This is a genomic window from Bacteroides sp. D55t1_190419_B8 (assembly GCF_015558905.1).
Classification (GTDB): Bacteria; Bacteroidota; Bacteroidia; order Bacteroidales; family Bacteroidaceae; genus Bacteroides; species Bacteroides vicugnae.
This window is the reverse complement of record NZ_JADMOU010000031.1, coordinates 1-57671: the sequence shown is the minus strand read 5'-3', so window position 1 is coordinate 57671 and position 57671 is coordinate 1. Positions and strand designations below refer to the sequence as shown.

Annotated in this window: 56 protein-coding genes and 2 pseudogenes (1 of these 58 running past the window's edge); 7 read left to right on the top strand and 51 right to left on the bottom strand. The window is 39.4% G+C overall.

Going from position 1 to position 57671, the window contains the following annotated elements; genetic code table 11:
* The 15 genes from I2I13_RS20425 to I2I13_RS20355 form a co-directional block, all read right to left on the bottom strand.
* On the bottom strand, nt 1–1005 hold the 5' portion of the coding sequence (locus I2I13_RS20425) for a glycosyltransferase family 39 protein (protein ID WP_129733350.1). 564 nt of this gene lie to the left of the window's left edge; only the first 1005 of its 1569 coding nucleotides appear in the window; its start codon is at nt 1003–1005; its stop codon lies off the left edge, out of view.
* A gap of 23 nt (nt 1006–1028) precedes the next feature.
* Nucleotides 1029–2051 (bottom strand): NAD-dependent epimerase/dehydratase family protein, encoded by a 1023-nt coding sequence (locus tag I2I13_RS20420; protein WP_129733351.1) that lies wholly within the window; start codon nt 2049–2051, stop codon nt 1029–1031.
* On the bottom strand, nt 2048–2632 hold the full coding sequence (locus I2I13_RS20415; RefSeq protein ID WP_203558323.1) for a lipid-A-disaccharide synthase N-terminal domain-containing protein: 585 nt from the start codon (nt 2630–2632) through the stop codon (nt 2048–2050). Before I2I13_RS20415 ends, I2I13_RS20420 begins: the two co-directional genes overlap by 4 nt.
* A gap of 76 nt (nt 2633–2708) precedes the next feature.
* Nucleotides 2709–3440, bottom strand: coding sequence for a glycosyltransferase family 2 protein (locus I2I13_RS20410; RefSeq protein WP_129733353.1), 732 nt, complete (start codon nt 3438–3440; stop codon nt 2709–2711).
* 12 nt (nt 3441–3452) lie between these two features.
* Nucleotides 3453–4247, bottom strand: a complete 795-nt coding sequence (locus tag I2I13_RS20405) for a phosphatase PAP2 family protein (RefSeq protein WP_129733354.1) — start codon at nt 4245–4247, stop codon at nt 3453–3455.
* Nucleotides 4248–4363: 116 nt separating this feature from the next.
* Nucleotides 4364–4795, bottom strand: coding sequence for a DUF6769 family protein (locus I2I13_RS20400; RefSeq protein WP_129733355.1), 432 nt, complete (start codon nt 4793–4795; stop codon nt 4364–4366).
* A gap of 114 nt (nt 4796–4909) precedes the next feature.
* Entirely contained in the window at nt 4910–5260 is a 351-nt protein-coding gene (locus I2I13_RS20395) for a hypothetical protein (protein WP_129733356.1), read from the bottom strand.
* Between the two features lie 92 nt (nt 5261–5352).
* Nucleotides 5353–7782: a carboxypeptidase-like regulatory domain-containing protein gene (locus I2I13_RS20390; RefSeq protein ID WP_129733357.1), complete on the bottom strand. Its 2430-nt coding sequence runs from the start codon at nt 7780–7782 to the stop codon at nt 5353–5355.
* The gene (locus I2I13_RS20385) at nt 7783–8568 is read right to left on the bottom strand and encodes a FecR family protein (RefSeq protein WP_129733358.1); all 786 of its coding nucleotides are present in this window, start codon (nt 8566–8568) and stop codon (nt 7783–7785) included.
* Between the two features lie 11 nt (nt 8569–8579).
* Nucleotides 8580–9068 carry an RNA polymerase sigma factor gene (locus tag I2I13_RS20380; protein WP_129733359.1) on the bottom strand — a complete coding sequence of 163 codons (489 nt, stop codon included), beginning with the start codon at nt 9066–9068 and terminating at the stop codon, nt 8580–8582.
* 55 nt (nt 9069–9123) lie between these two features.
* Nucleotides 9124–9654, bottom strand: coding sequence for a dihydrofolate reductase family protein (locus tag I2I13_RS20375; protein WP_129733360.1), 531 nt, complete (start codon nt 9652–9654; stop codon nt 9124–9126).
* Between the two features lie 670 nt (nt 9655–10324).
* Complete coding sequence (locus I2I13_RS20370; protein ID WP_195650362.1) at nt 10325–11488, bottom strand: aldo/keto reductase; 1164 nt, start codon at nt 11486–11488, stop codon at nt 10325–10327.
* A gap of 12 nt (nt 11489–11500) precedes the next feature.
* The gene (locus I2I13_RS20365; RefSeq protein WP_195650361.1) at nt 11501–12064 is read right to left on the bottom strand and encodes a flavodoxin; all 564 of its coding nucleotides are present in this window, start codon (nt 12062–12064) and stop codon (nt 11501–11503) included.
* A 75-nt stretch (nt 12065–12139) separates the two neighbouring features.
* The gene (locus tag I2I13_RS20360) at nt 12140–12706 is read right to left on the bottom strand and encodes a sugar O-acetyltransferase (protein ID WP_195650360.1); all 567 of its coding nucleotides are present in this window, start codon (nt 12704–12706) and stop codon (nt 12140–12142) included.
* Between the two features lie 42 nt (nt 12707–12748).
* Nucleotides 12749–13573 carry a carboxymuconolactone decarboxylase family protein gene (locus I2I13_RS20355; RefSeq protein WP_195650359.1) on the bottom strand — a complete coding sequence of 275 codons (825 nt, stop codon included), beginning with the start codon at nt 13571–13573 and terminating at the stop codon, nt 12749–12751.
* Nucleotides 13574–13839: 266 nt separating this feature from the next.
* On the opposite strand from I2I13_RS20355, the gene I2I13_RS20350 reads away from it, so the two are divergent.
* Nucleotides 13840–14736, top strand: coding sequence for an AraC family transcriptional regulator (locus I2I13_RS20350; RefSeq protein WP_148364949.1), 897 nt, complete (start codon nt 13840–13842; stop codon nt 14734–14736).
* Nucleotides 14737–14774: 38 nt separating this feature from the next.
* On the opposite strand, the gene I2I13_RS20345 is transcribed toward I2I13_RS20350, so the two are convergent.
* Together I2I13_RS20345 and I2I13_RS20340 are read right to left on the bottom strand one after the other, a co-directional pair.
* Nucleotides 14775–16034 carry a phosphatase PAP2 family protein gene (locus tag I2I13_RS20345; protein ID WP_148364948.1) on the bottom strand — a complete coding sequence of 420 codons (1260 nt, stop codon included), beginning with the start codon at nt 16032–16034 and terminating at the stop codon, nt 14775–14777.
* Between the two features lie 605 nt (nt 16035–16639).
* Complete coding sequence (locus I2I13_RS20340; RefSeq protein WP_195359450.1) at nt 16640–17206, bottom strand: flavodoxin; 567 nt, start codon at nt 17204–17206, stop codon at nt 16640–16642.
* A 236-nt stretch (nt 17207–17442) separates the two neighbouring features.
* Between I2I13_RS20340 and I2I13_RS20335 the strand changes: the two genes are divergently transcribed.
* Complete coding sequence (locus tag I2I13_RS20335) at nt 17443–18342, top strand: AraC family transcriptional regulator (RefSeq protein WP_195650358.1); 900 nt, start codon at nt 17443–17445, stop codon at nt 18340–18342.
* A gap of 794 nt (nt 18343–19136) precedes the next feature.
* Here I2I13_RS20335 and I2I13_RS20330 read toward each other — a convergent pair.
* The 10 genes from I2I13_RS20330 to I2I13_RS20285 form a co-directional block, all read right to left on the bottom strand.
* Nucleotides 19137–19559 (bottom strand): pyridoxamine 5'-phosphate oxidase family protein, encoded by a 423-nt coding sequence (locus I2I13_RS20330; RefSeq protein ID WP_167511767.1) that lies wholly within the window; start codon nt 19557–19559, stop codon nt 19137–19139.
* Nucleotides 19560–19651: 92 nt separating this feature from the next.
* Nucleotides 19652–20530 carry an AraC family transcriptional regulator gene (locus I2I13_RS20325; RefSeq protein ID WP_195359437.1) on the bottom strand — a complete coding sequence of 293 codons (879 nt, stop codon included), beginning with the start codon at nt 20528–20530 and terminating at the stop codon, nt 19652–19654.
* 124 nt (nt 20531–20654) lie between these two features.
* Nucleotides 20655–21203 carry a Crp/Fnr family transcriptional regulator gene (locus I2I13_RS20320; protein WP_148364944.1) on the bottom strand — a complete coding sequence of 183 codons (549 nt, stop codon included), beginning with the start codon at nt 21201–21203 and terminating at the stop codon, nt 20655–20657.
* Nucleotides 21204–21243: 40 nt separating this feature from the next.
* Nucleotides 21244–22608 carry an MATE family efflux transporter gene (locus I2I13_RS20315; protein WP_195650357.1) on the bottom strand — a complete coding sequence of 455 codons (1365 nt, stop codon included), beginning with the start codon at nt 22606–22608 and terminating at the stop codon, nt 21244–21246.
* A gap of 236 nt (nt 22609–22844) precedes the next feature.
* Nucleotides 22845–24410 (bottom strand): STM4011 family radical SAM protein, encoded by a 1566-nt coding sequence (locus I2I13_RS20310; protein WP_195650356.1) that lies wholly within the window; start codon nt 24408–24410, stop codon nt 22845–22847.
* 11 nt (nt 24411–24421) lie between these two features.
* Nucleotides 24422–25699 (bottom strand): STM4012 family radical SAM protein, encoded by a 1278-nt coding sequence (locus I2I13_RS20305; protein WP_195650355.1) that lies wholly within the window; start codon nt 25697–25699, stop codon nt 24422–24424.
* On the bottom strand, nt 25696–26550 hold the full coding sequence (locus tag I2I13_RS20300; protein WP_004297058.1) for an STM4013/SEN3800 family hydrolase: 855 nt from the start codon (nt 26548–26550) through the stop codon (nt 25696–25698). The genes I2I13_RS20305 and I2I13_RS20300 overlap by 4 nt, the downstream gene beginning before the upstream one ends.
* Complete coding sequence (locus I2I13_RS20295; RefSeq protein ID WP_195650354.1) at nt 26537–27547, bottom strand: STM4014 family protein; 1011 nt, start codon at nt 27545–27547, stop codon at nt 26537–26539. The genes I2I13_RS20300 and I2I13_RS20295 overlap by 14 nt, the downstream gene beginning before the upstream one ends.
* 3 nt (nt 27548–27550) lie before the next feature.
* Complete coding sequence (locus I2I13_RS20290; protein ID WP_148364939.1) at nt 27551–28624, bottom strand: STM4015 family protein; 1074 nt, start codon at nt 28622–28624, stop codon at nt 27551–27553.
* Nucleotides 28625–28825: 201 nt separating this feature from the next.
* Nucleotides 28826–29962, bottom strand: a complete 1137-nt coding sequence (locus tag I2I13_RS20285; RefSeq protein ID WP_195650353.1) for an OmpA family protein — start codon at nt 29960–29962, stop codon at nt 28826–28828.
* Between the two features lie 192 nt (nt 29963–30154).
* On the opposite strand from I2I13_RS20285, the pseudogene I2I13_RS24735 reads away from it, so the two are divergent.
* A pseudogene (locus I2I13_RS24735) lies at nt 30155–30242 on the top strand (anaerobic ribonucleoside-triphosphate reductase activating protein); the annotation flags it as partial.
* A gap of 12 nt (nt 30243–30254) precedes the next feature.
* Here the strand turns inward: I2I13_RS24735 and I2I13_RS20280 are convergent.
* Genes I2I13_RS20280 through I2I13_RS20265 form a run of 4 tightly spaced genes read right to left on the bottom strand, consistent with a single transcriptional unit; the run spans nt 30255 to nt 33888 of the window.
* Nucleotides 30255–31415: a MalY/PatB family protein gene (locus I2I13_RS20280; protein WP_195650352.1), complete on the bottom strand. Its 1161-nt coding sequence runs from the start codon at nt 31413–31415 to the stop codon at nt 30255–30257.
* Between the two features lie 3 nt (nt 31416–31418).
* On the bottom strand, nt 31419–32282 hold the full coding sequence (locus I2I13_RS20275; RefSeq protein ID WP_195650364.1) for a DUF3737 family protein: 864 nt from the start codon (nt 32280–32282) through the stop codon (nt 31419–31421).
* Between the two features lie 11 nt (nt 32283–32293).
* Nucleotides 32294–32839, bottom strand: coding sequence for a cyclophilin-like fold protein (locus I2I13_RS20270; RefSeq protein WP_195650351.1), 546 nt, complete (start codon nt 32837–32839; stop codon nt 32294–32296).
* A gap of 17 nt (nt 32840–32856) precedes the next feature.
* Nucleotides 32857–33888 carry an alpha/beta hydrolase gene (locus I2I13_RS20265; protein ID WP_195650350.1) on the bottom strand — a complete coding sequence of 344 codons (1032 nt, stop codon included), beginning with the start codon at nt 33886–33888 and terminating at the stop codon, nt 32857–32859.
* A gap of 487 nt (nt 33889–34375) precedes the next feature.
* Here I2I13_RS20265 and I2I13_RS24560 point away from each other — a divergent pair.
* Nucleotides 34376–34597: pseudogene (locus I2I13_RS24560) on the top strand (hypothetical protein); the annotation flags it as partial.
* Between the two features lie 187 nt (nt 34598–34784).
* Here I2I13_RS24560 and I2I13_RS20260 read toward each other — a convergent pair.
* The 3 genes from I2I13_RS20260 to I2I13_RS20250 all read right to left on the bottom strand — a co-directional run bounded on the left by I2I13_RS20260 (nt 34785) and on the right by I2I13_RS20250 (nt 36116).
* Nucleotides 34785–35129 carry a HigA family addiction module antitoxin gene (locus I2I13_RS20260; protein WP_195650349.1) on the bottom strand — a complete coding sequence of 115 codons (345 nt, stop codon included), beginning with the start codon at nt 35127–35129 and terminating at the stop codon, nt 34785–34787.
* Between the two features lie 161 nt (nt 35130–35290).
* Complete coding sequence (locus tag I2I13_RS20255; protein WP_195650348.1) at nt 35291–35824, bottom strand: cyclophilin-like fold protein; 534 nt, start codon at nt 35822–35824, stop codon at nt 35291–35293.
* Between the two features lie 43 nt (nt 35825–35867).
* Nucleotides 35868–36116: an aldo/keto reductase gene (locus I2I13_RS20250; RefSeq protein WP_195650347.1), complete on the bottom strand. Its 249-nt coding sequence runs from the start codon at nt 36114–36116 to the stop codon at nt 35868–35870.
* Nucleotides 36117–36476: 360 nt separating this feature from the next.
* Between I2I13_RS20250 and I2I13_RS20245 the strand changes: the two genes are divergently transcribed.
* Nucleotides 36477–37382 carry an AraC family transcriptional regulator gene (locus tag I2I13_RS20245; RefSeq protein WP_195650346.1) on the top strand — a complete coding sequence of 302 codons (906 nt, stop codon included), beginning with the start codon at nt 36477–36479 and terminating at the stop codon, nt 37380–37382.
* A 142-nt stretch (nt 37383–37524) separates the two neighbouring features.
* A complete protein-coding gene (locus I2I13_RS20240) occupies nt 37525–39282 on the top strand; it encodes a 1-deoxy-D-xylulose-5-phosphate synthase (RefSeq protein WP_195650345.1) in 1758 nt (585 codons plus the stop codon).
* Between the two features lie 67 nt (nt 39283–39349).
* Here I2I13_RS20240 and I2I13_RS20235 read toward each other — a convergent pair whose 3' ends face one another.
* Nucleotides 39350–40255 carry an AraC family transcriptional regulator gene (locus I2I13_RS20235; RefSeq protein WP_195650344.1) on the bottom strand — a complete coding sequence of 302 codons (906 nt, stop codon included), beginning with the start codon at nt 40253–40255 and terminating at the stop codon, nt 39350–39352.
* A gap of 154 nt (nt 40256–40409) precedes the next feature.
* Between I2I13_RS20235 and I2I13_RS20230 the strand changes: the two genes are divergently transcribed.
* Nucleotides 40410–41081 (top strand): YitT family protein, encoded by a 672-nt coding sequence (locus I2I13_RS20230; RefSeq protein ID WP_074557991.1) that lies wholly within the window; start codon nt 40410–40412, stop codon nt 41079–41081.
* A 110-nt stretch (nt 41082–41191) separates the two neighbouring features.
* Here the strand turns inward: I2I13_RS20230 and I2I13_RS20225 are convergent, their stop codons facing one another.
* The 16 genes from I2I13_RS20225 to I2I13_RS20150 form a co-directional block, all read right to left on the bottom strand.
* Nucleotides 41192–44443 carry a S41 family peptidase gene (locus I2I13_RS20225; protein WP_195650343.1) on the bottom strand — a complete coding sequence of 1084 codons (3252 nt, stop codon included), beginning with the start codon at nt 44441–44443 and terminating at the stop codon, nt 41192–41194.
* Between the two features lie 17 nt (nt 44444–44460).
* Complete coding sequence (locus I2I13_RS20220) at nt 44461–45282, bottom strand: MBL fold metallo-hydrolase (protein ID WP_195650342.1); 822 nt, start codon at nt 45280–45282, stop codon at nt 44461–44463.
* A gap of 148 nt (nt 45283–45430) precedes the next feature.
* On the bottom strand, nt 45431–45970 hold the full coding sequence (locus I2I13_RS20215) for a flavodoxin family protein (RefSeq protein ID WP_143259652.1): 540 nt from the start codon (nt 45968–45970) through the stop codon (nt 45431–45433).
* Between the two features lie 144 nt (nt 45971–46114).
* Nucleotides 46115–46324 carry a hypothetical protein gene (locus I2I13_RS20210; RefSeq protein ID WP_195650341.1) on the bottom strand — a complete coding sequence of 70 codons (210 nt, stop codon included), beginning with the start codon at nt 46322–46324 and terminating at the stop codon, nt 46115–46117.
* A gap of 9 nt (nt 46325–46333) precedes the next feature.
* Nucleotides 46334–47167 carry a hypothetical protein gene (locus I2I13_RS20205; RefSeq protein ID WP_229128683.1) on the bottom strand — a complete coding sequence of 278 codons (834 nt, stop codon included), beginning with the start codon at nt 47165–47167 and terminating at the stop codon, nt 46334–46336.
* A 439-nt stretch (nt 47168–47606) separates the two neighbouring features.
* Entirely contained in the window at nt 47607–48356 is a 750-nt protein-coding gene (locus I2I13_RS20200; protein WP_195650339.1) for a hypothetical protein, read from the bottom strand.
* 87 nt (nt 48357–48443) lie between these two features.
* Nucleotides 48444–49364 carry a hypothetical protein gene (locus I2I13_RS20195; RefSeq protein WP_195650338.1) on the bottom strand — a complete coding sequence of 307 codons (921 nt, stop codon included), beginning with the start codon at nt 49362–49364 and terminating at the stop codon, nt 48444–48446.
* A 150-nt stretch (nt 49365–49514) separates the two neighbouring features.
* Nucleotides 49515–50312 (bottom strand): hypothetical protein, encoded by a 798-nt coding sequence (locus I2I13_RS20190; RefSeq protein WP_195650337.1) that lies wholly within the window; start codon nt 50310–50312, stop codon nt 49515–49517.
* An 88-nt stretch (nt 50313–50400) separates the two neighbouring features.
* Nucleotides 50401–51564: a hypothetical protein gene (locus I2I13_RS20185; protein WP_195650336.1), complete on the bottom strand. Its 1164-nt coding sequence runs from the start codon at nt 51562–51564 to the stop codon at nt 50401–50403.
* A 115-nt stretch (nt 51565–51679) separates the two neighbouring features.
* Nucleotides 51680–52636, bottom strand: coding sequence for a hypothetical protein (locus I2I13_RS20180; RefSeq protein ID WP_229128682.1), 957 nt, complete (start codon nt 52634–52636; stop codon nt 51680–51682).
* A gap of 77 nt (nt 52637–52713) precedes the next feature.
* Nucleotides 52714–53136 (bottom strand): hypothetical protein, encoded by a 423-nt coding sequence (locus I2I13_RS20175; protein WP_143259645.1) that lies wholly within the window; start codon nt 53134–53136, stop codon nt 52714–52716.
* A 29-nt stretch (nt 53137–53165) separates the two neighbouring features.
* Nucleotides 53166–54209: a hypothetical protein gene (locus I2I13_RS20170; RefSeq protein ID WP_195650335.1), complete on the bottom strand. Its 1044-nt coding sequence runs from the start codon at nt 54207–54209 to the stop codon at nt 53166–53168.
* A gap of 34 nt (nt 54210–54243) precedes the next feature.
* The gene (locus tag I2I13_RS20165) at nt 54244–54396 is read right to left on the bottom strand and encodes a hypothetical protein (RefSeq protein WP_195650365.1); all 153 of its coding nucleotides are present in this window, start codon (nt 54394–54396) and stop codon (nt 54244–54246) included.
* 100 nt (nt 54397–54496) lie between these two features.
* Complete coding sequence (locus I2I13_RS20160; protein ID WP_195650334.1) at nt 54497–55309, bottom strand: hypothetical protein; 813 nt, start codon at nt 55307–55309, stop codon at nt 54497–54499.
* A gap of 44 nt (nt 55310–55353) precedes the next feature.
* Nucleotides 55354–55842 (bottom strand): hypothetical protein, encoded by a 489-nt coding sequence (locus I2I13_RS20155; protein WP_229128681.1) that lies wholly within the window; start codon nt 55840–55842, stop codon nt 55354–55356.
* A 37-nt stretch (nt 55843–55879) separates the two neighbouring features.
* A complete protein-coding gene (locus tag I2I13_RS20150; protein ID WP_229128680.1) occupies nt 55880–57472 on the bottom strand; it encodes a hypothetical protein in 1593 nt (530 codons plus the stop codon).
* Between the last annotated feature and the right edge of the window lie 199 nt (nt 57473–57671).

Genomic DNA, 57671 nt, shown 5'->3' with positions numbered 1-57671 from the left:
CATCAATATAATAACTGACAGATAAGCCACAAAAGGAAATACAGGCAACATATAAATTTCAATCTTTGCACTTACAATAGATAAGACAAGAAATGACGTTAAAACAACAGTCAAAAACAATTTATCTATATCTGTTTTTATCAGCTTATTTTTAATCCCTAACAGGATAAGGGCAAAGAATAAAATTGACCAAGGAGCGAAGGAATACCAAAATACCTGAAAATAATAATAGAACGGCTCCTTATGATGGAATGAGCTAACAGCACGGTTGAATGTCTGATTAAAGAGTAAATCGTTCAAATAACTATTTCCCGCTTCAACCCACACTAAGCTGAACCAAACAGAACAAAGCAATAAGAGTATTCCCCAAGTTCTAAACCCTAAATATTTTCCACTATCCTTAATTTTCCCTTTTATAGTTAGAAATGTCAGTATAGAGACTACCGGAATAATTATTCCGATTGGCCCTTTACTGAATATTGCGAGGAAAATACAAAGAGGAAGCAAATACTTATCATATTTTCTCTCTCTGCCTGAATACATTCTATAAAAAACATATAATGCCAATGTTATAAACATAGACATTAACATATCCATTCTTAGAATAATGGCTCCACCCATAAATAGAGCGCTTGTGAACAATAATAGTTTTGCACTGGATTGATATTCGTTTGGAAGTTCAGCTCGTGTCCACCTGTCCATCGTAAACTGAATGACAAAAGCGGGTAGTAATGAGAATAGCGACAAGAACCATATTTGATGACTTCCGAATATCTTTTTTCCGAGCATTATAATCCAGAAATATAAAGGCGGTTTATCGGCATATATTTCACCATGATTATAAAATGAGAAAAAATTCCCTGTTTTTAAGGCATCATCAACTATATTCAAATATCTAAGTTCGTTTGCAGGCGTATAATCCCGGAGTAGGATTAATGGGAACATTAATGCAAAAACAAGAATATAGTAGATGTGGTCAATCGTAAATAATCGTTTTAATGTCATAGTTAATAATTAAGGATTAACACCTATTGATTTTCCATTGAGTTAAACCACTCAATAAATGATTTTATTCCTTCCGGTAATACTGTTTTGGGCTTATAATGAATGTATCTGGTCAATTTGCTTATATCAGCATAGGTTTCCTTTACATCACCGGATTGAAAAGGGTACATTTCCAAATGAGCGTCTTTTTGCATTTCATATTCAATCGCTTCTATAAACTGGAGTAAATTAACTGGCTTTGAATTGCCGATATTAAAAATCTGATAGAAAGCGGAATCTGAATTTTTATCCGGAGTTTTATCCAAGAGTAAGACGATGCTTTTTATAACATCATCTATATAGGTGAAATCTCTAAGCATATCCCCATTATTAAAAACCTTGATTGTTCTGCCCTCCCGAATAGATCTTGCGAAAATCATCGGAGCCATATCAGGTCTTCCCCATGCTCCATATACAGTAAAAAGTCTTATTCCTGTGGAGGGCAAATTGAACAAATGACTATAAGAATGAGCCATCAGTTCATTACTTTTTTTTGTTGCAGCATAAAAACTGGCAGGATTATCAACTGTGGCAGATTCCTTAAAAGGAATTTTATTGTTCAATCCATAAACCGAAGAACTGGAAGCATATATAAGATGCTTGATATTATTATGCCTGCAACACTCTAAGATATTTACAAAGCCAAGAATGTTAGAGTTGATATAAGCATGGGGATTTTCTAAAGAATACCGAACCCCCGCTTGTGCTGCCAGATTGATAACATAATCAAATTGATACTTCTTAAAAAGAACACCTAATTGTATAAAGTCCGTAAGATCAATCTTTCCAAAATCATAATTGCAATAAAATGAACTATGGACTACTTCATTTTCTGTTATATCCTCTTTTCCTATTCCACATTCAGACAACCTGCCATATTTTAGGTTTACATCGTAATAGTCATTTATATTATCTATTCCCACAACGAAATTCTCTTTATTTTCAACCAATGCTTTTACCAAGTGAAATCCGATAAATCCTGCACTGCCTGTAACTAATATTTTCATTTAATCTCTTTTTTAGATTCATCCTCATTACAGTTTTTTATAATCAACCACACATTTCTGGAATATGTGATAAAACCAAAACTTTGACCAATAAGCAATACCGGATCTTCTCTGAATATTGCGTATGCAATAGTTATCAGAGAACCTATTATACTCAACAGCCAAAAGTTTAAGGGAAGGACAGATTCACCTCTCAATCTTGAATGCCACCATTGATAAACAAAGCGGAAAGTGAAAATTATCTGACCTGCGGAACCAAATAGAAGTAACCATAACGATATATTTGAAAATAACCTGTCAATGCTTACTTCATTGTTATATAGCACATAGCAAAGTGCGGCAGCAGGTATTAAGAGAATTACTGTTCTTATAGCTAAATGGATTTTTTTCCAGTTGTTTTTACTATTCAAATTCCATATATAGATATAATAGGAGAATAGTTGTCCGAGAATTATTACAAAATCTCCCCTTAGCCACCCATATATAGAAAATAATATAGAAGCTAATAAACTTAACTGCCAATAGATAGTCGGAGATACAACTTTTTTAGCCTTTTCCGATAAAATCCACTGAATAAGCATTCTGGCAGAAAATAACCCCTGTGCTAAAAAACCTAAAACAAAATACCAAATGTCGTTATTCACTTTTTGCTATGGCTTAATTAATACCTTCTTTTTCAATAGTATAGTTTATGTACCGTTTCTTCATCCATCGGAAAGCAAAGCAATCCATAAAAGGACTAACCAACCTGTTCCATAAATGAAATTTTGATTGACCTGCGGTACGTTCAAAATGCCTAACAGGAACCTGCTTTACCCTGCCATGTTGTAACTGAAGGAGAGCAGGTAGGAAACGGTGCATCCCCGTAAACATCGGAATGCGTTTAGCGTATTCGGTATGAATAATTTTTAGTGGACACCCCGTATCTTCTATGCCGTCATTAGTCATCATGCGGCGAAAACTATTGGCTATTTTCGACGATAGTTTTTTTCCTAAACTATCTTTGCGTCCTGTACGGATACCCATTACCATTTCATATTCATTTCTATATGGCAATAAAAGTTCAAAATCTTTAGGCGCTGTTTGTAAATCAGCATCTATATATCCGACAAATGACGACTGGGCTATATCTATCCCTGCTTTTATAGCTGCGCTTAATCCGCAATTTCGAGCAAAACTTATATAAAAAAGATGACGGTTTCGCTGACACACTTCCTGTATCAATGTTTTGCTTTGGTCTTTCGATCCATCATCAACGAATAGTATGCAGGTTTTTACTGATGAAGAACATACATATTCAGATAGTTCCTTTTCAAGTTTGTTTATATTTTCTTCTTCATTATAAACAGGAACTATTATGGTTAAATCATAATCTTTTGTAGAGTTCATATCATTTATATTTTAAAATTGCATTGAAAGCGATAAACCACCCTGCTGACCTGTGTAATAGGGGTAAAAAGCAAGATTTCGTTTGTTCTTTTTCTCCTGACCACCTTTAAATATTTTCTTTTCAACAGTAGGATAGAGCCAATAGGCAAGTTTTGTACTTAATATGCCAAGCCCGGCACCGAATGCGACGTCGCCTACCCAGTGCTTATTATTGTATATGCGGAATGCTCCGGTTCCCGCAGCGATAGTATATCCCGCTATTCCATACCAGATTGAAACATCTTTATATTCTTGCCAAAGAAATTCAGCACCCATAAAAGCGATTGCCGTATGCCCTGACGGAAAAGAATTTTTTGCGGATTTATCTGGTCTTTCAACTCGTGCCGTATATTTTAAACCATTCACTGAAGCCGCCGTGAACAGGCTTGCCATTCCTAAAATAATCGTCCTGTCTTTGAAATTGTGTTTGCCTTTTATCCCGACTAAGTTTAAAGCATATACACTCGCCGCAGGTACATATTGCGTTATATCATCAATCTGAAACTTTTCAGGTTTGTGTGTTATTACTTCATGCCCTATGGCATAGTTTAATAGGCGATTTTTGGGCGCTAATGTTGCTTCTATTGTTCCGTACAACATCAGGGATGCAGGTATTATTAATTGTTTATATGAGAATTTATAGTCATTTACCTGAATACTATCGCTTTCAGAAAGCGTGTTATTATTTGTTTGGGTATAAGCATTTGGGAGTGAAACCGAAAGTAATAACACAATGGTACACAATGCTTTTGTCAATTTTAAAAACATCTTATTTATATTATTTTTTTGGGATTGTTCGGAAAATTAGATATAGCGGTGGCTTAGTATCTACCGGAAGATAGATTACAAGCACAAAGGATAAAGACTATAATTTAGTCTTTCTGTTATGAAAAGGTGAAAGGAGGTGCCCGCAAACCATGAAATTGATTTGCTGCTGCGGATTTATAGCTTAGTATATACTCACCGTAATCAGATTCGATAAATGAACTATCTAAACTATAATTAAATAAATTTCCAACAAGGAAAAAGATAGGAAATAAAACAGTATCATTTTGATTATCTGATACTTTTAGTTTTGTTTCATCAACAGATGTAGGAATGATGAATTTTGATTTAGCAATACAGGTTTCATCGTGATTTTGCTCACTATCCGTATCGCTGTGATGTGTATGTTCATCGTTTATTGCATTATCCAACTCACACAACTCGATAACAATGCAGGCTTTCCCACCATGATGATGATGTGGAATAACTGCAAAAACCAAAAATAGTATGGTTGAGAGTACAATAGCGGATATGGAACATTTATTTTTCAAACTTAATATCTTAACTGTGGTTAGATAATTTTATTATAGGCAATGTGTTTTAAAAAAGGGATTCAATAAAGAAATTGTTTCCCCTTTATTGAATCCCATCGTACATAAAGGTTATTAATGGTGTTTACCATCATGCGAACCGTGTGAATGACCATCTTTGTCATGTGTTCCATGATCGGTTCCATTGTGATGGGTGCCGTCATGGTTTTTCCCTGAATGGTCGGAATATGCGCAGGCTTCGTGAGTGCCATCGTTATAAATATCACAATTTTCATGATTTCCCGCTGAACATTGCTCTGCTACACTTGCTTGGTAAGCTGCAACATCATCAAATCCTAAAGCCGCAGCTCTGGCTTCAATATCTTGTTTTGCTGATGTCCCAAAATCTTCATGGTCGTCATTACTGCAAGCAACGAATGTTACTGCAAATAAAACTACTGCCAACGAATAAAATAACTTTTTCATTTGATCTACTAATTTACGAATTTGTACTTTGTTTTTTTCTGAAGCGCTTTCGTAATAGTAACCGCATAAAGCAGGGTTTACCCTACCATAAATCAAAAAATAATTTCAAGAAATACCGTTGGAGTAAATGGAGTTGCTTTTGTGAAGATATTTGTTGCAGTATTTTGACCGGAAATCTGATAGTTGTATTTTATATTCTTAGTACCAAACACATTCAATAGCGATACGCCTGCTTGCAGCCTTACTTTCTTTATTTGTGCCCTGTATGTAGCACCTATATCAAAGCGGCTGTATGGCTCATCGGAATAATCCGTATGTTCGTGTTCGGAGCCATGCTGTCCTTCCTCATTGCCTTGTCCATGTCCGTGCCCTCCAGTGGAAATATAAGAAAAGCCTGTACCATAAACATAACTCAACGAAAAATAGAAAGGATCGAATGCCCCGATACCTCCGACTTTTATTTCATGCGAAAGTTCGTTTTGCGGTTTACTAAGGCGGTTGATGGAATACGAGCCATATAAAGTATGATTTCTGATTAGCTTTTTGGCAAACAAGTCTGCTCCTAAAATCGTATTATCTATTTTATAGACTGTATTATCCAAAAAATACTGACTGTTTTTTGTAGTCTTATAATATCCTTCCATACTGACCAAGAAGCCGTTTTTACTGTATGCAATACCTGCGGTAGTGTGCATTGCCTTTGTAAAGGTACTGTCTGCCATAGTCCATACGGTTTGAAATCCCGATTCATCATATTGGTATGCGGTACGGGTAAGAAACTGATTGTATAGTCCCCACGAAGCAGTTGCAGTTAGTTCTTCCGATATTTTATATGTGCCGGATAAACGGGGCTGTACATAGACTTTTTTATTCAATGGCATATCCACCCGTACACCTGCACTTAAAGTCAAATTATCCAATAATATATTATCTGTAATATAGACTGTCGGCTTATCCAGTTCTCCGCATAGCTCGTTCAGACTTACCCTGTATTGTTGCCACTCCCCGCCAACTTGTACTTTGTTACGGCTTCCGATATTAAAGTCATGGTTAAGTCTTACCGAAAACTCCTGTACCTCATTATCCAGATGACTAACATCGTCTGTTGTCGGCTTTTTATCTCCCAGTATTGTGAGATTATCCAACAAAGAGGTAAGCCGTGAGAATGTAGCCACAACTTTTGTAGTTGAGCCGTTTTCCCATACCCGTTTATAAGAAGCCGCCCCACCATATTGCCTGTTCTTTTCAGAAGCATTGACATCATACTCGTTTGGTTGATTTACCGAGTATTTAAAGCGGTCATTAGCTCCATACAGGCTGATGTAATAGGAATCATCCTTAAATGCTTTTCCTGATAGCTTTAAATTGGCATCATTGAAATGGTAATCAGGCTTTATATATATGCTTGAATAAATCGTTTGTGGATTATTTTCACTATTGGATAAATCCACATTCTCATTGTTATACAGGTTATAGAAAGTCTGCCTGTAAGCAGCAGAGATATTCAATTTCTTTGTCAAGGGTACCGAAGCAAAAAGGTTCATTGTATAATTGCTGACAGTTGCTTTTACAGACGGAGCATTAAAATTACCGTCTATACCTGTTATCTCCGTAATGGCACCGATACGTCCGCCCTGATTGGAGCCGTACCCGCCTTTCAAGATGCGTATGTCTTTTACCATATAGGGATTGACCGAACCTATATGGTCGTTATAGTTCTTTATACCGAATAGCGTATATCCGTCGTATGTTATCTTGCTTTCACCCATATTACTGCCCCACACAATCAGGTCTTCCGATGGCTCGCCCGATGCTCTTACTCCGGGCATCATCCGCATAAGGTTAAATACGGAATTATCATTGCTTCCGGGAATATATTTTGAAATTTGATGATTGATGCGGATTTCGCCGGGACTATTGCCGGATTGGATAAGCATTGTGGCGGGAGCAGGACTGACGATTACTTCATCCATAGTAAAAACAGCAGATTGTAGCCGGATTTCGTTTAGTCCGGGAGAAAGAATAGTATCTTGTGCCTGATAGCCCAAATACTGCACTTGTACACGCTGATTTCCTTTTTTCTCGGTTTTGAAAGAAAAATAACCTGCTTCATCAGTTGAAACGGTCTTTTCGGGAGTAGTGATATAAGCGTAAGGTAAACCTTCTTCGCTATCTGCATCCCTTATTGTCCCTGAAAACGTATAGTACCGCTTAACTTCAACAACAGGCGGTTGCTCTATCTTTTCAGTATAGGAAGCGATAACATAAACTCCGTTTATATTTTCGTGGCGAAACGGTTTATCTTTCAGCAAAAAATCAAGTGCGCTTTGAGGATTATTAAATTTTCGATTGACCGTTACCTTATATTGGGAAAGGGCATTATCATCAAAAGAAATTTCTACGGGTAATCCCCGCAGAACATCGTTAAGGGGCTTGTCATTAACGACCAAATGCAGCTCTTGTGAAAAAGCTGCAATTGTGCCTGTAAGGGTTATTATAAGTATAACTATAAATTTCTTCAATTACTTTATCTTAAATTCTATTCCGAACGGTTTACCTACTATTTTAAGCACATCATTCGGATCTTTAGCTTTCGTAAAATTACCTGAATATGAATAATTCAGATTTGAATTAGGCAATACTTCAATATCATACTGTCTTTCAATCTCCTGAATTACATCTTGCAAAGGTACGCTAACAAAAACAAATTTACCATGTTTCCAATTAATAGATTCTTTCGCATCTTCGACATCATTAGTGGTAAGTTTGCCATTACTTAATAATGCCTGCATATTCGGGGTAAGTATTACTGATTCCGATTTATCCGAAACATTCACCTTTCCGGTAAGACAGGTTACCTTAAAATTTTCGGCACGGGAAAACACATTAAAACTTGTTCCCAGTACACTTACAGTGTATTGCCCGGAACGTACATCAAATGTGCTTCCTTTTTCAACTTCAAAATATGCTTCGCCTTTCAGTTCTACATCACGGGAAATAAACCACCAGAGAGGTTTATAGCCGATTTTACTTTCGGCATTCAAATCTACTTTAGAGCCGTCGGGTAAAACCACCGCCAGATGTGTACCTCTTTCAGCAACTTCATTTTTTGTATAGAAAAATGCTATGGAGGGTAGAATTATAGCTATTGCAGCAATAGATGCAGCCGCATAAAACCACAATGATCTTTTTCGGGGAGCCATTTCAATAACTTTGGGAGTTTCTTCCAATCCTTCAAAGACACTATCCCAAATATCTTCTTTGCTTTTACTCCATTTAGGGGTTATTTTAATATCATCCGTTTTCATATCTTCTTTAATTATAATAGTTCTGTCCTAAGAAATTGCAAAGCAGCGCTCATCCGTTTTTCGACAGCTTTTACGCTTATATCCAAACATTGGGCTATTTCACTATACTTTAGTTCATCATTCCGGCTCATCAGGAAAACAACCCTTTGTAATTCCGGCATCTTTTCTAATGCTTTAGCATAAGTAGATGCCAATTCTTCAAAGTTTAATTCATCTTCGGGCGACAAGGGACTATCAATCTGAATACTCATACTCACCTCATAATCTAAACGGGTAGAACTTTTTCGATAATTGCTTATAACCATATCGTTTGCTATCTTATAAAGCAATGGTTTTAAATTAAGGTTATCCAGTTGTTCCCGTTTCTCCCAAATCTTCATAAAGACATCCTGTGCCATATCCGATGCTGCATCCCTATCGCCACAGCGATAGAAGATAAAACTTCGAATCGTATCAAAATACTTATCGAATAATTGTTTGAACTCTGCTTTGCTTATCATCCAGTTGGACATTTTACTATTATACCGCATGAAGATATAAATACCCTACATGAAATTATAAAGATTTTTGGTAATCAACTTTCAACACACCCGAATCATATACTTTTGTCTTTATTATTTCCCACTTAGATTCCTTGTTTTGTTCAGGAAATAAAGATATGCCTTTGCCCAAAATTATGGGGAAGTAGCAAATTTGCATTTCGTCAATCAAATCTGCGGCGAGCAACATTGAAATTAATTCTCCGCCTCCAACTAACCAAATATCTTTACCTTCCTGATTGCGAAGTTCAGAAATCGTTTCAATAATATTCTCCGTGATAAAACGTACATTCTCCTTTGTATCCCATTCATGGTGGGATACAACATAAGCCATCTGTTCCGAATATGGCCAAATTACATCCATGTTCATAATTTCACGGTAAGTACGACCGCCCATAATAACCGTATCAACCGAAGCTGATAGATTTTTGCAACCGTAATCTGTCTTTTCACGATTTGGGCATCCGGTAAGCCATTCCAATCCGCCGCCTGGCTCTGCAATCCGTTGGTCAAGTGATGCAGCGATGTAAAGGATAATTTTTTTCATGCTACTGAATTTAATTGTTTATACCATTGCTCGCTGTATCTCAAAAAAGAAGCGTGGAACTCACACTGCTCCGATACGAGGTACTGGTATACCTTTGAAAGAAACAGGCAAGCCCACGCCATACTCTCGTATAGCATGAACATTGCGCTATCTGTCCCTTTCAGTTGAAAATTACCAGTTTTCGTATCGAGACGTTCAGCGAACGTTATGTTATATATAAACGGAATTAATCCGCTAAAATTCTATTTATCTGGTGCAAAGATACCAAATTAGTTTAAGGTATTAAAGTCTTTCCAGTTGAGATTGTTGGTGCAAGGTGCAAGTATCTATATATAGATAAACTTGCACCTTGCACTACGTCTAAAAGATTATTTTTCAAAACCTTTGGTGATTTCAAAAATTGTAGTAACTTTGAACCCAAGTTTTATGCAGACAAATTGGCGTCAATAGCAGCCAGAACTGCCAAGAAAATAAGGCAGAAAAGGATATTGCTCCAATTCGTACCACATAAACAAAAAAAGATTTTTAATCACTGAATATATGCGTTTTGCGGTCGCGGGTTCGAGTCCCGTCCGCACCGCAAAGGAGAATGAGTAAAATCATTCTCCTTTTTTGTTGATAATAAATGCTTATCCTGTTCCAAGTTCTATATAACAAAGAAAAGAGATTCTCAACGACCTACCTGCCGTTGCTGTTCTGCATTATATCGGTCTCCTATAACAGGAATAGCTGCAACGGCATCCTCCAATTCTTTCCACTCCTCGGGCGAAAGAGCAAAAGACAATGTGTATAGGTTTTCCTCGAGATGTGACAGTTTCGTCGTTCCGGGAATGGGTACGATCCAAGGTGCTTTCTGCAACAGCCAGCCGAGTGCTACTTGCGCCGAGGTCATGCCTCGCGTGCGGCCGAAAGCTTGTAGAACATTCACGATACGGGTATTCATCCGCATCGCTTCCGGCTGAAAACGTGGCAAGGTCTGGCGGTTATCATTGTTCGGATCAAAAACCGTGTATTCATTGATACAACCACCTAGAAAACCGCGATTTAACGGACTATATGGAACAAACCCGATACCCAATTCCCGACAGGTGTCGAGCACTCCGTTTTCTTCCACCAAACGATGCATCAAATGATACTCACTTTGAATCGCTGTGAGCGGACATACAGCATGAGCCTTGCGAATAGTATCGGCACTCACTTCACACATTCCCCAACGCTGCACCTTCCCTTCTTTCATCAGGTCGGCAATAGTCGATGCTACCTCTTCCACCGGAGTATCCGGATCAGCGCGGTGCTGGTAAAACATGGGAAGTGAATCGAGTCGGAGGCGACGGAGTGACTCTTCACAATAACGACGGATGGTTTCCGGGCGGCTGTTCTGACGCCCCGTGGCTTTTCCGTTAATTACCTCATGTCCGAATTTAGTCGTTACGTTAATCCGGCCTTTAAATTCGGATAATGCTTCCCCGGCCAGTTCTTCATTCGTTAGCGGTCCATAGATTATAGCGGTGTCGAAAAGCGTAATGCCACGATTTACCGCTTCATGCAACAAGCGGATGCACTGTTTCTTGTCCGGATGTTGACTGCGGTTGTAAGTCATCCCCATCACACCGAAACCGAGTGCCGATACTTCGAAAGCCGCCTTGCCTGTACCCAATACCCGATGCTCTCTAATACGTGCAGACTCATTGTCAGTACGAGATGTTTCGGGTTGCTTCGTTTCAGATGCAAAAACCTTATCCAATCCAGTTGGCACAGCTAATGCTGCTCCCGCCAGTGCCGTCGCCTTGAGAAATCCGCGACGGCTAATATTCATTTTATTGTTCTCTTCCATAAATTTACGTTTTTACATTACTCCTTTCGCCCACTCTCCGGCTTGCTTAACGCTTCCGTTCAACAACTGCCCTTCTCCCCATGTAATTTTTGGATAAAGTTTCTTGAGTTGTTTTACACTATTAGTTATCGAGCTTCCTCCGGAAGTCGCGAATGGAATAACGGTTTTACCGGAGAAATCATATTTCTCAAGGAATGTATTGACCGGACGCGGACATAAATTCCACCATATCGGATAACCAAGGAATACCACGTCGTAATCTTTCAGATCAAGCACTTCTCCACCCAATTCCGGACGTGAATTTTCAGTCGTCATTTCAATTGAGCTACGGCTACTCTTGTTGTTCCAGTCGAGATCTGCTGAGGTATAGGCCGTAACGGGAGTTATCCGGTAAAGTTTGCCGCCAATCGTTTTTGCAATGGCATCGGCAACTTTTTCTGTAGTTCCAGTACAAGAGAAATAGGCAACCAAGATTTTCTTATCGGACTGTACATTAGTATCCGCTGTCTGATTCTGCGCTTTTGATGAGCAGCTAAAGCAAAGGAGACTCATAAATATGAATATAATCTGTTTCATTTTATTTTGATTTTAAATATTTCTTATCACTAATTAGTTTAGACATTATCACGATGGAGTAACACCACAGGCTTCTCATTCTTCTATTACTTTGATAAAATGTGCAGGAACACCACCCACAACCGTATTCGCTTCCACATCTTTTGTCACTACAGCTCCGGCACCAACAACAGCATTATCACCGATAGTCACTCCCTGAAGAATCGTCGCGTTAGAACCTATCCATACATTCTTACCGAGTACGATAGGTGCAGGATAAGTCGTTTTACGGTCTTGCGGAGCCAACCCGTGATTAAGTGTAGCAAAAACCACATTATGCCCAATTTGACAACCGTCACCAATAGTCACACCACCATGATCCTGAAAATGACAGCAGGCATTCATAAACACACCCTCACCAACGGTAATATTCTTACCAAAATCCGTATAAAACGGTGGAAAGACCCGGAGCGACGATGGCACCTGATAACCGAACAACCCGGAGAGTAATCGGCGCACTTCTTCCGGTGTGTGATATGCCGTATTCAGTTGGAAGGTGATACGTCTTGCCTCATTACTCATATCATCCATCAAACGATGTATTTCTTCTGTATTAAGCGCCTTGCGCGTCTTTACATATTCCTTAAATTCCTCGGTAGTCATAGTATTTCCTTTCAAAAGATAAAACAGGATTAGCAGAAATCATCATTTCGTCTGTTCGAGTTTGTTATACTCGTCATCTGTAACCGGTTCAAGCCACTCATTGGAGGTGTTTTCACCGGAAATTTCAAAAGCCAGATGAGCAAACCAACTGTCGGCAGCAGCCCCGTGCCAGTGTTTCACATTAGCAGGAATATGGATAACCGTACCAGGCAGAATCTCTACCGCCGGTTTACCTTCTTCCTGATACCATCCTCGACCGGCTACACCGATAAGCATCTGTCCGCCACCTTTCGTTGCACGGTGAATATGCCAGTTATTGCGGCAACGCGGTTCAAAAGTAACGTTAGAGATATTCACCTGCTCGCGCGAAACCGGAGCAAGATAACTGTTACCAATAAAATACTGTGCATAGGCTGTATTGGGTTCGCCAATAGGGAAAATCATCTCACGCTGGAAAGCTGTTTTGGCATCCTCACCAACAATATCTTCAGACCATACTCCTTTTGCCAAATTGAACGCTGCCCACGCCTTCGGCCAACCTGCATAGAAACCTATATGAGTGATAATCTCTGCGATCTCCGTGCGGGTGATGCCGTTCTTCTTCGCCGACTGAAGATGATAAACGAGCGAATTGTCCGTGATTCCCATACTGATAAGGGAGGTAATGGTTACTAAACTGCGGTCACGCAGACCGAGTTTGTCAGTGCGGCTCCAAACTTCTCCAAAGAGAACATCGTCATTGAGTTCCGCAAACTTGGGGGCAAACGTTCCTAACTGGTCACGTCCTGCCGTCTGTACTATCTTTTCTTGTGCCATAACATTGAGTGTTAAAATACTAAATACTGAAAATAAAAGGAGTTTGTTCATAATCATTTCGTTTATTGAATGAAGTTATTAATATGGTTTGCTGAGTCAATCGACATTTGCATACCCTTTTCAAAAAGTTTCTGCGATCCATCATCTTCTATCTTTTCATTGTTAAACTTTTGATTGCAAATCTACTGCAATAAAATGAGTGGGCTTGTATATGATTTACTGATATTTGTACCCAAATCCTCGATTCTGTAATAAAGCCATCTATAATTCAAATAAAATGAATTATATTTGCGATAAAGAATATAAAAGAAAGGATTATGGAAGAGGTTATTAAACTTGATGAGGTAGATAAATACAACAAACTTTTCGGACTCGAAACACGACACCCATTGGTAAGTGTTGTCGATCTGTCGAAAGCAACGCAGTGGCCGGAACATTTCAAGATCAACTACGGCGTATATGCTCTTTTTCTGAAAGATACTTATTGCGGAAATATCATGTATGGCCGTCAGAACTATGACTATCAGGACGGCACGATTGTCAGTTTTGCTCCGGGTCAGGTAACGGAAACCAAGATGGTTAAAAATGTCCAGCCAAATGCTCACGGCATCCTGTTTCACCCCGACCTGATTCGTGGCACGGCACTCGGTCAGGAGATCAAGAACTATTCTTTCTTTTCCTACGAAACCCGTGAAGCATTACACCTTTCAGAGGAAGAACGGGAGACCGTGATGGATTGTCTGCATAAGATTGAAATAGAACTGAAACACAACATAGACAAGCACAGCCGCCGATTAATTTGTGCCAATATCGGACTACTGCTCGATTATTGCATGCGTTTCTACGAACGGCAGTTCACAACACGCGAAGAAGTGAACAAAGACATCATTGTCCGTTTCGAACGGTTGCTGGATGAGTATTTCGACAACGAGACTCCGCTACGAGAGGGATTACCTACTGTTAAATACTTTGCCGACAAAGTATTTCTATCAGCAAACTATTTCGGAGATATGATTAGCAAACAGACGGGACAGACCGCCTCGGAATATATCCAGAATAAACTGATCGAACGCGCCAAAGAAGCTTTGCTAGCAACAGATAAGACTACAAGTGAAATTGCTTACGGACTAGGATTCCAATATCCGCAACATCTAAGCCGGATGTTCAAACGGATTACGGGTTGTACCCCCAATGAATTCCGCTCACAGAATTAGTCTTTATATAAAAAGGCAAGAATAAAATATGCTACGATTTAAAACGTAATCATAAATGATGACCCTAAAGTAAGCATATTCATATACTCACCACTGTTCCTACTATGCGACGGAAGCAAATCATAGTCGAGAAAAAAACGGATTCCATAATATTCCTTTGCTTTGAACGTCAAGGAAACCCCACTTCCCATGCAGAAACCATTTCTTGCAGAAACCGACCGGTCAGTTAATTCCAATTGTGGATAATGCACGTATCCACCCAGAAGTTTACTGCCTATCAGCCATCGTGAAGACAACGGATATGAAAAATAGCTTCCTCCGCAAAGCGATATCGCATCAAATGTGTTATTTTCTGCCTGTTCTTCATTGACAATAATCAAAGTATTGGAAACAGTGAATCGCCCTCCCACGCCTACATACGGATTAAAGAAACAGGCCCCCTCCACACCGGCCGAACTGCCTGATGAAGTACGAAACTCCATTTGTTCGTCGATATCATAACTGCTCAACGGGATATTCAATCCGAGATACAAACTGACAAATGAAGGCCTATCCATTCTGTCGAACCTATCTTCACCTGCAAACCTATTGATTCCTTTTTCCCTGAATATCAGATCTGCAAAATAATACCCCACTTCCGTCGACAATATTCCGATTCCTGCCCCCGTCAGCACATCACTTAACCAATGCTTGTTGTTTGCCATCCGCATAAGACCGGTTGCAGTAGCCACACTATATGCCCCGACACCTACCCATGGACTTTTATGTCCGTATTCCTTGGTAAACATGGTAGCAGTCATAAATGCCGTAGCCGTATGTCCGGATGGAAAAGAATGTTTGTTTGAGCCATCCGGACGTTCGACGTTTGTCGTTTGCTTCAAAGTATTTACCACACCACCCATCAGCAGTGCGGAAAAAGCGTCGGAAACGAGCATTCTACCCCATGAGCTGCGACTTTGCACTCCGGCTGCTTTCATACCAAGCATCACTGCAGCAGGGGCATATTGCATATAATCATCCAAATGACGATTGAAACGGGGCAGATAGTCGTTACGTAAACCTCGAAAATGATCGTCCTCATTTTTTACAATCAAGCCACCAACCATTAACGGAATGCCGATATACGTCATCTGATAGAAACGGGAAGATGAGAATTTATCAAGCCTTCTACTAAAATTGGTTGTTGTAGAGATACGCAAACTATCTCTTCTTTCCGCCATAACATTATCTGCCAAATTTTGAGCAGATAAGAAAGAAAAGCTACAAATACCAACAATACATATTACAATCATTTTCATTACTCTGTCCATTTATGCCCTGTTCCATGCACATTCTTAATACAACCCTTACATCCCGCAGCAGCAAATTTCGCTTTCAGGTTCTTTATATGTGTAAAGCTCCACCGGCGTGTCGTTCACCATAGCCGACTTATTCAATAATACTTCTCACTGCTGAGATATGCTACGATGCTGTCCGAAAGACTCCGTTCATCTTCTATAATCTTCATAGCTTCTGAATTTCATAACCATATCACTCTTTGTTGCTACAAAATTAATTATTTATCAACGGCTCGTTCTCTCTTTTTATAAATTAACAATATTATACTTGGCAATACCAACAGAAGTAATAGTAGAACATACATTCCATTTGAAAACAGTGAAGCCTACATGTCAGACATGACACATCCGATAAAAGCCAAACTTACAGAATATCTCAAACTCGAAGCCCCCTACAAAATAAGATTTGGAATCATTTTATTGCCCCCCTCTCGGATGCAGAAAAGAAAGCAATATCTGAAATTGACGACGAGATGCTTTCTTATGATTAAAGATAGCAGACACCCGAAGCCGACTATTTCCTAATTCTCGATACTTCATAATACTTATCCTATTTGTATCTATTGTTATTTTATTATTCCAATTTCTTTCAACCAACCTTTTGCTCCACTTGTACTACCTGTAGAGCCAAAACCTTTCAAATGTTCTGAATCCGGAGTAAGTTCTACTATTTTAGCCAAAGTTTCATCTCGGTAAGTGGCTGCATAAGTACAGAATGGTACAATGATTTTTCCCTTCAAATTGTATTCTTTACTTTCCAGAAATGACCATATCGCCATTGGAGCTGTATGCCACCACACCGGACAGCCTACAAAAACAATATCATAATCATCCATATTCTTAACAACATCTTTTAATGGAGGACGAATACCTTTCTCCAATTCCTCTTTCGCCACCTCCGTACAAGGAGTATAATCCGTTGGATAAGGTGTAACGGTTTCAATAGAAAACAAATCGCCACCTGTAAGTGAAGCAATCTCCTCCGCCAAACGTTTTGTAGTACCTCCCCAGCTGAAGTAAGCAACAAGGATTTTCTTTCCACTCACCTGGGTGACCGGTTCATCACTTTGGGCACATGAGTAAGAACTCAATGCCGCTAAACACATCATCATAATCAATACTAATTTTCTCATCTTCAATTTCATTTTAGTTATTACCTTTCGATGATGCAAAGTTACCGGAATATAGAAAGTAACACAATAGACAAATTACTGATATTATAACCATTTTTACTAAGCACACGATATTGCAAATCAGCACACTAACACAAATTACAGAATATCAAACACAAATTACCTTTTATGACATATCCCGTATGGCATTCTCATTGAAAACCTTTATTTTTGTTGTGAAACAAAAGAATATGAATATGGAGAATATAATAAAACTGGAAACTATCCAGGAATATAACAGACTTCTAGGTGCAGAAACCCTGCATCCTCTGGTTAGTGTAACCGATTTCTCTACGCTCCAATCCCTCAAGCACTGTCGAAAGAATTTCGGTTTTTATTGTGTGTTCTATAAAGAACTTGATTGCGGTGTGCTTCAATATGGCCGTAACAAATACGATTACGAAGATGGTACGTTAGTTTTCATTTCTCCGGGACAAATAGCCGGTGTGAATGATGGCGGTGAGACTATAAATCCCAAAGGTCTTGTGCTTATGTTTCACCCCGATTTGTTATATGGTACTCCCCTTGCCCGCAGAATGAAAGACTATACTTTTTTCTCTTATGAATCTAATGAAGCTCTTCACATGTCTGACCGGGAACGCCGGATCATCTTGAACTGTTTTCATGAAATACGGGAAGAATTGGAAAATGCAATCGACAAGCATACCAAACAAATTGTGACTTCCAATATAGAGACCCTGCTCAATCATTGCGTGCGTTTTTACGAACGCCAGTTCGTCACTCGTGAAGTAGTCAACCATGATTTACTAACCGAATTCGAACAGATACTTCAGCAATATTTCAATTCGGACAAACCCTCCGAGATCGGTTTGCCCTCCGTACAATACTGTGCAGAACAAATACACCTTTCTCCCAATTATTTTGGAGATCTGGTAAAAAAGGAAACCGGAAAGTCCGCACAGGAATATATCCAACTGGCCATAATGGAAAAAGTAAAAGAACTATTGATTGAAAGTAATAAAACAATCAGCGAAATAGCATACGAACTCGGTTTTAAATATCCCCATCATTTAAGCAGGGTATTTAAGAAAAACATTGGAACTACCCCCAATGAGTACCGCGCACAAGCCGGATAAAAATCAGTTATTAGAAGCAAAATTCTTCTTCTGTTTTTAAAACCGATAAGATACTTTTCGCATCAGACTCTTGACAAATGACTTTTTATGTTGTATCTTTGAGAAAAGAAAAAGTATAAAAAGCATGAAATTAGATAGAAATAATCATACATAAATCATAAACAACCCGGTATTTTACAATACCGACTCCTATATGATATGGGGCAATAGTCGAATGATTATTGCCCCATTTTGTTTATAATTCAGCTTAAAATCTCTCGTCTAATTCTAAAACTGCTATCAAATAGTTTATAATAAACTCGAATACCGTTTTACTAAAACTATCAAAAAGTTTATTATAAACAGGATTCGGGTTTATTAAAAACGACGTTTTCTTTTGTCAAAAATAGAGTAAGCAATAATTTTAGCATTCACCACGAAAAAATTTCGGAACAGCTCTACAGGTAATATAAATACACAATAATTCATTTACTTCTTTATTTACACAATCGTTTTCCTCCTCCACATCCCATCTTTCTATTTTTCCAATTCGCTAATTAAATCCAAAACGTTGAATACGACTCACGGCATCTACCATATTTTACATACATTTGCGTCTGACACAGATGTCAAACATTGGGTTTAATTTAAGATGTTTGGTATATGAATGCATATAAAGTGGGGTTAGACATAAGCTCTACTGCCGCTAAGATAAAAATATAAGAGTGTTTACTCGGATCCTTTATCAAATAAAGGAAGCAAAATATCATCAACCAGTGGCAGAACTTATTATGTTATGAGGAATAGTATAGACATTATTCGACCACAAAATCTTCCGATTTAAAATTACTATAGAAACGTCCTGAAACAGCAGTAAACTTCAATACACAGTAATCGGGATCCGTCACTCCCTCCGGATAGTACATGGTATCTCCCTCCTGCCAGATCATCTCTTTACTGGCACTGTCCGTCAAGACCTCCATCGCGCCGCGTAGCATAACACCTCTAAAAAATCTCGTATCACAGAAGTAGATACATGCATGGTTATTCTCCCGGTATTGCGCCACACGCATGGACGAAGTGTTTGTTGTCAGATAAATCGTTTTTATGCCCTCTCTTTTTCTAGGTTGCAGCATTGCTTTGATGGTAGGAAATCCTTCACCGTCTACCGAACCGATAAAAGCTGTTTTCAGCTTATCAATCATGTTGCCTACTGTTTTTTCCGCGTCTCTCATCATTTTACTTTTTATTATTGGTTTATTATCTGATGCGAAAGTAGAGAAATACCAGAAAAGTAATGCAATAAAAAGAAAGGTAGAAATAGCACTTTTTACGGTTTGTGTGCTTTACGATACAATAATGGAGTTTCTCCCGTATGCTGCCGGAAACTACGGATAAAATAAGAAACTGTTGAAAAACAGAGTTCAAATGCAATATCAGCTATAGGAAAGTCCGTATAAACAAGCAGCCTTTTAGCCTCTTCCATCACCTTGTTCCGGATATATTGTTTTGCACTGAACCCCATGGTCGAGGTTATCATCTCATTCAGATAATTAGGAGTAATACAGAGCTTATCCGCATAATATTGAACCGAATGTTGCTCTTTTGCATGTGTAGCAACCAAATTCATGAATCTGCTTACATGATTATTGGAAACTTCCCTGTTCCTGCCCTCTTCCATCGAAGTCTTTTTAAGATAAGCACGATCCAACAACATCAGGACTTCATAAAGCAATGCTCTCAAAACGTGTACATCGTCCTGTTGATACGAATCAATCTCCATCTTTATATCATGCAAGGTTTCAAGTATGCGTGTATAAAGTTCATCAGACAAATGTAGTCGCGATGAAAAACTTTCTATCTGAAAAAACGAAAGATGCCGTACAAACAAAGAATCTTTAAAGAGGGAAGACAAAAACTCTTCTTCGAAAATCAGAGCATACCCATTGATGATATGATGAGTATCCCAGTTCCGGATTTCCCCCGGTTTAGAGAAAAGAACGTCACATGGAATTGCTTCATAGGTTTGGTTATCGACTGAAAAAGCTCCCTTACCTTCTGTTATGAAAGTAATATCATAATAATTTAGAGTGTGGACAGTACTTTTAGCCAGGAACTTCTTCACATACTTCAGTTCTACTACATCGACCAAAAGTTCACTCCCATACTTATGCTTATAAAAAGTATATCGAGGTATTGAGTTTTTCATTCAGAATACAAAAATAGTATTCCTTACCAAATAATCCAAAGACTTTCCAAAATCGATTCGATTGAATAAGCCATGAGCCATCTGATAAGGAATACATAGAAAAAATATGTCTAGGTTATATTTCCTATTTAGAACCTCCGGCCAGATACCCCAAACTGGTTACATCTGCCCCCAAGTAATGATTAATGTGCTTCAATGGCACCCTGTACAGAATATCCGGGATTTCCGCCAATAAAGAGAGATACCTTTCCCTTACTGTCAGTTTGCGGACACTCATATTCTCTTCCTCTTTAAAATAAAACTGATACTCCATCAGTTGACGGACCAGATTCGCAAATGAAATTGAAGATGCACACAACTCTTCAATCTCTTCTTCGCTGATGTAATAAGCAGCACATTTCGTCAGTGTCTTGATAGAATACAGACTTGAATTATAGCATAACACAGCATCACCCGCAGAGAAAAACCGGCTGGTTCTCTCCTCTCCTTCATGAGTGGTATATGTATGCAGAATACCGGAAACAATAATGTACAAGCTCTGCTCTGGCATTGTGGCAGAAGCAATCGTTTCTCCTTTATCCAGATACACCATTTCCATTCGAGCCAACAGCTCTTTCACTTCTCTTTCATCCACCTGATACTCAAAACAGAGTTTCTTCAAATAAGCTTCCATACAAAATAGATTTTAGTTAATATATGTCACTTAAAAACACCTAATTCGACATAGCAGGCATCATTGTGCCTCTCAAATATAATTTCCTTTGGGTATATCGTAAATACCAGATACAAATCAATAATGAAACGACCGTTGAAATGGGTGGAGCAAATCCCATGATAAACAGCGACGAGCTATCTATCTGGCTGAACCAGTATGACAACGGTATACGGAACAGGAAAGTGGCTATCAGACTGTGAATCATCGGGAATAACGAGTTTCCTTGTCCGCTGAAATAAGAATTAATGCAGAACACGAAACTAACCACGATACAGTCGATGCTATACCCTCGCAAATAATCTGCCGCCATTGCCACCACAGCAGCATCTTTCGTAAAGAAAGCAGTAAGAGTCTCCGGCAGGAATTGCGAATACACGCAAACCGACACACCGAAAACAAGAGCAATCCCAATCCCCGAAGCCAGACATTTATTCATTCTCTTGATAAGCCCCGCTCCATAGTTCTGTGCAGTCATGGTTGCCACAGCCGATGATATAGCCATTGGAGGCAGCATAGCAAACACGATGATTTTCTCAACAACACCCAGGGAAGCAGATGCAATGACTCCCATCTGATTGACAATGACCGTGATAATCAGAAAAGAAACATTGATTAAAGCATCCTGCAAAGCAATAGGCGCTCCTAACACCATGATCTTTTTAGACAGATTCCGGTTCAATCGAATATCTTTCCGTGAAAAGTCAAAAGAAAATCCGTGCCGGTACAAGAACCAGAGTGCTATTCCAAAGCTGACACCTTGTGCAGATATAGTAGCAATAGCCGCTCCTGTAGCTCCCCAATGGAAATAACCGACCAATATAAAATCGAGCACTATATTTATCACACATGCCAGTCCGACAAAATAAAGCGATGTTTTAGAATCACCCAATCCACGCAAAATACCACATACAACATTATATCCCACTATAAACAGAATACCCAGAGAGCATACCAAAATATAGTTTTTCGTATCTGCCATAGCTTCGACGGGAGTATGCATCAGTTCTGCTATCTGACCATGGAAAAGTACCATGACCAAAGTTAGCACTACGCCGGTTATTGAAAACAACCATACGGAAGACCCGATTGTAAAAGCTACTTTCCGATTGTCTTTGGCTCCGGTAGCAATAGCAATCAGTACGGTTGTTCCGGTAGTAATACCCAGAATAATACCTGTTATTGTCTGCATCACCTGACTACCAATAGCTACGGCTGCCACACTTGCCGAATCATCATATTGTCCGACAACGAAAAGGTCAGCCCCGCCATAAAGCGCCTGAAGCACGTTGGCAATTAAAAAAGGTACTGCAAACAGCAACAATACCTTCGGTACGCTTCCTTGTGTCAAATCTAACTCTTTCATAGTTTCTTCGATACTTTTCCTCTTTATCTTATTTTGTTACAACATAAAAAAGTGCCGGACAAGCGAATGATTTGCACCATTCATCTTATCCAGCACTATAATTATTATTATAGCACCCTCCGATGAGGATTTTTATGCCTGTCCCTATTTCAGGGCTGCAAATATGGGCTTTGTTTTCATAATTACCAAATTTTAACCAGCTTTTATTTTCTCACGGAGATGTAACTAGCTATATATCAACTATTATCAGACGAGGTTTGATCTATAGAATCTCCGTTAGAAAAACGAAAGAAAGCTGCCAACCGATCCGGATTCAGCGTATAACGTGCGCGTTCTTTTAATAAGGGTTCCGCATTCATTACGGCACAAGAATGAGAAACCACGGACATCATCGGCCAGTCCTTTAACGAATTTCCTACAACTAAAGTATGTTCAAAAGATAAAGTCAAAGCCTTACATAACTGAAGCACCCCCTCTTTTTTACTTGCTTCAGGATGAATGACTGTTATCAGCGGAGCTTTATGAAAGACCTGGCAGGGATTCTCTTTCAACCGGGTAAGAATAGCTTCTCTCTGTTCTTTATCACGTACCAATATACTATACTTATAAACCACTCCTTCATAACTATGAATAGTGACTTTTGCCGGTTCTCCATATACCTCCGGATATACTTTCACCGGCAAACACCTGATCTGGCCGGAATAAGATAATAAACCTCCATCTGCAAACACTCCTCCGCTGAATAAATCGAAAAGAGCCTTTCCCAGCTTTTTCTTCGCCTGCTCCATCGACAGAGAAGTGGCAAGATATAAGGAAACGGACTGTGCCATATATCGCAAAGCGTTAGCATAACTTTCAGGAACTTTTCCCTGTGAATCAGTCAGTGTTCCATCCACATCGAAGAAAACAGTCGTAATAAGTGGCTTGTCAGGTATTCGCCAGAACGCCCCTTCTCCCATGATTCGATGTAAAGGGTGATTGTTCAGGTTACTGAACGCAAGATAGCAATCACAAACTTTCCTCTCGCAAGATAGCGGCAGAACAGCTCCATCACCTTGATAAAAATTACCAATCTTCACCCGGCTTCGGGGACAAGCATACATATCCCCTTTCCAATCGATAAAACAATTGTTTCTTCCTCCTGCACAAACTTCCCATTGTGCCGGAGCATTCTTCAAGTCATACTCAAAAAGATTATCCAGTTGACTGAAAAACTGAATATCTTCCTGACTTAATGGTGCCCTTAACCCCTGCATAGCATTAATGAATAAATAAATATCCGGCAAAAGAGTATTCCGTAAATCATTGAGTACGGCCTTTGCAGAGGGATTTCCTACCGCTCCGGCACATACCTGTATTCCCGCATGATGGAGTATATGAATCTGATGCGCAAATTTCTCTACCGAAGTCATCTCAGGATGAAAACTGGCCCAGAGCCTTATCTTACTTATCACAGTGGGAGTCACACGAATCTCATCAAGCCAGTGTTTGACCGGAAAAGAAAGGTTAGTCTGACAGGAAATTCCAGCCACCTGTGGCAATGCTGCCAAATGCATCATTCCTTTCCGATAATAACGATGGATCAATGCTTCACCGTAAGGAATAATAAATAACTGCAACGGCTCCCCTTTCCATTGTTCAATAGCTGCTATAAAACGATTCCATGCCTGTTCATCCCGGGTCGTATCTGCCAGATACGACTTCTTGCCGAAAGGGCAATAAGAACAGGTATAGTTGCAGCTATTCAATTTGCCGCGATAATATATACGCCTGAAGGAAAGTAAAGAGCCTTCGTTTTCCATTTCTATTTCGTTCAATAAGAATAAGTTTCCATCAGTTCTCTTATTTCAGGAGTAATGAACAACTGACCAATATAATCGGAGTATGCCATTCCTTCGGAAGTCAGACAAATACGACCGTTATCCGTATTTTCTATCCATTGCCGTTCAGATAACTGTCGGAACAACGGCACATTATCCGGTGATTCTCCAAAGCGACGCTTATATTCGGCCTTATCAAGCCCCATGTAATACATCAGATTTTTAATAATGAAACGTTGTCGCTGTTCTTCCTGCGAAAGAATAAATCCATTACGAGCCACTGTAAAATCAGTAGTGCCCATATAATCATCTATCTCTCCGGCAATACAACGCTGGCAAACAGTATACCGGGTGGCATAATGCAAATTACCCAGGTAACTGCGTCCGCCGGAGCCACACGACAGCATCACCTCATCCCCACATGAGATTTCCGCATCAGTAGACGGATGATGAATAAAACGTCGCATCGAAGTTTGTAGAAAACCTCTGTCTTTCAACAAATCACAAGCGGCACAATACATCTGAAAACAGACATCATCGGATTCCCGCTCCGTGATAGCCGTTCCCGGTCGTACATATAGCGGATAGATAAAGAGTTCGTTAGGCTGAAACAGAAGAGCTTGTTCCAATGAATAAAGAAAACTGGCTACAGTTTGTCCTTTGATTCCGTAGATCAAGTCGATATTAAAAAACGGGAATTGCCTCTTCCGGATAGCCTCCAGCGCCTGATTAATCGTGTCTTGCCGGGGGCGTCTTTTTAAAGCTGTTAATTCTTCGTCAAGGAAACTCTGTACGCCAATACTCACACGAGCCACTCCTGCTTGCTTCAACAAGTCCAAACGGGCAGGATCGGCATATTCCGGCGATGTTTCTACGGAAGTAAAGGTATGTGAAGGATGCACTCCGAATAAGGCAGCTGTATCCAATAGGTATTCCAGTTGAGGAACAGTGAGGAGCAACGGTGTGCCTCCTCCAATGGCGAAACTATCAAATGCCAGCCCGGTGGTGAGTGGAGACAACTGTTGCGCCTGCTTGTGAAGAGTTTCCAAGTAAGTTGCGATATAATCCGCACGATTTGTTTGCAGAGAAAACAGGTTGCAATATCCACATTTATGACTACAAAAAGGAATATGGAAATAAAGCGATGCTTTCTGTCCTTCCACCTGTTTCAGGTAAGGAACCAGCGAAACCGGGGACGGAAAAGAACGATAAGCAGTTTTATGTGGATAACTATACATATAGTCTACATATCGTGGTAGCGGTTGATTCATTTTTTCGTTAAAATAAAGTGTTTGTAAGGGACTGTATAAACCGTTTCGTGGGATATGCAATGATATTCATATCCATCCTCTCCATAGCAAGTGCCATGATCGGAAAGAGCAATCACCAGCGTATTTCCCCGCTTCTGAAAGGCCTGGAACAAACGGGGCAGCTGACTGTCGACATATTGCAGCGCGGCAGCGTGTGATTCCTTATCATCCTTCATTTTGCCTTCCACATAATGACAGTTCGGATAATGAATAGCAGAAAAATTGATATACATAAAAATCCGTTTGTCCTCCGGGTAGTTTTCGAGTTTCTTCAACGCAAAATCAATTTGTTTTTCAGTACTATCGGGTGCCGTGCATCCAAAAGTCGGCAGCCAATAACTTTTAGTAAAGTAACCGGGAAACACACGCCCCAGTTCATTACGCTTGCTGAAGAAGTTCACCCCTCCTATACAAATCGTTTCATAACCTACATTGGCAAGGCTTTGCACAAAAGTCGCTTCCGTAAACGGATAACTTCCCGCAGGCGGAATACGTCCCGTACCAGCTTGCACAGGGAAAAACAACCACTTACGGCTGCGTAGCGAATGAGGTTCCGCCGGAGAAGGCAGAAATCCTGCAAAGATGGCAAAATGAGACGGGTAAGTAAAATTTCCCGGCGCATGTCTTTTTTCCCATTCTCCTCCGTGACTATTCAGTACCGGTGTTCTTCCCGCCGCTTCTTCCTCCTTGCTGACATCATAACGCAAGGTATCAAAGCAAAGCATCAATATATCATGAGTACCCACCACCTGATTCATATCCAGATCCGGATTTTGGGTCTGTTCGCCAGCCGGCAGTTCATCTATTTGCATGGTTATATCTCTTTTTTATGTTTTTTATCTGTTGAATATAAATAGAATTATGAGCAAACATATCCTGATACACATGATCTCCCTGTCCGTTGACTTCTATTATATAAGGTATATCTGTTCCTCTCTCCATCAGGACATCCACTCCGGCATACTGCAAATCCAAGGATTGGACCGCTTCCTGACACTGATAATAGATTTGTTGTCGTACTATGTCCGGCAAAGCCAACTCGTTCCACCAATGTGCCTTATTGTTCAGATGCAGATTGGTTATGCTTCCTTTACTGCATCTCACAACGATATAATCGATTTCAGATTCCCGGCACACTACCCGGAGATCATAATTCTCTCCCTGCAACTGCTCTTTAGGAATCCATTCTTCTAAAATAGCTTCTGTTTGCATCACCGCTTCCGCCAACGGGATCATCTCTTTTTCCGTACTCAAACGGTGGATACGTTTGGTGTTATGAATGACTCCATCCACTTGTTGCAAGGTAGTATAGACTACCCATTTATTCCGGTTGGGTTGATAGCGAACAGCCATAATGCCTCCCGCCCCCGAACCGTAACGGGGTTTCAAAAAGCATCCTCTACCGCAATCGGCAAGAAGCCCTCTCAACTCATCAAAAGAATGGGGAGAAGATAACATCGGAGTCACTCTCAAACCTCTGTCCACCAGCACTTGTTTAGTCTCCTTTTTGTCAAGAGCACGCAACAAAGCATGGGGAGTGTTCAAAAAGTGCACGTCATCAGATAGCCTCATCTCGCCTAAACGTTGCAGTGTTTCCTTATATGCCTGATTCAACAGCGCATATTTCAGGAAATCCGTTTCATTGCTTACACAAGGTTCCAGCTTGATAACTGCCTGCCGTAATTGCGGCAAGCTGTTAAAAAGTTCCCTGTAAGTCATAAAACGAACTTCCGCCTGCAAGTATTTGCCTGCTTCAATAAAGTATTCTATACGTTTGGACAGAGAGTTGCTGACAACGATTATCTGCATCTCCTATTCTGTAATCATCGGGTAATACCACAATTCACCATCATATTCATCCGCTTCTTCAGTTTCAGCAATATCTATTTTCATAGGAAGATTCTGCAGCTGTTTCTTCATATCCTTGCTCAAATAATTGTAGCGCATATTGATAAACTTCAAATGAGCGATCTTATCCATATTATCCAGCAATAATTGGGCACCTTCATCTTTGAGAGTACCGGCCGAAACATCCATTGTTTCAAGTTGGGGAAGAATATCCGACTCCAGGAACATTTCTACAATCTTGTCCTGTTCTTCAGAGTTGACGATCCCCAGATAAGTCAGCTTCGGGAAACGTTCTTTGGAGAACAACGGACGAAATATCTCAATATCAGCTTCAAATCCATAATCTTCCACACCAACATATAGAATCAGTTTTTCCAGATTGGGGAAATCAGAACCAAGAATATCTTCTACCACTTCAGTAGGCAGGCCACCACTGATAATTTCCAGTGACCGCAACTCCGGCCGTGAAGTCTTTCCCAAACGCAGATTATTGGTTCCTTTGATTTTCAGATCCTTCAATTTAGGCATGGCATCGAGTAGCGGACTAATATCAGCTTGTTCAATCCATGAAATCTCCTGTTCTTCCTGCTCAATATCTCCCCAGAACAAGCCTTCTATTTGTGCGAACTTCTCCTTATTTTCAATCATTCCCTGTAATAAGGCAGAACAGTCGCCACCCTCATAATCCCAACAACCGATTGTTATTTGTTTATATTCAGAGAGATGTTTATCTTTCAATATCTTATCCAGAAGATTCACATTGTTTTCATACTCATCGTAACTCAAAGTATATTTCTTGGCTTCCACTTTCATTTCACGTGCAGTTTCTTCAGCAGTTTCTACATACCCTTTTTTGGTCTTTTCCGCAATCAGTTTGCCGGCAGCTTTTTCAGCCTCTTCAGTCGTTGCGTAGTTTTTCACTTGTGTTTGTCCGTCGGTCCCCAACTTACCATAATTTACAGTAACATCTGTTCCGACTACATCTATACTCCAGAATTTCTGCGATTTAAAATCTTGAAAAACGAATACTCTCTTCATAATACAGTTTTTAATGGTTGATATTTGCACACTCAACACAGAACGCGCATGAACAATACCTGCAAAAATAACCATTTTATGTAATGTACAAAGAAATCTGTTTACTAAACTTTCAGAGTATTCAAAAATACAACCCAAGATATACAACAAAGGCTGCCTTTGGGGGCAGCCTTCATTATTCTATTTCTGTAATACATCAGTTTAATCTTCAATAGTACATATACTTACACGGTTCCAATCCGGTTCAGTAAACATATCGCCTACACCCTGACCTTCGGCAGTGATACGAGATGCACTGATTTTATACTTGTTGACCAAGATCGTTTTTACAGCTTCTGCACGTGCTGCAGCAATTCTGGCATTCACTTCAACACTACCTTCCGGAGAAGCGTATCCCTTAATAACCACTTTTGAATCAGCATATTTCTTCATGTAGGCAGCTACACGTTCCACATTAGGAAGTTGTGAAGCGTCAACTGACGATTTACCTTGTCTGAAAGTAATGATAGATTCGGGTACACGGGCGGTTTTTACTACAGTCTCCACCGGAACCACTTTTGTGCGGCATGCTTCAAGTTCTTCCTGCAATCCGTTGATACGTCGGTTTGCATTGCTGATCTCGCCATCTTTGTTGTTTACATCTGCACGAAGTGCATTGATTGAAGAGTTCAGTCCATCAATTTCGGCTTGATTATATACTCTCACTTTGGCAAAATGATGTGTTCCGTTACTTGTCTTAAAGTGGTATGTCAATCCGGCTGTCAACTCAAAACCTGCGTTATTAGCATTGAAACGGCTCTTTGTTTCAGGGTAAGTACCTTGCATATCATACACAATGGCAGGTTTGATTCCCAATGTCCATGCTTTACTTTCACCCAAGTTGAAATTGAAATTCAATCCCAAACGCGTAGACCAGGAGTTCTGATCGCCATCGCCATTCACATAATAATGTAACCAACCTATTCCGGCAACAGCTTCCACTTCAAACAAACGAGGTTCGCCCGTGTAACTTGCAAATAGATTCATCAGATTGACTTTACCCAATACGCTGACATCCGAAGCATCGAAAGCCGTTTTACTGGATGTGGTATTGATATATCCCATTCCTTGGAATCCCAAACCGAAGATAGGAGTTAATTGTTTTGAGACTCCCACTCCAAAAGCGGGACGCATACCTTTAAAGAAAGCACTGTGAGTAAGGGGAGTGACTCCACCGGCATTTACTCCGACAGACCAATTATCTGTAAGTTTGGTACCTTCTACAACTGATTGGGCATTTGCTGCTGTAAAGCCACCCAATATAAAAGCTAATAAAATAATAGATTTTCTCATATTCATAAGTTTTTAAATGTAATGTTTTATCTGCTAAATCATTAGAAATGTATTGTATGTTCATGTCTAACTTTCTAGTTCATTTTTTAATTCGTTATTCACTTTAGACAACATATCATACCAAAAATTAGTTCGCAAGCTATGAGCCCTATTAACATCTATTATGCTTTCGGAAAATCTAAAATATGAAGAAGGTTTTCTATCCTACTTGGTAAATATGGAAAAGCGATTACCTGTGTCTGTTTCATGGGGTGATGCTTCACCTGCAGAAATGGAACAATTAGCTTTTCATTCGTATTTATGATTTCAGTACCCGCTTCAATCTGTTTAATCCTTCTATCAACCGCTGTCGCGGACATGCAATATTGATACGGATAAATCCTTCACCAGTCTCTCCATACAGACTGCCTTCGTTCACCCAAAGCTTTTCTTTCTTCAACAAGTCTTTTACTATTTCTGCTGACGTTTGATTCAAGACCGAGCAATCTACCCAAACCAGATACGTACCTTCCAACATCATTACGGGAAATTCCGGAAGATATTCATCAAAATAACCTTTTAAATAGATGTAATTCGCAAACAAATAGATTTTAAGTTCTTCCAGCCATTCTTCACCCTCATTGTAAGCAGCCATCAACGCCTCCACTCCGAAAGGATTCACATCACATACTTCATTTATATTAATCGCTTTATCTATCCTCACCCGTACATTTGCATCTGCAGAAATAATATTGGCTATCTGAAGCCCTGCCAGATTGAAAGCCTTGCTAGGCGAAACAAAGGTTACCGAATTCACAAGAAACTCTTCTGATATAGAAGCGAAAGGAGTATATTCATGCCCCAGAAAAACCAATTCACAATGAATTTCATCAGCGATCACAAACACATTATTCCGAATACAAATCTCACCTATCTGCCTTAATTCCTGCTTACTCCATACTCTTCCGACAGGATTATGCGGATTACATAACAACATGAGTTTTATCTTCGGATCGGAAGCTTTCCTCTCCAAATCATCAAAGTCAATCTGATACCCTTTGTTTCTATATACTAAAGGATTGGCAATCATCTCGCACCCGTTATTACGGATAGAGGAGAAAAAACAATTGTATACAGGCGTCTGCACCATCACTTTATCGCCGGGTACTGTCAGTGCTTTAATTGCAGCAGATATTGCCGGCACAACTCCGGTAGTATAGATAATCCATTCTTTTTCTATCCGCCAGGCATGTCGTCGTGCAAACCAGTTGGTTATCGCCTCGTAGTATGCGTCAGGCACGCGTACATATCCGAAAATCCCATGTTCCACCCGCTTCTTCAATGCCTCCACGACGGGGGGAGCCGTACGGAAATCCATATCAGCCACCCACATCGGCAAGACATCCGCATCTGCGGACGAGTCCCATTTATAAGAATTCGTACCTCTGCGTGAAATAATTTCATCGAAATTATACTTCATATTTCAATCAAAACAGGTTAGGTCGTCCCAGAGTTTCAATTCACAATTTCCCGGTGCTTTCAGATTTTCATCCAAAATAATTGTGCCGAAGCTTTCGGCAACAATACTCCCTGTACGAGGATTTTTCACACTATGAAGCGGGCTTTTAATCGTTGCCTGCACGCTACTATGTTCAAAAGCAAGGTCAGCATCCTCCGCCATCGTACAATTTTCCATCACCAGATCATGTGCGTAACAAAGTGGTTGAGTACCCGAAATTTTACAATTTACCAAACGCAGGTTTTTAGAATGCCATCCCAGATATTCTCCGTTCAGTTCCGAATCATAGACAGTTACATTTTCCGTATTCCAAAAAGCATCTTTGGAGTTGATGACTGCATTACGGATTTCTACATTCTTGCAATATTGAAACGAATAGTTTCCATTTTGAACGTAATTTTGTATATGGATATTCTCGCTATGTATAAAAAGATAATCTGCTTTATCAATCTGTACGTTCTTCAGTTCTATATTACGACAATACCAAAACGTTTCCAAGGCATTGGGCAACTGCACATTTTCGAGTTTTATCCCATCCATTTCACGGAACATCTTCGGTGCTTCCACCAAGGTATCCGCCATTTGTAGACTTTGAGAATACCACAGGGCGGCACGAGCTCCTTCTGTAAAAAGACAATTCTTCACAATGAATCCATTGGTGTGCCAGAAAGGATATTTCCCTTCAAAACGGCAGTTTATCGCTATGATATTACTACATTCTTTCAGTGCCGATTCACCGGCATGAATCGTTACATCTTCCAACTGAATGTCATGGGTTGCAAATAGAGGGCGTTCGCCTCCATATTCTTTATTTCTTATTTGTTGCATCATTTTATTTTTTAGTCTGTTATTTCAAAAATCACATTTACACTTCCCGCTCCAAGGGCAGAAAGCAGCCCTGAAGGATTAGTTATACGCCCTAAACGGGTATAGCTGTATGAAGTGGAAAAAGTTTCATAAAAAAGTACCACACAAGTGGATCCGTAAAGCATCAAATCACCTGTCCGAATCGTACCTGGGCTGGATGGGGTTGTTGGTAAACCGTTTTGTAGATAATAATACTTTTCATTATTGTTCAATTCGGACATATTCACTGTCATAGGAAGCAATCTCTTAAATGCTTTTGCTGTCTCATTATTTTCCAATGTAGCATTGAATGAAACAGTCCCGATTGTTACTTTAAGATTATTACTCACAGGATTATCATCATTGTTATCGTCATTATCACCAGTGTTATTACCACTATTATTACTGCCATTATCACTAGAGCCATTACCCGGAATTACCTGTTGCCCTGTTCCCTGTATAGGTTCATCTTCACTACATGATGCGGAACCGACTGATAATGTCAGTATAGCAAGAATTGTTATTATATAGTATCTCATATTTATAGTATTGAAACTTATTTCTTCAGATACTCCTTAAAGAAAGATTCCAGCTTACTAAACGGGATAAGACCCACACGGTCGTAAAGATCTACATGTCCGGCACCGGGTACTATATACAGTTCTTTAGGTTCGGCAGCCAATCGATAGGCGTCTTCACTAAACTCACGTGAATGGGCATTCTCTCCGGTGATGAAAAGCATGGGGCGGGGTGAAATAGTTTCAATATCTTCGAAAGGATAGAAATTCATAAATTTCACATTGCTTGAGAGCGTAGGGTGTGTAGTGGTCATAGGAGTTGCTCCGTCAGGAGTAAATTCTCCTCTCTGCGTACGGTAGAATTCATAAAACTCCCGTTCGATCGGATTGGACGTTTCTGTCAACTGATGTACAGTGCCACTGGTATATTTAGTTTCCCCACCCAAAAATTCTGTATAACGCTGTTCCGCCGCTTCAGCCATTATTTGCTTTCTCTGTTCCAACGTTAATGAGTGATTTAATCCATTACGGTTGGCCGCCCCCATATTATACATACTGATTGTTGCAATGGCCTTGAGACGAGGGTCTATTTTCGCTGCACTGATAGCAAAACTTCCACTCCCACAAATTCCAATTACCCCAATAAGATTCCGGTCGACGAACGGACGCGTACCTAAAAAATCAACCGCGGCGCTAAAGTCCTCCGAATAAACCTCCGGCAAAACAGCATTACGCGGCTCGCCTTCACTCTCACCCCAGAAAGACAAATCGATGGACAGTGTAACAAATCCCCTTTCCGCCATTTTCGTTGCATAGAGATTCGCACTCTGCTCCTTAACAGCCCCCATCGGATGCCCTACAATGATTGCAGGATATTTTTCCCCTTCTTTCATACTCTCGGGCAGAAAAAGATTACCCACTACTTTCATCTTATATTGGTTAGAAAAAGAGACTTTTTCTACATTTACCCAATCACTTTTATAAAAATTATCAGCATTTGTCTGTGCTGAGGAAAAACTGGTTCCGAGCATCATCATAAATACAACCGTTAATAATAAAATCCGTTTCATATCTCTTGCGCTTTAATAATTAATAAATTGATTACCTATTTTCAACATTGCAAAAGTACGATGAAAGAAAGAGACCGTTTGTAGACGAATTACTGACATAATAACCCCAATTACAGATTATATTCCGTATGTCGGTGTTGGCGTTATTTTTAATTACATATTCATATTATGAGCCAAAGATACCACTTTGATATTTTCTAACATTAAGCATAGCTTTGCTACGTGGATTTTAAGGAGCCACCCGTTCCTTTAAAAGGAAGAGGGCGTTCCTCGGTGTCGAATGGGTCGTTTCTTTTAAAGGAACGGCTCGTTGGTTCTAAACCAAAGCCTACAGATGTAACCAGCTGAATTTCAACTTCTTACAAAATTGTATTTCCGTCCCCGTAAACCATGGGATTTTATTCAACAAACGAGACGGAAAGTGCTGTTAAAGGCTGCATTCGGTATATCATAAATTTAAACATTAAAAAGACATTCTCATTGTTACAACCCGGAAGTATATAACTACTTTGGACAAGACAGCATCTATATTATAGAAAAGGAGATCGAAGTGGGAATGAGAGCAGCGCTTCATTCGTTTTTACTGGAAAATAAATTCAAGAATGGGATTATGTATAAAAGATCGATGGAGTTATTCGTTATACATTATAATATGATGGAGTTAGTAGAAGAGGAAAGCTTGATGAGAGCATTTCAGAGATGGAGGTAGATTACGAAAGAAAATGCTTAGTAAGATTTCTCGTTTTTCTCGATAGAGAAAAGTCAATACTTGAAATTCTGATGGCACGTCAAAACAGATGTGCCATCAGACTCTATTTATTCTATTAATAATTTCCTGCTATGCGTTGCCCAAGTTTTAGTATATAATTAAAAATTATTTAGTTCCTAAAAACCTATCACAATATCGCTGCTATTTTTCGTACTTTGTTAAGCTTTTCCATAAACTTGTTATCCCGCTTTGCCATCTGCAAATTATAGCATGTTTGCATCCAAAGCAATGGTTCAGCATCTAAATCTAATACGGCCTCTATGAGCATAGCATACTCTGTACTTAACGGACGCTTTGCATTCAATATCTCATTTAATACTGTATAAGATACTCCCATTTCTTTAGCCAGTTTCTTTTGAGAGACTCCTCTAAATTCTATTTCATCCTTTAGTATTTCTCCTGGATGCATTGGCTCAAAAGAGGTTAAGTTATTAGCTATCATTTTAGGGTCTATGCCATCTATTTTAATCATAACTTATTATTTATAATGGTTAGACAATTCAATTATATTACAAATGGTAGTTACAATATCACCTTGTATTTCTGCTACTGTAAAGATAATATTTTCGCCTCAATACATACTCACATATTTGCGAATATTTTCTTTGCAATAAAAAATAGCATAGCTTTTCTCTATTCCCTTTCAAACCTCACCGTCAGATCTCCCGGCACATTTAAAGCCCTGATACCATCTCCATCAATGCTACCAATCAGAATCAAATCACTGCTTTGCGACCATTTTTTATAAAAAATGGCCACATTTCCCCAAGGCACATAAATCGTAATATCCCCGGGAGCAGGCGCACATCCCCGTTTCACTCCTTCTATTGACAGTTTAGGTAATGGATAAAATATTTTCTCGGTATTATTATAATCGTTGAGTGTCACTTCCAACGGCAAACGGGAAACAAAATCCTGTGCTGCCGCATTATCAGCCATGGTTGCAGTTACAACACGCTGCCCTACTGTTATTTTTATTTTCATACTTTCTGTATTAGGTTCTTCATCTCTATTATTTATCTCTGTTCTTCCTGTCTCCGGATACTCTGTATTATCAGGATGCTCGCTACATGCTATCCAAACGGAAGCCAGCAAAATGACAAAAGAATATATCGAAAATCGTTTCAAGCTGATTATTAATAGCCAAATCTTTCTATTTACATTCATGCTCTTATTTATTTACTTGATTACACAACCATTACTCTGAAGTTTAAAAGTCATATTTCCGTGTACACAAATCATACACAAAATCCGGGTTATCAAAGTCACCGACAACAGGTTTTCCTGTATCACAAGCAGCGAGTAACTCCATATCTTCATCCGACAATCTAAAATCCAACGAATTGAAATTTTCTTCTATTCGGTTTTTATGTACTGATTTAGGAATAACGATAATCCCTCGTTGTGTCAACCAGCGTAACTCAACTTGAGCAACAGTCTTATTATATTTTCCAGCCATTCAGCAGGGTCTTCCACCTGAAAAACACCAAATCCCAGAAGAGGTATTCTTTCTCCATTGTTTAATGTTGCATATTCCATAAAACAATTCATTTATTTGCATACTGCAAAGTTCTGGAAAAAGGAGAAGAATCCCTGTAGACATATTACGGGTATGACAACCCCAATTACTGATTCTTTTATTGAGAGCTACTCATTATATATGGCATCCGGACGCCATCTCATAAACCATAAATACATCATACAAATTCAGTATACAAATTACAGAATTCATGACCCCAATTACAGATTCATCATTCCCCTCGTATGAAAATCAGACATTTATCTGTATCTTTGTTACCGATTCAAAACACCAAAAGCCATGGATAAAGTTATAAAACTAGAGAATGTCAATCAGTATAACGAATTGTACGGACTGGAAACACTGCATCCCTTGGTCAGTGTCGTCGATTTGACCAAAGCAACCCAATCAGTCAATCATATCCAAATGAATTATGGTCTTTATGCGCTTTTTCTTAAAGAAGAGAAAAGCTGTGACATAAAATACGGTCGCCAGTATTATGATTACCAGGAGGGAACTATCGTCTGTTTCGGCCCCGGTCAGACAGCCAGTGTCAGCACTTTTGAAGATGAAATCAGTCCGGCGGTCTATGGCATCATTTTCCACCCGGACCTGATACGTGGTACCTCACTGGGAAAAGAAATAAAGAAATATACCTTCTTCTCTTATGCCGTAAATGAGGCCTTGCATCTTTCGGAGCAGGAAAAGGAAATAGTGAAGGATTGTCTGAAGAAAATCAGCATCGAGCTTGAACATGGCATTGATAAACATAGCAAAGCATTAATCGCTATGAATATCGAACTGTTACTGAACTATTGTATGCGTTTTTATGAACGACAATTTATCACCCGGAACAGTGCCAACAAAGATGCGCTTACAAAATTCGAACAATTGTTGGATGAGTATTTCCAAAGTAAATTACCTATACAGGAGGGCTTACCCTCGGTGAAATATTTTGCTGATAAAGTCTATCTCTCTCCCAATTATTTCGGTGATATGGTGAAAAAGGAAACAGGGAAAACTCCACAAGAACATATTCAGTCTAAGGTGATCGAATTGGCCAAAGAGCGCATTGCTGATACAGAGGAAACTGTGAGCCAGATAGCCTATAGCCTGGGATTCCAATATCCGCAACACCTTTGCAGACTATTCAAAAAGCGTGTCGGTTGCACGCCCAATGAATACAGAAGTCAGGCTTTAGCTTAAAGATTAGTACCCTTATTGAAGGGGAACTGTAATATGGGTAAATTAATCCGTAATTCATATACAAACAGATTTCAAATCCTGCAGTATCTTTGCGGTGTCATAAAGAAATAAGTAAAAACATTATTTAGAAAAACTGTTTGATATGTATTTAGAAAATATTTATTCTCCTGCAGATGTTAAGAAACTGTCGGAAAAAGAGCTAAACGAGTTAGGTGGAGAAATCCGTGCAGCACTCCTGCAAAAATTAAGTGAACATGGCGGGCATTTCGGACCTAATTTCGGAATGGTGGAAGCAACGATTGCTTTACACTATGTATTCAATTCACCCAAAGACAAAATTGTATTTGACGTATCGCACCAGAGTTATGTACACAAGATGCTGACCGGTCGTAAAGATGCGTTCCTTCATCCGGAAAAATACGACAATGTATCAGGTTATACCGAACCGCAAGAAAGTGAACATGACTTCTTCATCATCGGACATACTTCTACTTCTGTCAGCCTGGCCAGCGGATTGGCAAAGGGACGCGACCTTACAGGCGGCAATGAAAATATCATAGCCGTCATAGGGGATGGTTCTTTAAGCGGAGGTGAAGCTTTCGAGGGATTGGATTATGTAGCAGAACTTGGTACTAACATGATTATTATCGTTAATGACAACCAGATGTCTATTGCCGAGAACCACGGAGGATTGTACAAGAATCTGAAAGAATTACGTGACAGTAACGGTCAGTGCGAATGCAACTTCTTCAAGGCAATGGGACTGGATTATATGTATGTAAATGATGGTAATAACGTACAGGCATTGATTGAAGCTTTCTCTAAAGTGAAAGATATTCAGCATCCGATAGTAGTACACATCAATACATTAAAAGGTAAGGGTTATGCACGTGCCGAGCAAGATAAAGAGACTTACCACTGGCGTACTCCATTCAATGTAGAAACCGGAGAAGCAAAAGTGAGTGATGAAGAAGAAGATTACAGCGAGGTAACCGCCCAATACCTGCTGAAAAAGATGAAGGAGGACCCGCGTGTGGTAACAATCACTTCTGGTACTCCCACCGTTCTGGGATTTACTCCGGACCGTCGTCAGGAAGCAGGCAAGCAATTCGTAGATGTAGGCATTGCCGAGGAACACGCAGTAGCTCTTGCTTCGGGTATCGCAGCCAATGGTGGGAAACCCGTTTACGGAGTATATAGTACATTCATCCAACGCTCCTACGATCAACTTTCACAAGACCTTTGTATCAATAACAATCCGGCTGTTTTGTTGGTCTTCTGGGGTACGTTATCCGGAATGAATGATGTGACTCATCTCTGTTTCTTCGATATTCCGCTTATCAGCAATATTCCTAATATGGTTTATCTGGCTCCGACTTGTAAGGAAGAATATATTGCCATGCTGGAATGGAGTATCCGTCAGAATGAACACCCGGTTGCTATCCGCGTGCCGGCAACAGATGTAATCAGTAGCGGAGAACCGGTAGATTCCGATTACAGCATTCTCAATCGTTACAAAGTTACTCATCGCGGTTCGAAAGTGGCCATTGTGGCTTTGGGTTCATTCTATGGATTAGGACAGTCGGTTGCATCACTTCTGAAAGAAAAAGCCAATATCGACGCAACACTCATCAACCCGCGTTACATCACCGGTGTAGACAACAGACTGATGGATGAACTGAAAGCAGATCACGAGTTAGTGATAACATTGGAAGACGGTGTATTGGATGGCGGTTTCGGCGAAAAAATTACCCGCTACTATGGTGCTACAGACATGAAAGTCCTGAACTATGGAGCTAAAAAGGAATTTGTAGATCGTTTTGATTTACAGGAGTTTCTCCGTGCCAATCACTTGACAGATGAGCAGATTGTAGAAGATATCACAGCACTTATCGGTTAAAATCAAACCCATTCACTATATATTCAACAGGTTGATGTATATTGTCGGTTAAGACAATTACATCAACCTATTTCATTTCAATATGAAGTAACAATCCTTTCCGATAATTCAATGGAGTTTGTAATGCATTCCTTTTGAAGAACTTACAAAAAGCTGCCGCATCACTAAACCCTAACTTGGAAGCAATCTCCCCAACCGTAGATTTTGTAGAACTCAACAAGGTACGTGCTTCCATAACCAACAGTTCGTTTATAATACTATTGATAGTCTTACCTGTTCCAGCACGTACAATACGGGCCAGGTACTGCTCACTGATAGCCAGTTTATCCGCATAAAAGCTCACAAAATGTTCTTCCCTGAAATTCCGGGTAACCAATGCATGAAACTCCTGTAAAACGTGGTCTTTACGGCTGACCTCTTTTTTAATAATTGTCTTTCGGGAAAGAAAATCAGCTATATCAAGAAATAAAGCATTGCACGCTGCCTGTATGCGCCGGAAAAGAAAATGATGTTCAATATTCAGCAGGCGCATCAACACTTCCAGTTCCTTACGGATGATTTGGGCTTCGTACTCTGTCAACTGTATCGTATATTGTTTATTCTGCCTCATTGTCGCCAATAAGATGGCCGTTATTTGTGTCAAATAAGAATCGTCTGTCCGCATGGATTCGGAAAGGGCAAGAGTAATAAACTGAATATCACGGCTTGAGTAAAGATGCTCCGTGAGATAATTTGCTCCATGAATAAGCAGCATATTCGGCTCTATCGCAATAAACTCTCCATTCAGCAGAATCTCCGAACGACCTTCAAGAACGAATATCATATAAAGTTCCCGATTGAAATAACATTCATTTGCCGGATAACTTCTGTCTTTATATTCACTCCTAAAACAGACTACCTCCTCTTTATAATGAGGAAGTTCCGGATGCTCCTTCAACAGCTGCGTATTATCAAATATACGAGATTTTACCATTTACATCTTCTTTTTATGACGTAAAAATACGATTTGTTTCGGATATGACAAAAAGTGTACGGAATTAGATAATCTGTTTCAGAGTAAAAAACGAGACCTTTGCATATCCTTTTCAATGCATGAAAGGAAAATAAATAAAGGAGGTCAAAAAGGTATGGAAATGAAAGATGTTTTCAAGAGGTATTTAGTATTTGTTATCGGACTCTATTTTTTAGCGGCAGGCATTGTATTGATTATACGCTCGGCACTAGGAACTACTCCCATATCGAGCATCAATTATGTATTAAGCTTGAATAGTCCTTTGTCATTGGGTACTTGCACCTTCATCATCAATATGGTTCTTATCCTGGGACAATTCTGGTTAATCCGGAAGAACAGAACCCGGCAGGATATTATTGAAATTCTTCTTCAAATGCCGTTCTCTTTTATCTTTTCGGCATTCATTGATTTTAATATGATGCTGACAAGCGAACTGCATCCCGCCAATTATGGCATGTCAATCGCTTTATTACTTACAGGATGCATGGTGCAATCTATCGGAGTAGTTCTCGAACTTAAACCGAGAGTAGCCATGATGAGTGCAGAAGCATTCGTGAAATATGCGTCCCGCCATTATAACAAGGAGTTCGGAAAGTTCAAAGTCTATTTTGATATTACTTTGGTTACAATGGCCGTAATTCTCTCCCTCTTACTGACACAAGGTATTCAAGGAGTACGTGAGGGGTCACTCATTGCAGCCTGCATAACCGGATATATCGTGAGTTTCCTGAATCAAAAGATAATGACGAGAAAGACCCTCCATAAATTATTACCAGTCTGGAAGTAAATCCTGCGTCAGTTTTAAATAAACACCTTATAAAAAGGTCGCTTCTTTGAAAAGATATTGATTCTTTCAAAGAAGCGACTTTTTATTTCAGATATAATTATACTTTGTATTTACTTCTTCTGCTTATCTATTTCTTTCAGAAGTTCATCGACAGCCACTTTTAATTGGGTATCCTCTCCCTTAACAACCGTCTCCGGATCATTGGCGACCTTCACATCCGGTTCCAACTGGGTATTTTCCAAATAACTGCCATCAGGCAAACGATAGCCGACAATAGGAATACCAAAGACGAGTGAAGGATCTTGTAAAGTTTCCCAAGACACGCTCGTCATTGTACCCGGAACAGGCATACCGACAAGTTTTCCTATATTTTGATGTTTATATACCCATGGAGTTCCATGTGCATTCGAATAGTTAGCTTCACATTGCAGCATAATAGACGGCTTGTTCCAACGACGGCTTGGCATGTCACACGCTTCGCGTCCACGGACTACTTGAGTGAAGTATTTCTGACCACTGAACAGTATTTCAATATCTTCGTGCAAACGACCACCACCGTTGAACCGGGTATCAATCACAATTCCATCACAGTTGTTATATTTTCCCAGAATATCCGAGTAAACGGTACGGAAACTGTCATCTCCCATGGATTGAATATGAACATATCCCAAACGTCCTTTCGACCATTTCTCAACATCTGCCGCCCGCTGTTTCACCCAACGTTTGTATAACAACCCATTCAGCTGGCCGCTCGTAACCGGCATCACAACTTCTTCCCAACGTTCTTTATTTTGCGGATTGTAGATTGAAATCAAGGTCTTCTTCCCTGCTTTATTATTCAACAGACAAGTGATGTCATGATCGGGAGTTATTTCCTCACCGTTAATCTTTTCAATGATACATCCCGCTTTTACTTTGGTACGCGAATGGTCGAACGGACCTTTCTCGATAATTTCGGCAATCTGCATCCCTTTTCCCTGATAATCCCAGTCGAACAGAAGTCCCAGATTGGAAGTAACATCACCTTTACCTTTGGGAGAATAGCGTCCTCCGGTATGTGAAACATTCAACTCGCCCAACCATTCACTCAACAGTTCTGCAAAGTCATAATTGTTATCAATGTGAGGCAGGAACTTGCGATAAGCATTAGTCATGGCATCCCAGTTTACCCCGTGCATATTGACATTATAAAAACGTTTCTGATGTTGTTTGTACACATGGTCAAACATCGCTTCACGTTCAGCTGCCAAATCCATTTTCATTTCAGCCTGATAACTGATTGATTTCAAAGCATCCGACTTGGCATCCATCTTTTGCATATTACGGCTTCCCAACAAGAAAATATCTCCTTTTTTATCCAGCATCAGCGATGCCCATCCGGTATTGAGTTTATGCAGACGTTTTGTCTCTTTCCCACGGAGATTCATTTTCCAAAGGTCATATCCATCTTCGAAAGCAGAGAAATAGTAGAGATCCTCCCCATCTTTGGATAGTATGGCACTGCCTAAGTCAGAAGAGTTGGGAGTCAGACGTACGATACGGTCTTCAATACCGTTAAGCTCGACTACTATATCTTTCTGGTCTACTTTTTCCTCATCCGCCTTCTCCTTATCACCGTCTTTCTTCTTGTTATCATCTTTCTCCTTTGCTTTCTTTTGTTCCTTTTCAAGTTCCTTGAGCAATTCGAAATCTTCCTTACTCAAACGATAACGATCATAAGCATCCTGATTGAGAAATACCAACATAACATCCTGTTGCGATCCCCAGGAAGCATGCGCACGCATACCATAACGTTCGGTCTGGAAAAGAATGGCATTTCCATCGAGTACCCAACGCGGAGAACCGCTGATATATCCGCTATTAGTCAGATTGGTTATCGCTCCTCCCTGTGCACTGACAATACCTATATCCGAATAAGGATCGTGACGGTTGCCGATAAATTCAAGAGTAAACCATTTACCATCCGGTGACCATTCGTAGTCAAATCCACCTCCGGTGTTATACCATGTAGAACCATCCGTCACCTGACGTACTTTCTTCGTTTTCAAATCGAGTACCATCAAACGGTTGCGGTCTTCGATAAAAGCCAGCTCTTTACCATCCGGCGAATATTGCGGATAGGCGCGTTCTACCGTTTTGGACGGTAATAAAACTTCCTCCTCAATAAGAGTGGCATTAGGGAAATTAGGATCTTCCTTACGGCTTATTTTTGCAGTGTAAAGTTGCCAATTACCGGTGCGTTCACTGGCATAAACCAGTGTCCGGTTGTCCGGAGCAAAAAAGACGGCAGCTTCTTTCGCGGGAGTATTTGTAATTTGCTTGGTTGTAGCATAGTCAGTTGAAGTTACAAAAACGTCACCACGTACAATAAAAGCAACCTGTTTGCCATCCGGAGATACGGAAGCGGAAGTGGCTCCCTGTGAGAATTTAAGTGCAGCAACCTGCTCTTCATCGTCACGGACAAGCTCTACTTTTACTTTTTCCGGACGGGCACCGGGTTTCTGGGTATAAAGTTCACCGTCATAGGCATAACACAAAGTTCCTTTATCGCTGACAGACAAGAAACGTACCGGATGAGTCTTAAAAGTAGTGACAGCCTTTACTTCTTGTGGAGTATTCAATGGGAAAGTATACACATTAAAAGAACCTCCATTACGTTCACTCAAAAAATAGACTGTATTACCATCAGGTGCATATACAGGATTACGGTCCTCCCCTCCCCGGTTTGTCAGGTTCGTATGTTTTCCGGTTTGGGTATTGTATAACCAAATATCTCTCGTAATGGATGAAGTGTGATGTTTTCTCCATTCATCCTCAAAACCTTTGCGGTCCTGATAAAGAAAGTTCTTTCCTGCTTTATCAAAACAAACGAGTTCGGCGGGAGTTGCCAATACTTGTTCGGTGCGTCCTCCGTCTACAGAAACTTTGTATAATTCTGTCATTGCTCCCGTAGGAAACAAAGCACTGTTTGCAGGATCTTGTATGGAAGCGGAGAAAAGGACATACTTTCCATCCGGTGTAAAAGCCGAGGGAATTTCCGATGCGGAATGGTAAGTCAGTCTCCGGGCAACACCTCCGTCGGCAGGCATGATGAACAGGTCGAAATTTCCATTCCGGTCACTGGCAAATGCGATTTGTTTTCCGTCGGGAGACCAGACGGGATTGGCTTCATAAGAGGCTTGTGTGGTAAGTTGAACGGCAGTTCCTCCTTGTGCGGGAACTTTATAAATATCTCCTTTATAACAGAAGACAATCTCGGTCCCATCCGGTGAAATACGTGCATCACGCATCCACAAAGGAGTAATTGCATAGCTGGATAATGCTGATAATACCAGTGCTAACGAAGTTATTAGTTTCTTCATATCAATTTATTATATATTTATTCTGAAAAATCAGTTTGAATTAGTTTTCCCGTGTAATTATAGAATGCTTTGTCACCAAAATCTTTGAAAAAGAAGGCGTATTTATCCACTCCCGTACAATGACAAACGCCAATTTGCCGGGGAAGGTATTCCTGCAAATAATCTGCAATGATCTGATATTTTTGTTTTTCCGCATTATGAATGTGAAAACCTCCGAGAAGTAACTTGCAGGGAGATTCAGGAAATGCAGCCCGAACAGTACGCAAGATATTGGTGATCCCCCGGTGAGAACAGGCGCTCAACACAGAAACTCCTTCCGGTTCCACTAACACCATTGCCAATTCATCCTGAAAGGTATCCGGTATTTTGCAACCATCTTCTTTCTGAACCCAGAAGCGTTCAAAATGGGTATCCTCCTGATTGATAATATCAATAGATGGAAAAAGAAAGACTCCGGGAAGCAGTTCGGTCTGCTCTGTGATAAAGCGGAAACGGGAAAGATCAAGATTTTGCGTATGCTTCATTCCATTCTCGCGTTCATCCTTGAATTTAGGAGAAAAGATTTCACGTTTACAGACAACGGTTGCCTGTGTATTCAATTCCAGAAAATAACGCAGTCCCCCCGTATGGTCACTGTGACCGTGGGATAATATTAAATAATCAACTTTTTGTAAATCAATGTGCAACAGACGGGCATTACGGATAAACAAGTCAGATGCTCCCGTATCGAAAAGAATTCTATTCCCTTGGATCTCAATATAGAGAGAAAGACCATGCTCGGCCTGCAATTTACGTCCATAGACACAATTCTCCACAAGAGTCGTTATTTTATAGCTCATGACATTTAGTTATCAAACAAATAATGTAAAATAAAAAGTTCTGCCACAAAATTATAATAATTCTGTGGCAGAACAAGCAATCTAATCAATTAAAATTCTTGACTTTTCAATCTTTCTGATTGAATCCTTATTTTTATCCTTCAAAAGGTTATACCATTTTTCCCATCTTGTAAGCTTCCTGCATATAGGGAGTATCCTTAATTTCCCCTACCTTCCATGCACCAATTCCATAAACCGTTCCCTTTTCCTGCGGTCCTTCCAGGCAATCGAGGAAGCCACGGAAACCATCAATGGTACGTTCCATCATTGCTTTATTATTTTCCGCAGCCGCAATAATGAAATAAAATTCCTTATTGGTTATTTCCGTATAGCGTGCACAGCAGCGGTCGATCATAATCTTCATCTGTCCGCACATGGTATAAAAATAGACCGGAGTTGCCATCACAATCACATCTGCAGCAATCATCTTCTCTACAATTTCCGCTGCATCATCCTTCTGCGGACAAGGTTTGCCGTACATACTGCAAACACTGCATCCCGTACAAGGATGAACTGTTTTGTCTTTCAGGAAAATCTTCTCCACTTCATTACCTGCTTCGAGAGCACCTTTCATAAATTCATCACATAATAAATCAGAATTACCACCTTTACGTGGACTGGATGAAATTATCAAAACCTTTTTAGCCATAACTTTACTTTATTACTTTTTATTTTCAGAATTCTTTCTATCAACGATTCACTTTGCAAAAGTAGAGAAATAAAAGCAGATCGAATGTAGACAAATTACAGAGAAAGATACCTAAATTACAGATTCCATGTTTTACTGGTAATTTTACCCAATCTCTTGTACATAGTAAGCCGGCTTTTCGGGATAAGTCTTTACCATTTGGAACTCTTGTTTTATCAGTTCTTCCATTTTTGCTATTTGCTGTTTCATACCTATTTTTGTTTCCACTTGGGTATTGCTATGCCCCACAAATGCTATAAGCAATATCATTAAAGACAGTGCTTTCAAATTAGTCATAGGTTTCTGTACTTTCATGCTATCAGGTTATTTGATATATTTTACCTCCGCTGTGTTACTATCACAAAGAAAACAGTCGGTCAATACGGTGTCGTCGGGAAGTATGATATATTCCACATTTTCAGGAGCGAACAACTTAAATACAAATTGTTTTTTCCAGATGCCGATTAAGACCAAATCGTTATCATTCGGTATTTCTATTTCATGCTTCTGACAATACCATGACACTCTGTCATAATAATATACTATTCTGTGTTTTATTTTAGATAATCTCTGCTTAAACTCATCCGTACCATATATATAACCCATATAAGCATCTGTAACAAGTATGGTATTAGGATATATCGGTTTAGGGAATCCTTCTGCCTTCCGGCGTAAAAAGTCTTTCTCCCTGTAAGGATCGAAAGTGTCCCCTTGAGGTAACGGACGATTTTTATCCATGTAGAGAACATAAAACGACCACCAGCCGGAATCATATTGTCCTAGGACAGATAAAACGATTCCAGTATAGGGATGTGCGAATCCCAACATGCCTACAGAATAACCCGGCACTACTTTTGAAAAAGGAGTGGTACAACGGTGGAAAAACAAATGTCGGGGGAAAGTGATAGTTCCGTTCATCCTATCCAATACAAAACGTCGAGAAGGAGGAAATAACCCATATAGAAACATGACGAACATTACAATTGTCATTCCGGGTATAGGGGAGAAATATGTATCACCGTAAAGGTTATCCATGTCTGCATAAATAGCCCATGCAAGGGCAAAGGCCGGAACTCCTCCAACAATTATTAAAGTTTTCCTTATTAGAAATCCCAAGTCGAAAATCAAAAATTCATCATCTACCCTTTCTATTTTCATATCTCGGACAATTTCGTTGGTTAATACAGTGGGAAATGGGTATATGATATGCTCCATTAGACGCTGCTTACCTTGAAGAATGGCTAGTGCTATCAATGTGCAAATAACTATTAATCCTATTATTAGGATGAATGTCATTCCGGATGCAAGAAGTAACAATAACTTGCCCCATAAAAAATTGAAGATCCATAATTTGCCATAGGATAACTCCTTAAGATACGCCATGCTATAAAATCCTAATGCTCCTATTGCTATGCCGCTTATAATCATAATTATTCCTGCAATTATCCTCATTGTGGACAGGCGGTTTCTATCTATTTCCATATTCATTATTATAATTAGAAATTCCAAACGCTTTTACTATCCGGAGATATAAATACTTGTTCTAATTTAGTCTTTGCTTCGTTATAAAGAAGCCTTCTTGAATCTAAAGGTACATTCATCTCTTCCATATAGGGATTTCTTTCTCAATTTCAACATGTTCCTGCTCCTTCTTATTCCTGTATTTCTCAAATTCCGGCATGTCCGGCAATTCCTCTTCCTCCATGTATACTTGTATGAAGCGGGCAAAGCGCTTAGCAGCATCTATACCGCCAGCAATGCCCAAGGGGATTCCGCCCAGTGAACGGCGTGGATTGGCGATTACTATTTCCTCTTCACCCTTGCCGCTGAGAGTCTTCGCATGATAATTGCCAAAAAGTGTGATCACTGCCTGGTCATAAGGTATTGTCTCCTTTTTCTGAAATATAAATCGGGCAGGTATAGTTATAGTTTTGGAAACGCGATCAAAAACGATCCGCCGCCAAGGGTTAAGAATTTGACAGATTGCCATCCATAACATAGCTACATCAGCTTCAAGGAATAATAACGCATTTACAAAACCTTCGGTCGAAAGTTTTGAAGGAGTGGCATCTGCAAAATAGACCAGGGCTAAAAAGATAATAAAAAGGAGCAAAAATAGAAAAATCCTCGCCAATACGTAATCATTATCAATGACAATCTGTTTGTCATCAATCCGGTTAAATTCATATTTTTCACCAGTTGAGGATTTCCAATGATCCGGCAAAGCTATCAATTTTAATTTTCCGTCATTTTTCAGAGGTATTTTGGGGTACATGTTCCAAACAGCTTTTAACCCAATGTATACACACAAGAAAAATCCACCATTAATAGTTATCAATCCAAGCATCACTTTTAGGCATGTTATTATGAAAAATAAATCTACTTATTCTATTCTGTAGACATGATTTTATAATTTGAAATGTTTGTTCTCTCATTACTTTTCAGTCTCTTTCCGTAGTTTGTTTATTCTTATTTCCTTTTGTATCTGCTTGAAAGTTTCAAATTCAGGATGATTTGATAAATCGTCTTCAGTCATATAAGCTTGAATCAAACGAGCAAAACAATACCCGTTTGTGCGGCCGGCAAACTGCAAAGAAACTTCACCAACAAGATGCTGGTAATTGGCTATGACTACGCCATCAATTCCTCGGAGAGCATCCTGCCCAAAGGAAATCACCGCTTTTTGAAATGGTATCGTTTCTTCTTTATGGATTAGCCAACGGCGAGGAATAGTGATTGTCTTCTTTTCCCGGTCAAAGACAATTGTTCTTCGGGGGGATAAGAATTTAAATATTCCCGACAATATTAAAACGCAATTAATCAAAATAATCGTGTAGTTTTCAGCAAAACTATTATTTCCTCCTTGAAAAGGATATATGCCTAATAAAGGCAATATAATCACGATAAGAAGGAAAAATATTGGTGCTCCTCTCCTTGTAGAATCGGTGGCATCTATTACGATTCTCTTTTCGTCGAACTGTATAAATACATCAATGTATTTATACACCCATTTGTCTCGGAAATCAAAATAACTATACCTCCAAAGTTTATCATTATTTGTGAGAGGAATTTTTGGGAAAACTTTAGGAGTTACTTTGTAAAATATCAGAACTAACCAAAAACAAAATCCCAATATTGCAATACATACTGATAAAGTCAAGTTAGTTATTGTTGCTATCTCACAGATAAAGCAAGCCGCAAAAAATGAGCCACAAAATGATAGACTTGCAAACAAGGCAAAGAAGCATCCAATAATTTTCCATTTCTTCGTATCACGTTGTACTGCTTCATTTAACGCTTGAATCTCCTCAGTCCAACGTTGATTTTCATTTTTATATTGTTTATGGCTTTTCATTGTATTTCTTTCTTTATTTCATAAATTTCCAATTCTTCTTTTTTTGCTTTAGGAGATGTATATAATTTACCATCTTTACCAACTTGTATGCTGTTTCTGGTTTCATATCACTTTGATTTATAGTTCTGTATTCCCATATCTCTTGCTGTATCATTCTACATTCACATACTTTTCATATTCAGGACCATCATAGGGAGGAACGGGAGAGCCAATGACACGAGAGTTGGTTCCAATATAAAAATGTTTAATATCAGTACCATCATCCGATTTTCCAATCTCATAAGTATAGTATTCTTCTTTGCGGTGAATAGGAGCTTTCGTATAGTCCCACTTATCAAGATGACAAAAATAAAGTAGCGGGAACGGATCATTATCGAACTCCAAACTCGTTTTTTTTAAGAACTCATCAATATGCATCCCTCTACCCAAAACAGCACCACCTACAATGATTTTACCTGTGAAATAGTGACGAGGACCACGGTTTCTTAGCCATTTTATATTGTCTTCACTGATAACTCCACGCAAATCTATATTCCAATTGATAAGTATCCCGTTAATAGGAGCACTGTTTTTTCCACTTTTATCCAATGAAGTCATCCGAAGCCCTATAGAGTCCCAAATATAAATTCCGGGCTCTGCAAGGCGTTCGTATTGTCCAAATATCTCGCACAGCTCACCGATTGTCATTCCCGGCATAAACGATTTGCCATTGTAGGTCATGGTGGTATCCGTAAAAATAAACAAGTGCTTGGTGTTTACCCCTTCCTTCTCGTAATCAATAGGCGGTTGGGGTTTAGCAACGGCTTTGTTTTCTTCTAAAAACCGGTCGACTTTACCTATCAGGTTATCAATTCCATTCAATAACTTATCATTGGTAGAAGCACAACTGTTGCACGAAGACAGCATGAATATACAACCAATGCCGAACAATATTATTATAGACTTCATCTTTTTCTGTTTGTATAAATAATTGAAATTCCCATCTCCAATTATTATATCCTTGATAATAATCTAACGCTATTATAAAGATATCAGGTTATTTGATATATTTTATCTCCGCTGTGTTGCCATCGCAAAGAAAACAGTCGGTCAATACGGTGTCGTCGTGAAGTATGATATATTCCACATTTTCAGGAGCGAACAACTTAAATACAAATTGTTTTTTCCAGATGCCGATTAAGACCAAATCGTTAGGGTTGCCATATTTTATCTCTTTCTTCTGACAAAACCATGAAACTCTTGTATAACAATGTATTATTCCGAGTTTCATCTTGGATAATCTCTGCTTAAATTCATCCGTACCATATATATAACCCATATAAGCGTCAGTTACAAGCGATGTACTGGGATATATTGGTTTAGGGAATCCTTCTGCCTTTCGGCGCAGAAAGTCTTTCTCCCTGTAAGGATGGAAAGCATCCCCTTGAGGTAACGGACGATTCTTATCCATATAGAGGACATAAAATGACCACCACCCGGAATCATACGCCCCAAGGACAGGAATGACAATTCCACTGTACGGATGGGCAAAACCTAAGTTGCCGTTAGAATACCCCGGAATTACTTTTGAAAAAGGAATGGTATAACGGGAAAAAAACAAATGGTGGGGAAAAGTTACAGTACCCTTCATTCTGTCTAGTACAAAACGGTGGGAAGGAGTAAGTAATCCATTTAAAAGCATAAAAAAAGAAGCTACTATTCCTCCACTCATGGGAGGCCAGTAAAGTTTACTAAACGGATCATTCATTTCTATACAAATGACGATTATTCCTACGCATGAAAGAATACCCCCGATGACTATCAAAGTACTCCGGATTAAGGAACTCGGATTGAAAATAAGAAATTCATCATCAGCTCTTTCTACATTCATGCTATCGGCAAGCTCAGTCGTTAATACAATTGGAAAGGGATGTATAATATGCTCCATCATTCTGCTTTTCCCCATCCATATTTTTGTTGCAATTAATACACCTACCAAAATCAGTCCTATCGACATCAAAAATATCATTCCGGATACAAAAAGTATCAATAGCTTACCCCATATATACTCAAAAAACCATAGCTCCTCATAACGCCAATTTATAAAATGCCACATTCCATAACAACAAACCCCAAATACCGGAAATCCACATAGCAATGCCATGATTCCGGCTATAATTCTGATTGTAGAGGGGCGATTTCTATCTGTTTCCATTTCCATAACTGTTTCTATTTTTAAAAATTCCACACATCTTTACTGTCTGGAGATATAAATACTTGTTCTAATACAGTCTTTGCTTCGTGATAAAGAATCCTTCTTGCATCTAAAGGTACATTTATCTCTTCCATATAGGGACTTCTTTCTCAATTTCAGCGTGTTCCTGCTCCTCCTTATTCCTGTATTTCTCAAATTCCGGCATGTCCGGTAATTCCTCTTCCTCCATGTATACTTGTATGAAGCGGGCAAAGCGTAATGCAGCATCCATACCCCCATATATATTTAAAGTGATTCCACCCAAAAAACGGGACGGATTGGCTATTACAATCTGCTCTTCACCCTTACCACTAAATGACTTCGCTTCTGAATTAAAAGACATGGTAACCACCGCTTGTTCATAAGGAATAGTCTCTTTCCTCTGAAAGCGAAATCGGGCAGGAATAGTTATCGTTTTAGTAGTACGGTCAAAAACTACTTTACGCCATGGTTTGAGGCAAATACCTATCATACCTAATAACATAGCAACATCCAGTTGAAGAAGAAGTAAGGCTCTTGAGTAGCCTTCTGGCACAACATTCTGAGGAGTAATTTTACCATAACCCACCAAATATATGAATAGGATAAAAGGCACAAGAAAACAAAGAACTCTTTCATAAATACCATCATTGACGATAATAATCTGTTTATCATCAATCCTCTTGAATGAATGTTCTCCAACAGAAGGTATTAAATATTCCGGCAAAGGTATGTCTTTTAAACTACCGTCATTCTTTAATGATATATTGAGAAACAATTTCCAAATAATATATAACACAATCATTCCGGAAAGACAAGCGCCACCCGTAATCGTAATTAAGCCGAGTGAAATATTGGTGAAGGTTACTGTATTATTACCCTTATTTAGTATTACCATCAAAACCGGAACCCAACCCGTGATCGAAGCTACTGCAAATATTGATATCCAACATATCCTTACATGCCACTTTTCTCTTTTCCTTTCGGCTTCTCTACGCTTGACAGCTTCTATAATTTCACGACGCCATTGCTTGTTACTCTTTTTTTTCTGTTCCTTCATTTCATCTGTTTCCTTGTCATATTATAATTTTATTTAAATGGCAAATCCATATTTTCTATTAAAATTCCCGGAATGCCTCAAAAAAAAGAATACCGAGGTTCGTCCATAAGGAGTGCCATTATTATGAATTCGGTTATATTCCACATTATTACCATGATGACACAATATATATATTTCCAACGGATTTCTCTTAACTCTTTTGAACGGATTTTCTCAACTCTTTTTTTAAAATCATGATATGATTTTTTCAATTTCTGTCTTCTCGCTCGTTCCAGCATCTTCCTGTCGGATTCCAGCACCTTCCTGTATTGTTCCATCGATCTCCTGTATCCGGCGGCACAGTTCTCATAGGTGGCAAGCACAAAAAGCCCAGTCATGGGTGAGATGATGAGGCTATGGAGCCCGATCCACAAGTTTCCGATTTTGATAATCACGAATATCGTGAAGATTATCGTAACAATAATGGTCATTCTGTCTAAGAACTTGTCAAATCCCTTCATATCCCGATTAAATATTTACTTCCCATAACCTATTTTATTTTCAATCGCTTTCTATTTTCTTTCTTCTTCTCATTCTCTTTCACTACCTGCAGCATTTCATTGATTAAATCCTCTCCATTGCGTGTATCAAAATACTTTGTCTTTTCCACCCTTTCTACAATATTTCCCTGTTTGTCATATTTAAAAAGTACAATACCTTTGGATGTATCCGAAAGATAAACACATCTTACCTCTTTCCCATTCTTATAATAAGTGCTATCAATGAAATCGCTCCCGATACAATCAACGTGAATATCAAAACCATCCGACTTAAGTTCCGTGAAACTGCCTGTGAGCTTCATGTCAGCATCGAATCTAAATTCCTTCTTTCCGTTTTTTTCGACAATCGTCTTTTTGATATGACTGACAATACCATTCTTTATACTTTCTCTGATAAGAGTGTCTCCTGATATTTTCTCTATATTGCACACGATGTCATAGTCCCTGTCTGTACGGGGAATCCTTTTTTGGGCTTCTTCATAAGATAGTCCCCGAAAGAAGTAAGTGGTTCTCTTTTTCCCCGTGTCAAAATAGCATTGCACACTTTTTCTCAGATTACCACCTCCGTCGTATTCATTCTTTTCCTCATAGTCGTTGTCTTCAAGCAATACGTAGTCATTGTTTATGTTTCTGACGTATACCGGTTTGCGCTTGCGTTTGTCGTAATATTTCTGCAACGAATAATCAACGGTATCCCCTTGGGCATTCAATGTTAACGATTCCTCACTTTGGGGAGCGTATCTCATCATCTCAATATTGCCCGATGTCTTCGATTTTCTTTCTACGGTAAATTTTTCATTGTCCGTATACGTATAATAATCCGTACTCTTATTTTCAGTCACCTCCATTGTTTCAGCATCTTTTTCATACATACGAGATGTTCTGGTCCATTGCACCTCTGACAAACGATTCTTTTCATCGTACTTGTTTTCATAAGTCGTCACGGTTATGCGGTCATAAGTTTCCTCTTCCGAAACAGTTTTAGTTCCACAAGCATACAAAACGGCGACCAAAAGCAATAATTTTATTTTCATATACTTAATTTTAGGGCAGGATAGCGTCGGCAAATCAATAGATTTTTTCTTTAATAATTCCCTCTTGCAAATCCCGCATCGTTAATCGTTTATATTCTTGTTTTTTTCTCATGAACAGACCTTTTATGAAACCGGATATTTCATCTCCTTCTTCCGGGAAATAATCGTTAAAATGAAAATCATTCATTGTATCTCCCATTTAAAGGTTTTGTCAAAATAATCTCTGTATCGGGTAGAGCAGATAGGTCTGGGAGTTACTCCACGCAGGACTTTCCTATAGACGTTTATTAACAATCATAGGAAATAGAAGCCTTTGCGACACGAGTAATTATACCATTACCGGCTAAAGATGATAAAAACAATGTGATTGATTCTTCTTCGTAGTTTATATGTGAGTCAAATATTAAATCCAGTTTCCCATCTCCATCTATGTCACCGGCAAATAAAAGACGCAGTACTGAATCATAAAACTTATCGATATTAAATAACTCCACTTCTTGTGAATTGTCTTTACAGAGAGTCATTTTATAATTACACCAATATGAATACTCTTTATTAGGTTCGTATTCTTCTTTATTTTCATCCGAAAGTTCTGCAAAAACACTGATAGTATACTTAGAAGAATTAAAGTTTATAACCATAGGCGTTTTAGGTGCAATATATCCCGTTCCTATAGGGATACTATCTACAATACCATTCTTTAAAGTAGGCATATTAATAAAGAACAGACTGTTTCTACCGCTTTTAATGTATTCACACTCCATCCCAAGGCATTCGTCTGTATAAGTGCTTACTGTATATTTTGCTCTATCTATACAATAATTCCCAGTAATAGTATCACGATAAAATTCTTTCCAACTGTTATTTATAATTTGGGATTCTTTACCTATCGTATATCTTCCTCCCGGAAGTAACATCTTAACACTATCAAGAGCGGTTTTCTTATCTATTGAGACATTATTCATACTATTCAGTGTATCAGACGCTATGTTTGTAACAATAGTATCGTTTGTGGGTGTTAAAGTGGATTTTCTGTTTGCTGCTCCAGAACAACTTAATAATAACACGAAAGTTATTAATGCGAAATAATTTCTATTCATTTTATCAATTTTTACAGTTATACATATCGGTTAATTAAATGATATTATTCAGAATAAACATATTTGTAATTATTAGGTGCTGAAGTAAATATATTATCTATTCCGTTTATACTATACGATCCATCGCCATAATAATCCCAATACACTCTTTTACTATCAATAAGTTTATAGCTGACCACTAAGGAGTCTTTATCAAATTTTATGAATAGGTCTTTTCCTTTGTAGAAGTCGATGTCGAGGAATTGATACTCAACGTCTATTTCGTAACGGATGCCGGGCATTGAATCCTCTTCATTCACAAAATAGGATTCTCCCAATAGGTCCAGTATTTCCCGGTAGGTCATCCCTGTCTTCAAACGGTTATTTATCAAATCGTCAATCATAAACTTTCTGGAATAATAATGACCGCCCCATTCGTCCCAACCTTTCCGGTTGAATGGAACACAACGATGATGTGTACATCCCATTTGCACGCAAACAAACAGGGATAACACAAATACAAAAACTGCTTTGCTTATCTTTTCATTTGACATTAATCCCTCACTTCATATAATGCGATTCCATGATTAATCACCAACTTATCAGATAATCATAAAGCCGGTAAACTTTGCCTGCTTTCCATTCACGGCCATTAGGAGTATAGATACTGGAGCCTTGTTTGTCGATATTCATAAACATATCCTTTTTCCCGTCAGTGAAAAAAGCGAAAGGAATTGCCGGCATTCTCACCAGACGTGCTGTTGTATGCTCCAAATCCAAACCGCTTTTCCGCAATTCTTCTTGTATTTCTATCATGTATGCTATTTTATCCTCCATAATATACCACCTTCCATGCAGTCGTTCTTGTACATTGTCATCAATAATAAGGCACATATCGCATATGTCATATTCATCTGCATCAGGACTTCTCAGTGTCATATCTCCTTTTTCATTCCGTTCAAACTCCACAATACCGGATAGTCTTTTTGTTCTCCGCAATCTCGTTTCACCGGCAACAAGGGGGAGCTGTTCTTCATCTTCCGTCAGGTATCTCTCCTCCCATTCTATATTCCCATTCGAATGAAACGTCACAATAACGGATTTTGTCACTTTTTCCCTCCATCTCGCTTCACCATAATACGTAATATTGGGGCACAGCTCTTTGTCTTCCATCAGTTCCGTAAACTTCATGCCTTTTTCCATTTGGCGAGCCATATATGCTGTGGTGCTAAGTCCGTCTTTGAAATTGCTCTTAAACTCTTCAAAGTCCCAGCAAGGAAGGCAAGCCTCCCGGTTGATTTCTACAGAATCTGTTATACCGGTTTCATCGATTACTTTACCGTTCGGAATACGATAATAGAAACTGGCTTCGATTTTACCCCATACATCACCCGAGTTTTCCAAAGCATCCAGATTATGTGCAGTAATAAGGAACGGTTTCACCCATTCCGGTGTATACATCTCTGCACTTTGAATATTAGACAAGCTGGATAGTTTTGGCGCTTCCTCTCCAAGCACGCAATAGTCCAGTTCGAAGACGAGCCAATCGTGATATTCTTTTTTCCATCGCCATAGTGTTACGTCCAGACGCGGCTTGTCGTTTTCCATGTTGACAAGCCCGTTTTCATTGCCTGCCGCCGCAATGACAAGTGTGTCTTTACTGCTGTTACTTTTGGCATATAACTGGATATATTCTTTCTTTGTTTCCCAGCGGTACAGTTTCCCGGGTCGTCCTTCAAAATCGGTTCCCTCCTCAAAATGTGGTTTTCCATATTTCTTTGTGGCTGCTTTCACCAACTTGGCGAAACCTTCTTCGTCTGTTTCCCTCTTGCCTTTTACCTGCACTAATTCGCCTTGTTCTGTTGTTACCATGCCGAGGTCTGTAAAGTCAAATCCCCGGAAAGTGGCTTCCGTTCTTTTACTGCCTCCCTTGTTTCTGTAAGCCACCAAAGGCGGAAACAGTTCATCCGTTTCCGTGTTGTAAAATTTAAGGGTATCTACTTTGTACCGCGCTTCAATCTTCTGCTGTGTGGTATCTAAGAGGGAAGACATCATAGCGGCTACGTTTAGGCCGTAGTCCGGATTGTCTAAGTTGAAAACCGGTTTCCCTACCTGTGCCTTTGTGCAACCAACCAAGCCGAAAAGACTTGTTACTCCCGTGATTATAACTGTCTTTAGTCTCATAACTGATATGTCAAATTAAAATTCCGTATTAATATTCATCTCCCTGATAATGTTTGCACTTAATTAAAATTTCCATCTCCAATTATTGTATCCTTGATAATAATCTAACGCTATCATAAAGATATCAGGTTATTTGATATATTTTACCTCCGCTGTGTTACTATCACAAAGAAAACAGTCGGTCAATACGGTGTCGTCG

What these genes read in the sequence shown, in the direction of transcription:
- I2I13_RS20165 (WP_195650365.1), bottom strand. Translation starts at nt 54,396, where the DNA reads ATGAATGATTTTCATTTTAACGATTATTTCCCGGAAGAAGGAGATGAA.
- I2I13_RS20275 (WP_195650364.1), bottom strand. Translation starts at nt 32,282, where the DNA reads ATGCAACAAATAAGAAATAAAGAATATGGAGGCGAACGCCCTCTATTT.
- I2I13_RS20335 (WP_195650358.1), top strand. Translation starts at nt 17,443, where the DNA reads ATGGAGAATATAATAAAACTGGAAACTATCCAGGAATATAACAGACTT.
- I2I13_RS20195 (WP_195650338.1), bottom strand. Translation starts at nt 49,364, where the DNA reads ATGAAAAGCCATAAACAATATAAAAATGAAAATCAACGTTGGACTGAG.
- I2I13_RS20290 (WP_148364939.1), bottom strand. Translation starts at nt 28,624, where the DNA reads ATGAAGAGAGTATTCGTTTTTCAAGATTTTAAATCGCAGAAATTCTGG.
- I2I13_RS20260 (WP_195650349.1), bottom strand. Translation starts at nt 35,129, where the DNA reads ATGATTAAAATAGATGGCATAGACCCTAAAATGATAGCTAATAACTTA.
- I2I13_RS20365 (WP_195650361.1), bottom strand. Translation starts at nt 12,064, where the DNA reads ATGAAACAGATTATATTCATATTTATGAGTCTCCTTTGCTTTAGCTGC.
- I2I13_RS20370 (WP_195650362.1), bottom strand. Translation starts at nt 11,488, where the DNA reads ATGGAAGAGAACAATAAAATGAATATTAGCCGTCGCGGATTTCTCAAG.
- I2I13_RS20310 (WP_195650356.1), bottom strand. Translation starts at nt 24,410, where the DNA reads ATGGAAAACGAAGGCTCTTTACTTTCCTTCAGGCGTATATATTATCGC.
- I2I13_RS20190 (WP_195650337.1), bottom strand. Translation starts at nt 50,312, where the DNA reads ATGAAGTCTATAATAATATTGTTCGGCATTGGTTGTATATTCATGCTG.
- I2I13_RS20375 (WP_129733360.1), bottom strand. Translation starts at nt 9,654, where the DNA reads ATGAAAAAAATTATCCTTTACATCGCTGCATCACTTGACCAACGGATT.
- I2I13_RS20250 (WP_195650347.1), bottom strand. Translation starts at nt 36,116, where the DNA reads ATGGCTGGAAAATATAATAAGACTGTTGCTCAAGTTGAGTTACGCTGG.
- I2I13_RS20160 (WP_195650334.1), bottom strand. Translation starts at nt 55,309, where the DNA reads ATGAATAGAAATTATTTCGCATTAATAACTTTCGTGTTATTATTAAGT.
- I2I13_RS20405 (WP_129733354.1), bottom strand. Translation starts at nt 4,247, where the DNA reads ATGTTTTTAAAATTGACAAAAGCATTGTGTACCATTGTGTTATTACTT.
- I2I13_RS20230 (WP_074557991.1), top strand. Translation starts at nt 40,410, where the DNA reads ATGGAAATGAAAGATGTTTTCAAGAGGTATTTAGTATTTGTTATCGGA.
- I2I13_RS20225 (WP_195650343.1), bottom strand. Translation starts at nt 44,443, where the DNA reads ATGAAGAAACTAATAACTTCGTTAGCACTGGTATTATCAGCATTATCC.
- I2I13_RS20295 (WP_195650354.1), bottom strand. Translation starts at nt 27,547, where the DNA reads ATGCAGATAATCGTTGTCAGCAACTCTCTGTCCAAACGTATAGAATAC.
- I2I13_RS20280 (WP_195650352.1), bottom strand. Translation starts at nt 31,415, where the DNA reads ATGAAGTATAATTTCGATGAAATTATTTCACGCAGAGGTACGAATTCT.
- I2I13_RS20265 (WP_195650350.1), bottom strand. Translation starts at nt 33,888, where the DNA reads ATGAAACGGATTTTATTATTAACGGTTGTATTTATGATGATGCTCGGA.
- I2I13_RS20350 (WP_148364949.1), top strand. Translation starts at nt 13,840, where the DNA reads ATGGAAGAGGTTATTAAACTTGATGAGGTAGATAAATACAACAAACTT.
- I2I13_RS20255 (WP_195650348.1), bottom strand. Translation starts at nt 35,824, where the DNA reads ATGAATGTAAATAGAAAGATTTGGCTATTAATAATCAGCTTGAAACGA.
- I2I13_RS20220 (WP_195650342.1), bottom strand. Translation starts at nt 45,282, where the DNA reads ATGAGCTATAAAATAACGACTCTTGTGGAGAATTGTGTCTATGGACGT.
- I2I13_RS20205 (WP_229128683.1), bottom strand. Translation starts at nt 47,167, where the DNA reads ATGAAAATAGAAAGGGTAGATGATGAATTTTTGATTTTCGACTTGGGA.
- I2I13_RS20200 (WP_195650339.1), bottom strand. Translation starts at nt 48,356, where the DNA reads ATGCTTGGATTGATAACTATTAATGGTGGATTTTTCTTGTGTGTATAC.
- I2I13_RS20395 (WP_129733356.1), bottom strand. Translation starts at nt 5,260, where the DNA reads ATGAAAAAGTTATTTTATTCGTTGGCAGTAGTTTTATTTGCAGTAACA.
- I2I13_RS20155 (WP_229128681.1), bottom strand. Translation starts at nt 55,842, where the DNA reads ATGTCAAATGAAAAGATAAGCAAAGCAGTTTTTGTATTTGTGTTATCC.
- I2I13_RS20240 (WP_195650345.1), top strand. Translation starts at nt 37,525, where the DNA reads ATGTATTTAGAAAATATTTATTCTCCTGCAGATGTTAAGAAACTGTCG.
- I2I13_RS20355 (WP_195650359.1), bottom strand. Translation starts at nt 13,573, where the DNA reads ATGAACAAACTCCTTTTATTTTCAGTATTTAGTATTTTAACACTCAAT.
- I2I13_RS20150 (WP_229128680.1), bottom strand. Translation starts at nt 57,472, where the DNA reads ATGAGACTAAAGACAGTTATAATCACGGGAGTAACAAGTCTTTTCGGC.
- I2I13_RS20410 (WP_129733353.1), bottom strand. Translation starts at nt 3,440, where the DNA reads ATGAACTCTACAAAAGATTATGATTTAACCATAATAGTTCCTGTTTAT.
- I2I13_RS20300 (WP_004297058.1), bottom strand. Translation starts at nt 26,550, where the DNA reads ATGCAAATAGATGAACTGCCGGCTGGCGAACAGACCCAAAATCCGGAT.
- I2I13_RS20345 (WP_148364948.1), bottom strand. Translation starts at nt 16,034, where the DNA reads ATGAAAATGATTGTAATATGTATTGTTGGTATTTGTAGCTTTTCTTTC.
- I2I13_RS20325 (WP_195359437.1), bottom strand. Translation starts at nt 20,530, where the DNA reads ATGAAAAACTCAATACCTCGATATACTTTTTATAAGCATAAGTATGGG.
- I2I13_RS20340 (WP_195359450.1), bottom strand. Translation starts at nt 17,206, where the DNA reads ATGAGAAAATTAGTATTGATTATGATGATGTGTTTAGCGGCATTGAGT.
- I2I13_RS20175 (WP_143259645.1), bottom strand. Translation starts at nt 53,136, where the DNA reads ATGAAGGGATTTGACAAGTTCTTAGACAGAATGACCATTATTGTTACG.
- I2I13_RS20305 (WP_195650355.1), bottom strand. Translation starts at nt 25,699, where the DNA reads ATGAATCAACCGCTACCACGATATGTAGACTATATGTATAGTTATCCA.
- I2I13_RS20170 (WP_195650335.1), bottom strand. Translation starts at nt 54,209, where the DNA reads ATGAAAATAAAATTATTGCTTTTGGTCGCCGTTTTGTATGCTTGTGGA.
- I2I13_RS20270 (WP_195650351.1), bottom strand. Translation starts at nt 32,839, where the DNA reads ATGAGATACTATATAATAACAATTCTTGCTATACTGACATTATCAGTC.
- I2I13_RS20330 (WP_167511767.1), bottom strand. Translation starts at nt 19,559, where the DNA reads ATGATGAGAGACGCGGAAAAAACAGTAGGCAACATGATTGATAAGCTG.
- I2I13_RS20235 (WP_195650344.1), bottom strand. Translation starts at nt 40,255, where the DNA reads ATGGTAAAATCTCGTATATTTGATAATACGCAGCTGTTGAAGGAGCAT.
- I2I13_RS20380 (WP_129733359.1), bottom strand. Translation starts at nt 9,068, where the DNA reads ATGATAAGCAAAGCAGAGTTCAAACAATTATTCGATAAGTATTTTGAT.
- I2I13_RS20315 (WP_195650357.1), bottom strand. Translation starts at nt 22,608, where the DNA reads ATGAAAGAGTTAGATTTGACACAAGGAAGCGTACCGAAGGTATTGTTG.
- I2I13_RS20210 (WP_195650341.1), bottom strand. Translation starts at nt 46,324, where the DNA reads ATGAAAGTACAGAAACCTATGACTAATTTGAAAGCACTGTCTTTAATG.
- I2I13_RS20180 (WP_229128682.1), bottom strand. Translation starts at nt 52,636, where the DNA reads ATGAAGGAACAGAAAAAAAAGAGTAACAAGCAATGGCGTCGTGAAATT.
- I2I13_RS20185 (WP_195650336.1), bottom strand. Translation starts at nt 51,564, where the DNA reads ATGGAAATGGAAACAGATAGAAATCGCCCCTCTACAATCAGAATTATA.
- I2I13_RS20360 (WP_195650360.1), bottom strand. Translation starts at nt 12,706, where the DNA reads ATGACTACCGAGGAATTTAAGGAATATGTAAAGACGCGCAAGGCGCTT.
- I2I13_RS20320 (WP_148364944.1), bottom strand. Translation starts at nt 21,203, where the DNA reads ATGGAAGCTTATTTGAAGAAACTCTGTTTTGAGTATCAGGTGGATGAA.
- I2I13_RS20420 (WP_129733351.1), bottom strand. Translation starts at nt 2,051, where the DNA reads ATGAAAATATTAGTTACAGGCAGTGCAGGATTTATCGGATTTCACTTG.
- I2I13_RS20215 (WP_143259652.1), bottom strand. Translation starts at nt 45,970, where the DNA reads ATGGCTAAAAAGGTTTTGATAATTTCATCCAGTCCACGTAAAGGTGGT.
- I2I13_RS20245 (WP_195650346.1), top strand. Translation starts at nt 36,477, where the DNA reads ATGGATAAAGTTATAAAACTAGAGAATGTCAATCAGTATAACGAATTG.
- I2I13_RS20385 (WP_129733358.1), bottom strand. Translation starts at nt 8,568, where the DNA reads ATGAAAACGGATGATATTAAAATAACCCCTAAATGGAGTAAAAGCAAA.
- I2I13_RS20415 (WP_203558323.1), bottom strand. Translation starts at nt 2,632, where the DNA reads ATGCTTATTCAGTGGATTTTATCGGAAAAGGCTAAAAAAGTTGTATCT.
- I2I13_RS20285 (WP_195650353.1), bottom strand. Translation starts at nt 29,962, where the DNA reads ATGAATATGAGAAAATCTATTATTTTATTAGCTTTTATATTGGGTGGC.